This is a genomic window from Candidatus Eisenbacteria bacterium (genome assembly GCA_016235265.1).
Classification (GTDB): Bacteria; Eisenbacteria; RBG-16-71-46; order RBG-16-71-46; family JACRLI01; genus JACRLI01.
Genome location: JACRLI010000002.1, coordinates 87,554 through 145,224, shown reverse-complemented (window position 1 = coordinate 145,224; position 57,671 = coordinate 87,554). Strand labels below are relative to the sequence as shown.

Sequence of the window (57,671 nt, the reverse complement as noted above, 5' to 3'; positions counted from 1 at the left end):
GCAGCGACAGGTAGCCCAGGCTCGAGTCGTACTCGTACAGGCCGCTCGAAAACAGCGCCACCACCCGGAAGGAGCGCGCCTTGGGCGCGTATCCGAGGGAGGTGCGCGCGGCGTTGCGCGGCGAGTACAGGTTCACCACCGAGCCCGGGCGCGCGCGCAGCCGGTCGGCCAGCTCGCGTCCCAGCACGATGCCCGGCAGCCCGCCCGGGGTGGTGTCGGGGATCGCGCGCAGCGGCGGCTGCAGGCTGGAGGCGAGCGAGGTGACCGCCCGCTCCTGCGCCAGGTCCACGCCCTTCACCACCAGCCCGTCGGCGATCTCGCCGCACTGGATCAGCGCCTTGGTGTAGACGAACGGGGCCGCCCCGGTCACGCCCGGCGTGGCGCGCACCCGCGCCAGCGTCCCGGCGTAGTCCGACCACGCCCGGTCGTCGGCGGGCAGCAGCACCACGTGCGCGTTGGTCCCGGTGATGCGGGTCTCGACCTCGGCCTGGAACCCGTTCATCACCGCCAGCACCACGGTCAGCGCGGCGGTGCCCACGAACACGCCCACGGCCGCGATCACGCTGATCAATCCGATGAACGCGGTGGTGCCCTGGGGCCGCAGGTAGCGCCGGGCGATGAAGCTCTCGGTGGTCAAGCTACTCCGTCCCGCCGGAGCCGCCGCGGGGCCCGCCCCCGGACGCGTCCCGAGGCCCGGCGCCAGACCCGTCCCGAGGCCCGGCGCCAGCCCCCTCGCCGGGTCCCTCGCCGCCCGCCCCCTCCTCCTCGTCCAGGTCGCGCTCGGGGCGCAGGTGCGGGAACAGCAGCACTTCGCGGATGGTGTGCTGGTCGGTCAGCAGCATGCACAACCGGTCCACCCCGACCCCCAACCCGCCCGCGGGCGGCATGCCGTACTCCAGGGCGCGCAGGAAGTCGCGGTCCTCGGGCTGCGCCTCCAGGTTGCCGGCCTCGCGCAGCTCGGCCTGGCGGCGGAAGGCCTGCTGCTGCGCCAGCGGGCTGTTCTGTTCCGAGAAGCTGTTAGCCAGCTCCATGCCGCCGGCGAACGCCTCGAAGCGCTCCACCAGGTGCGGGGCGCCGCGCTTCTCCTTGGCCAGGGGCGAGAGATCCCTGGGGTAGTCCAGCACGAAGCAGGGCTGGACCAGGCGAGGCTGCACCCGCTCGCTGAACAGCTCGTCCACGGCGCGGCCGTAGTCCCAGTCGGCGCCGGGGGTGATGCCGTTGCGGCGGCAGGCGTCGAGCGCGGCGCGCGCGTCCCCGCCCGAGAGGTCCGCGCCGGCGTGGTCCCGCAGCAGCTCGAAGAGCCGCAGCCGCGGCCAGGGCGCCGCCCAGCTCAGTGTGTCCCCACCGTAGGGCAGCTGCGTGCCGCCGAACACCTCGGTGGCGATGGCGGCCACCATGGCCTCGGTGAGATCCATCATGTCGTGGTAGTCGGCGTAGGCCTGGTAGGCCTCCATCTGCGTGAACTCGGGGTTGTGCGAGCGATCCACGCCCTCGTTGCGGAAGTCGCGCCCGATCTCGAACACCCGCTCGAACCCGCCCACGAGCAGCCGCTTGAGGTAGAGCTCGAACGAGATCCGCATGTACAACTCCATGTCCAGCGCGTTGTGCCGGGTGACGAACGGCCTGGCGAACGCCCCGCCGTAGATGGGTTGTAAGATCGGGGTCTCCACCTCCAGGAAGCGGCGTCCCTCGAGGAAGCGGCGCATGGACGAGACGATGCGGCTGCGGCTGCGGAACACCGCGCGCACCTCGGGGTTGGCCACCAGGTCCACGTACCGCTGCCGGGAGCGCACTTCGACGTCCTTGAGCCCGTGGAACTTCTCGGGCAACGGGCGCATGGACTTGGCCAGGAACGTGAGCTGCCGCGCCTGCACCGTGATCTCGCCGGTCTTGGTGCGGAACACCGGCCCCTCCACGCCGAGGAAGTCCCCCAGGTCCAGTTCCTTCCACAGCAGGTAGCCGTCCTCGCCCAGGATGTCCTGCCTGGCGTAGACCTGGATTCTCCCGGTCTCGTCCAGCACGTGCCCGAAGCCCGCCTTGCCGTGCCCCCGGTGCGCAACCAGCCGTCCGGCCACCCGCACCACCTCCTCCGGGTGCGCCTCGAACTGCGCGGCCCCGGAGAGGATGTCCTCCGCGTGGTGCGTGGGCTCGTACCTGTAGGGATAGGGCTCCACGCCGAGAGCCTTCAGCCGCTCCAGCTTCTCGTGCCGTGAGCGCAGGACTTCATTGAGAGCGATGGCTTGCCTCCTTGCCGGGTCAAATGATTGAAGGAGCGGAGATTGCAGTGTATGAGGGCAACCGGTGCGTGTCAAATCGGGGACGCAGGCGGAGAGCCGGTCCGCCGCGCTCGAGTTCCGGCCGGGCGGGGTGGGAAACGTGAGCGGAGCGTGGCTGCGGCCCCAAGAGAGGGAGCCCCCGGCACGGGTGCGCCGGGGGCTCCGCGAGGGCCCTCACTACCGGGGATGGCGGTCAGGCCGCCGGGCCGGCGGGGACCGTCGTCACCGGTACAGTCGGTGCAGCTGCCCCCACGAGCCGGGAGCCACGGGGGACGTGCGCCGGACGGCCACGGTCAGACCGGTTTCCGATCCGGTGGTACAGGTGGCGTCGTAGCTCTGCACCCCGGGGAACACGTCGTCGTTCCAGAGGAACTCCACCATGTAACCGGTCAGGCTGCCGCCCATGGGCACCGGGGCACCCAGGCCCCGGAACCGCTCACGCCACGCGTACTGGCCCGCCGGGGGCGCCAGGTAGGAGGGGGTCCAGCCCCCCGGGGCGCCCGAGGCGGTCGGGGGCGGCGTCGCGTGCGTGACGCCGTCACCGTTGAAGAACACGTACAGCCCGTTCACGGCGCAGGCGGAGGACACGTTCTCGAGCGTGTAGACGTAGCGCCAGGTGTTGGTTCCGGAGCTGCCGCCCCCCGGGGGGAACACGTCGCCCGGGTAGTACTGGATCCAGCTGGGGCCCTCGCGGTGGAACAGCTTGTAGCTGACCACGGTGCCCCCCGCCACGGCCGTGCCGGCCGCCAGCGCCAGCAGGAGCAGCGCGGTGACAATGACTCGGATTTTCACTTGGTCTCCCCCTCACCACCCGGGCTGGAAAACTTCTTGCGCAGGCCGAACAGCGTGAAGCCGGTGCCCAGCAGCAGCAGCGTCGCCGGTTCCGGGGTCACGGTGTGGCCCTCGTGGGGCGCCGTGCCGAACGCCTCGAAGAACTGGGAACCCGGCGGCACCTGCGGGTCGGACCAGTGGAAGGCCACCGAGAAGCCGCCCAGCGAGGAGCCGGGAAGCACGCCGGGGTCGGACGGGTCGGCGTCGAACCAGTCGATGGCCCACGCGTAGTGCCCCGGGTCCGGCGGAATCACCGCACCCAGGCCGGTGTGGGTCCAACCGGAGGGTTCCGAGATGGACAGCGGGGCGTAGTCCGCCCCGGGCGTGTCGGAGGAGTTGAAGAACATGAGCAGCTCGTTGATACCGCCGGGCTCACCCAGGTTCTCCAGGGTGTAGTCCACGCGGTAGTTGTCCGAGCCGAGCGGCGTGAGCGCGTAGCTCACGGACACCGTCGGCAGCGCCATCGCCGCCGTCGGCACCAGGACGAGCATCAGCAGGGCAACACAGAAGCGGATCATCTCCGAAGATTCTCCCAGGGGATTGTATCGGGGCTGCCAGCTCCGAATATCAATATTGCCGAATATATTCTGCGGCCGATAAAAACGCCGGCAGCTTCCCGGCGCCACGAGGCCGGACCCCACGTAGCCCGACAGAGAATATTGTAAGGGAGGTGAGCTAATCCGTCAAGTCGGATTCGACGTCAGATTCGCAACTGCGGGCATGGAATCTGGTAAACTATTGTCGAATTTCAGCTTGGAAGGCATGTCCTTGAACGGTACGGGGTACTTCCCGGTGAAGCAGGCGTAGCAGAATCCGGCGGGGTCGGCCTGGGTGGCCTGCAGGCCGTCCAGACTCAGGTAGCCGAGGCTGTCCACATTCAGATAGCGGCGGATTTCCTCCAAGGTGTGGCTGCTGGCGATCAGCTCGCGCCGTTCAGGGGTGTCAATCCCGTAGAAACACGGCCAGCTGATGGGCGGAGAGCTGACCCTCATGTGCACCTCGCGCGCCCCTCCCCGGCGCAGCAGCTTCACCAGCTTGCGGCTGGTGGTGCCCCGCACGATGGAATCGTCCACCACCGCCACGCTGCGCCCTTCGAGCACGCTGCGCACCACGTTGAACTTCACCCGCACGCCGTGCTCGCGCACCGCCTGGCTGGGGTTGATGAAGGTGCGACCCACGTAGTGGTTGCGGATCAGCCCGTACTCCAGGGGCAGGTCCAGCCGCCGCGCGTAACCCTGGGCCGCGGAGTTGCTGGAATCGGGCACCGAGATCACGATGTCCGCGGCCGCGGGGTGCTCCTCGGCCAGCTTCTCCCGCAGCCGGCGCCGCACGTCCTGTACCTGCTGACCGAAGACTTCGCTGTCGGGGCGGGAGAAGTAGATCAACTCGAACACGCAGCGATGCGGCCGCGGCGGAAAGAGCGGCCGCGAGGTCACGCCACCCCGGTCCAGCCGCACCAGCTCACCCGGTTCCACCTCGCGCACGAAGCGCGCCTGCAGGATGTCCAGCGCGCACGTCTCCGACGCCAGCACCCAGGCCTCGCCCTTCTGGCCCAGCACCAGCGGCCGGAACCCGTGCGGATCCCGCACCCCGTACACGGCCTCCGGCGTGAGCACGGTCACCGAGTAGGCGCCCGCAACGAGCGCCAGCGACTCCGCAAGGCAGTCCTCCACCGTGGCCCCGTGGGCCCGCGCCATGCCGTGCAGGATGATCTCGGAATCGGAGGTGGTCTGGAAGATGGAGCCGCGGCTCTCCATGGTGGCGCGCAGCTCCTGCGCGTTGACCAGGTTCCCGTTGTGCGCCAGCGCCACCGGGCCCACACGGGTCCCGACCAGGATCGGCTGGGCGTTGCCCATGTTGTTGTGGCCGGTGGTGGAGTAGCGCACGTGGCCGATGGCCAGCTCCCCGGGCAGCCCGTTCAGCTCATCGCCCCCGAAGACGTTCGCCACCAGCCCGACACCCTTGTGCTCGTACGCGCGGCCCTGGTGAAACGAGACGATGCCCGCGCTCTCCTGGCCGCGGTGTTGCAGTGCATACAGCCCGCGGTACACCCACTCCGCGGCCTGCGGGGCGCCCCACACGCCCATCACGCCACACTCGTCGTGCCAGTCCGCAGATTCGATCACGTGGCCTCGCGTTTCAGTTGCTCCAGCAGCCGGCCCAGCTCGTCCAGCCCGGTTGCGGGAGCGCAAACCCGGTGCGCCTGCGAGTGGGGGTTGACCAGCAGGCCGCAGTGCGCCGAGCGCACCTCGCCGGCGGCCCTGCCCCACCCGAGGGCTGCTTCGGTTCCCCCGGCGAATCCCATGCGCCACAACCCGGCACACACCAGGGCCTCCGGCGCCGGCTCCCCGCGCTCGTTCAGCGAGCGTATCACGCCGGCCTCCGGCCGGCTGCCGCGATCGCGCACCAGGACCCAGATCTCGCTCTCGCCGGCGCGCGCCCGGGAGGCGGTCCAGGGTTCGCCCCCCCCGGCCCAGCGCACGCCCCGCTCCTTGTTCGGATTCAGCCACACGCCGGCGGGCTCTGCGAACGCCCATCCGACCCCGGAATGGTGCCACACCCGCCCGCGTTCCAGCCACGCGGGGGCGGGGCTCCCGAGCCGGGCCAGCGCAGCGGCCGCGGTGAGCGCGGCGGGGTCGGGCACCCGGAGGGTCACATACAGCGCCTCGCCCCTCATCGTGCCGCGTCCCGCGCGCCGCGCACGAACGCGTCGAAGATGGCCTGTCCGGGCCCGGGCGACATGAGCTCGGCCGCGGTGCGCGCCAACCGCCGTCGCTCGCCCCACGGCCCGTCCATGTCCTGCGGCACCTGCCGCAGCCACGCGGCACGCTCGGGGTGCGGCATCAGGGCCAGCGCCACGCCCCGCGCGTCGCACGCGCCGGCGGCGGCGCCAAGGCTGCCGTTGGGGTCCCACGCGCTGTCCCCCGCCGGCGAGCCGTCCGGCCCCACGTAGCGCACCGCGCCCAGGTTTCCGCTCTCCACCGCGGCGCGCACCTCCGCGTCGCGGCTGGTGAAGCGCCCCTCGCCGTGCGCGACCGGCACCGGCCAGCGCGTGCCCGCCAGCGCGGAGAGCCAGCCGGGGGCCGCCGCGCCCACCTCCACGTACGTCCAGCGGCACAGGTACCCGCCTGCGCCGCTGCCCCCGTTGCGCGCCAGCGCCAGGCGCACCGGGTGGCCCTCGCCGCCGGGCACCAGACCGCTTTCCACCAGCACCTGTGCCCCGTTGCAGATGCCCAGCACCGGCTTCCCGCGGTCGGCGGCGCGGGCCAGCGCGTCCACCCACTCCGACCGGGAGGCCACCGCGCCCGCGCGCACGCGGTCCTCGTAGGAGAAACCGCCCGGCACCACGAAGCCCTGGAAGGCGCCCTCATCCAGCCGGCGACCCCACTCGATCCACTCCACCCCGGCCCCGCCGCAATGCAGCGCGCGGGCGGTCTCGAACTCGCAGTTCACGCCCGGAAAGCGGAGCAGCGCCACGAGCGGCCTCACGGAAAGATGTCCCCGAGGCCGTCCGCGCGCAGCGCCGCGAGGGCCTTCACGTCGGCGTCCCGCGACGTGGCGAATCGGATCCGCCCCGTGGCGGTCACCCTCGCCACCTCGAACGCCTCAAGGCCCGCCGCGGCGGCCTGCCGCGCCAGCACCGGCAGCGCGGACGGGGCCATCTCCAGCAGGAAGCCGCAGCCCTCCTCGAGCATCCAGCTTTCGTAGGGCGCCGACATGTCCAGCCCCATGCACCGCTCCGAGGCGAAGGGCAGGCACATTTCGAACGCCGTCCACAACACGCCGCCCTCGGCCACGTCGTGCGCGGCCGAGATCCGGCCTTCCCCGATCCCCGCGAGCACCAGGGTGATCTCCGCCCGGGCCTGCGCGCCGGCCTCCGACGGCGCCGGAAGCGCGCCGCGCTCCGGCAGGCCCGCCTCGGCGGCGGCCCACGAGCCGCTGAACATCCCGCGCCGCCGGCCCAGGAACACCAGCACGTCGCCGGCTGTCTTGAGCCGCGGCGTGGTGGCGCGCCCCAGGTCCGCGAGCACGCCCACGCCCGCCACGATCGGCGTGGGCGTGATGTTGCGCCCTCCGCTGCGCTGGTTGTACAGGCTGACGTTGCCCGAGATGTACGGCAGTGCCGTGAAAGCCCCACCCTCCCACTCGCTGCCCACCGCCCGAGCCGCTTCGCCCAGCCCCCGCAGCGCCTCTTCCAGGTCGCCCATCACCTCGGGGTGTTCGGGGTTTCCGAAATTGAGGCAGTCGGTGAGCGCCCGGGGAGCCGCGCCGGCGGCCACCAGGTTGCGGGCCACCTCGCACACCGCCGCCGCGGCTCCGCCGGCGGGATCGGCCTCCAGGCGGCCGGGGTCGCCATCCACGGTCACCGCCACCGCTTCGGGCCCGCCCCAGCGCAGCAGGAACACGCCCGCATCGGCCTCGCCCGCGCGCAGCACCGCGCGGCCCTGCACCTCGGAGTCGTAGAAGCGGAACAGCGGCCGGCGCGAGGCGCCGCGGCGCGAGGCGGCCCAGCGCTTCAGCAGCGCCGCCGGATCGGCCAGCGCCGCCGGGAGGGCCTCCATCGTGACCGGAGGCAGCGGCGGGCGCCGCTTCGCCGGATGCCGCACGGAAATCCCCGCGGTGATCAGCTCGTTGGGCACGTCCACCACCACCTGCCCGGCGCGGCGCACCACGAAGCGACCGTGGCCTTCGAACCGCCCCAGCACCCGCGCGCCCGCGCCCGGATACAGCTCCGGAAGCGAGTACTGCTCGTTGTAGATCCGCAGCACCTCGGGCGCGAAGGAGGCGGGCACGGCCCACGCGAAGCGCTCCTGCGTCTCGGCCACCAGCGCGAACTCCGAGGCCAGCCCCGGCGGCACCAGGGTCTCGCGGTCGAAATCCAGTTCCACGCCGAAGCCGCCCGCCGCGGCGATCTCCGAGCCCGCGCAGCCGATCCCGCCGGCGCCCAGGTCCTTGTAGCCGATCTCGAGGCCCGCCTCGCGCGCGCGCTTGAGCACCTCCGCCTGCGCCACCAGCAGCACCCGCTTGAGGAACGGGTCGGGCAGCTGCACCGCACCCATGCTCTCGGCCTCGCCCGTGAGCGTCACCGAAGCGAACGACGCCCCCCCCAGGCCGCTGGAATCGGTGGGCTTTCCCACCAGCACCAGCTCGTAGGGCTCGCGCCGCGCGGCGGCCGGCACGCGGCTGCGCACGATCTCGCCCTCGCGGCACACCCCCAGCGAGACCACGTTCACCAGCACGTTCTCGTCGAACACCGGCGAGAACTCCGCGTCACCTCCCAGGTTGGGCACGCCCACCGCGTCGCCGTAGTGCGCCACTCCTTCCACCACGCCACGCGCCACCTCGCGCACGCGCGCGGCGTTGGGACCGTCGAGGTCCCCGAAGCGCAGCCCGTCCATCACGCCCACGACCTCGGCCCCCATGCACGCCACGTCACGGAGGATCCCTCCCACGCCGGTGGCCGCGCCCTCGTGGGGCAGGACCTGGGACGGATGATTGTGGCTCTCGTGGGCCATCACCACGGCGTAGGGGCCGTCGTTGGTGTCCACGCGGATCACGCCGGAGTCCTCGCCGGGGCCCAGGATCACGTGGGGCGCCCCGGTGGGCAGGTATCGCTTGAGCAGGTGGCGGGTGCTCTTGTAGGAGCAGTGCTCGCTCCACATGGCGTCGAAGAGGAACAGCTCGGCCCACGAGGGATCGCGGCCCAGCTCGGAGGCCAGGCGGCGGGCTTCGTGCAGTTTCAGATTGAGCCCGCGGCCGCGGAGCGAGCGCTCCAGCGCGGCGTCGTCCAGGCCCGTCACGCGGGCCTGGAGCTCAGCGGAGGACCCGCTCGAAGAGGGCATCCACGTGCCTCAGGGCGTGGTCCAGGTCGAATAGCTTCGCCAGGCGCTCCCGTGGAACGAGCCGCACCACGTCCGCCGAATCGGAGAGATGGTCCAGGAAGTTGCGCGCGCTTCCCGCGGCGGACTCCTCGAGCGTGCGCATGGCGGCGCCCTGCACCAGCGTGTAGGCCGCCTCGCGCGCCAGGCCGGCGTCCACCAGCGCCAGCAGCACGCCCTCGGAGAACACCAGGCCGCGCGAGGCGTCCAGGTTGGCGCGCATCCGTTCGGGGCGCACCACCAGGCCGCGCACCAGCTCGGTGGCCACGTGCAGCATGTAGTCCAGCGTGATGCAGCTGTCCGGCAGGATCACGCGCTCCGCGGAGGAGTGCGAGATGTCCCGCTCGTGCCACAGCGGGATATTCTCCAGCCCCACGTTCGCGTGGGCGCGCAGCAGCCGGCTCAACCCGCACAGCCGCTCGGCGTGGATCGGGTTGCGCTTGTGCGGCATGGCCGAGGAGCCCTTCTGGCCCTTGACGAACGGCTCCTCCACCTCGCCCACCTCGGTGCGCTGGAGGTGGCGCACTTCCAGGGCCAGTCGCTCCAGCGAGGCGCCCACGAATGCGATCGCGGAAAGGAACTCGGCGTGGCGGTCGCGCGCGATCACCTGGGTGGTGACCGGCGCGGGCGTGAGGCGCAACCGGGCGCAGGCGGCCTCCTCGAGTGCCGGGGAGAGCTGCGCCAGCGTGCCCACCGCTCCGGAGAACTTGCCCGCGGAGATGAACGCCACCGCCCGTTCGAGCCGCTCCAGGTCGTGGCGCAGCGAGTGATAGTGACCCAGCAGCTTGAGCCCGAAGGTGGTGGGCTCCGCGTGCATGCCGTGGGTGCGGCCCACCATGACCGTGCGGCGGTGCTCCCGCGCGCGCGCCGCCAGTGCCTCCAGCAGCTCCTGGCAGCCGGAGACGAGCAGCGCGCCCGCCTCGCGCAACTGCAGCGAGAGTGCGGTGTCCAGCAGGTCGGAGGAGGTCATGCCCCAGTGCAGGAAGCGGGACTCGGGGCCCACGGACTCGGCCACCGCGGTGAGAAAGGCGATCACGTCGTGGCGGGTGACGGCTTCGATCTCGGCCACGCGCCGGGGGTTCACGCGCGCCGCGGCACGGATTCGCGCAGCGGTGCCATCCGGCACGGCGCCCTCGGCCTCGCGGGCCTCGCACATGGCGAGCTCCACCGCGAGCCACAGTTCGTACTTGTGGGCTTCGCTGAAGACGTGGCCCATCCCGGGCCGGGTGTAGCGGTCAATCATGGGCGAGTCTCTCGGGACTCCTCTCCGGGGCTCGGCCCCGGTCCGTCGCTGCGAATCTCATGCGGCCGGTCGGGCCGGCCGGGGTCGGGAGGAGGGTGAAGGCAATCGGATGCGGGGAATGTAGCAGATGGCCGGCCGGTGTGACAAACGCGCGTCCCAGATGCCCGAAGGACCGTGACGGGGGTCGATCCGGCGCAGCCGGACGACCCCGGCGCGGTCCCCCGCGAGACCGCGCTCGAAGGACCGTGGCGGGCCGCTACCTCACCACCACCACCGTCCGCGAATCCGTGAAGCTCGCCGTCCGCAGCCGGCAGTGATAGATCCCGGAGGCCACGCGGCGGCCGCTGCTGTCGCGGCCGTTCCACTCCACGCGGTGCCGGCCGGCGGTCATATGCCCGCTGGCCACCCGGGCCACCAGGCGGCCCAGGAAGTCGTACACCGACAGGTCCACGTTCTCCCCGCTCGCCAGGTCGAACACCGCGGCGCTCGCCGAGCGCGTGGGGTTGGGCGAGAAGCCCGCGAAACCCACGGCCACGCGCGGCGGCGCATCGCCGATTCCGGTCACCCCGGCGAACCAGCCGATGTCGTGGAACGCGTTTACCGTCAGGTCCACGTCGTTCGAGAGCGAGTTGGAGATGGCCGGCTCCATGAGCAGCGAGGGCTCGGCGCTGACATCGAAGTGCGAGACCGAGGAACCGGAAGCGTAGGGGACGGGCGCATACATGCGCAGCCGGCCCACCCCGTCTGCGCCGGCCATGCGCGTGGGGCTTACCCACATCGTGGCCGAGACGCCCGAGCCCAGGTTGGCCTTGATCAGGTTCCCGTCGGCGAGCGTGACGCGCACCGAGGGGATGGTGATGGTGGGATCGGTGCCGCCCATCCCCGCGGGCGGGCAGCCGGCCACGTTGTCGGCCACGATCACCCCGATGGCACCGGCGTCCTGGGCGTTCTTCACCTTGACCACGAAGCCGCAGGTGCCGCGGTCGATCAGCGCGATCTGCCCCGAGAGGCTGCCCGGCACCAGCGCCTCGCAGCCGTCGGTGACGGTGCCCACGCCGTCGTTCACCAGCGCCACCGGGCCCGTGACCGGGCTGCCGGAGAGCGGCGGCCCGAAGCCGGCGCTGCCCACGTCGTAGTCCCCGGCAATGCCCGGCGGGCTGGTGAGCGTCAGCACCGGGGCCTGTCCCAGGCGCGCCGGGGCCGCGCCGGTGGTGGCGATCCCGTCGAAGGCCAGTCCCGCGCAGCTGACGGCCGAGGCGGCGCGCTGCGCAGCGCTCATCTCGTTCCAGTGCAACCCGGTGGAGTTGTCGAACAGGAAGTGGTCGAACGTGCCGGGGAACCCGCTGTTGTAGTTGCCGGTGCTTCCGCTGGTGGTGGTGCTGAAGCCCAGCCCGTGCCCCAGCTCGTGCAGCACCACCGGCAGCAGCTCGAGCTGCGAACCCTCGTTGCCGTCCACGCCGTAGTACCACCCGGTCGGCAGGCACGCGACCCCGCCCACGCTGGAGTTGAAGGTCGCGTTGATGTCGTAGCTCGCGGAAAGGTCGCTGCCGGCCAGCTTGTTGGCCAGGGCGATGTGATACCAGGTGCCCGTGAACGGGGCCGCGGGGAAGTCGCGCACCAGGCTGGCGGGCCCGGCGCTGCCCAGCACCCCGGTGGTGGCGGTGCACGTGAGCGGATCGAACTTCGCGTTGACCTGGATGGCGATGGGGCTGGTCAGGATGCCACCCCAGATGTTGGCGGCGTGCTGGAACACGTACAGGCGCTGCGCGCCGATGGTGGTGCCGGGGTTGCCGCCCACCGGCGCGGCCGGCGTGGCGTCGTTGAATCCCTCGCCCGCGCCGTCGGCGTTGACGATGGTGATGGTGGCGGCGGCGGAAGCGACCCGGGCGCCAGCCACGGCCAGGCCCAGAAGCGCGGCGGCGAGAAGCAGGATCGGGCGTGGGGCGCGCATGGCTACTTCACCTCCAGGCCGGAGGCGTCGCGCGCGGGATCCGCGGGCTTCAGCGCCCGGCGCAGGACCGGCGCGTCGTCCATGCACGAGAAGTGCCTCCCTCCGCCGGGCCCGAGGCGCACGAAGGTGAACTCCTGGAAGCGGCCGTCCAGGTCCAGCACCACCGCGCCGTTGGCCAGCCGGTGCTGCACCAGCCCCGCGTCGGAGCGGCTGAGCATGTGCTTCTCGGCCGCCGAGAGCTCCGCGAGCTGCTCCAGGGTCGGCAGCGACTGGCGCCCGCTCAGCGGGTCCACGGCCACCACGAGACCCGAGACCACCGGCGCGCCGGAGGGACGGAGGTCGGCCTTTTGGGCCGGGCCGGACTTCCGGGCGGGGCCGTCCTTGCGTGAGCGGGCAGCCGCGTCCTGGACGGCGAGACACAGGGTCAACAACACGGCCGTGGTCATGAGCGTGGCGGTGGGTCCGGGGTGCAGAATCTTGCGCATGATCCCTCCCGTGCGCGGGTCTCTGCCCGCGACTAGCCTGTGGCAGGGGCCGGTCGGCCAGCGCGTTGCAGCCGGCAGCCCCCGCTCGATAATACTCGCATGAATTGTACCCGAAATTGCACTGCCGCGCTCCCCCGATCGCGGGAAACTGGCGGCGATCCGCACATCCGCGGCGCGGGCCGGCGCGGCTCACGCGCGGTCCTTCCCGTCGGCCGTGCCCGCCGCGCACGGCGGCGGCCACGCACGGCTCGTGCGTTCCTTCACAATGTGGGGGCCACGGAATCGGCGCCGACGGCGCGCCTCGTCCGTGGCGGACCCGCGGATCGGCGGGCTCCCGCCCCGCGCCGTCGTTGACAAACACCGCAGTGGCGGTAGTTTCCGCGCATGACCGACGACTTCGTCACCATCGCCGCCTTCGCCTCCGCGGTGGAGGCGCAGAATTGCCGCGCCGCGCTGGCGCATCACGGCATCGAGACCCGCCTCGGCGACGAGTACCTGGTGGCGACGGACTGGCTCTACTCCGTGGGCGTGGGCGGCGTGAAGGTGCGCGTGGGCGCCGCCGATGTGGACCGCGCGCGCCAGGTGCTGCTCTCGGCCCGGCCGGCGGCGGTGACCTGCCCCGAGTGCGGATCGCCTCGGACGCGCCGGGAATTGCCCTCGCGGGCCATGCTGCTGGCCATGCCGGTCATGTTCGCCTTCGGCCTGCCATTCGTGCCGTTCTGGATGCGCCGGTGGAATTGCGCGGACTGCGGAACATCCTGGAAGTCGCGCTTCGAGGCGGAGGAACCGCGCGTGGGCGCGGCCGGCGAGGCTGCCGCGGGGGCCGCGCCCCCGTCCGCCGCCTTCGAGGTGCCGGAAGGGGCGTTCCACGTGGCCCTGGCGCCGTGGCGCTGGAAGGAATGGTGCCTGCGCGGCGCGATGGGCGTGGCAGCGCTGGCGTTCGTGCTGGGCGGCGGCCTCGGCGCCTGGGTGCTGCTCGCCGCGCCCGCCGCGGGTGCGGGCTTCTTCGCCCTGGCGGCCATCTTCAGCTGGAGGTGGGAGCAGGTCACGCTTACGCGCGGGGCGCTGTGGATCGACGACCCGGAGGGGCGGCGGGAATTCCCGGTCGAAGGGCTGCGCGAAGGGACGCTGGAAGACGGGTCCCCCGCGCTGCTGGGCGTCCACGGCCCGTTGCTGGCCGTTCGCGACCGCGGGGCGGCACCCCGGGGGACGGTGCTGCTCACGGACGAGGACCTCGAGGAAATCCTGTCCCTGGTGCGCGGGATGCGCCATCCGGCGGGGTCCCTTCCGATCGGTCCGCCGCCGCCCTGATCCCGGGGTCGACTACCTGCCCGGCTCCAGTTCCCGCACCCAGTTCATCACCAGGTTGATCGCGCCACGCCCCTCCACGCCGGTCGGCATGCACACCACGACCTGCCGTCCGTCCGGGGAGATGTCCGCGTCCACGAAGCCGCGGGGCAGGCGCAACAGGGGCCGCGGCGCCGCGGCCCGAAACGCCGCCCCGGGCTCGACGTCGGCCTGCATGATGGTCTGCCCGTCGCCCCCGATGAAGTGGAGCGCGCGCCCGTCCCGCCGCCAGCGGACCCAGGTCGCAGTACTGTTCAGGACCGGGGCGGCGCCGTCGTTGGACACGCGCGTCTTCTCCGCCAGCCCCGGGAACGACGCCACGTAGATTTCCAGGCGCCCCGACTCGTCGGAGCGATAGGCGATCCAGCGTCCGTCGGGCGAGATGTCCGCGTCGAGCTCGTTGAACCGGGTACGGATCAGCGGGGCCGGAGGGGTCTTGCCATCCGTGGCCAGCATCCACAGGTCCTCGCCGGTCTCGCCGCTGAGGGACCGGTACACCACGAAGCGCCCGTCGGGGCTCACGGTGCTGGGATCGTTGAACAGGTTGGGAACCTCCGCCAGGCGCACCTCCGGCCCGGACGCGTCGGCCTTCCTCCAGTAGATTTCCCGGCCCTTCCTCCGCGCGGAGCCGTAGATCACGCGCCCGCCGTCGGGCGTCCAGGCCCCGTCGCTGTCGAATGTGCCCTCGAACGTGAAGCGGGACGAAATCCCGCGCCGCAGGTCCACCATCCACAGCGGGCTGACGTTGGAACCCACGTGCGAGGAGTTGAGGACCAGCTTCGTGCCGTCGGGGGAGAATCGCGGCGTGGAATAGTAGTTCTCCGGCAGCGCCAGGGTGCTCAGGGCCTTCCCCGAGATGTCGAGCAGGTCCACGCGGTCGTTCGCGGAACGCACGTCGCGCTGCACCAGCACGCCGGCCCGGGAGGCCATCACCACCGGCGAGCCCGAGTAACTTCCGCTGGCGTCCACGAGCCCCCGCACCGGCTGCGGGGATCCCCGGAGACGCCGCGACCGGCCATCGAAGCGCTGCGCCACCACGGTCCCCTGACGGTTGTACAGGAGGTACCCGGGCTCGGCGTAGACCGGCGCGCCGGTGGAGGAGAGCACGATCGGACCGGGCCGGACCGCCCCGGTCTCCCCCATGCGCGTGGCCACCTGGGAGTCCTTTCCGGGCAGCGCCACGTAGAGGAAGTGGCGCCCGTCGGGCAGGAAGCAGGGAAATCGGTGCGCGGTCTCGCCGCGGGTGGAGTCCAGGGTGGTGGCCCGCTGAGCCTCCCCCCCGCTCGCGGCCACCCGCATCAGGGGCCCGGAACCGGTGGGAGCGAAGACGATTACATCGCCACGCCCCCACGCGCCACCGCGCGGGTTGGGCGCGGGACACACGACCTGGATGTCCTCGTCCTGGACCGTCATGCGCTTGAGCTCGCCCCCGGCGAAGAATGCCAGCTGGCGGCTGTCCGGTGACCAGAACGGGATCACCGCCCCCTGCGTTCCGGGCAGCCGGCGCGCGGTATTCGAATCCAGCGGGCGCAGCCACAGGGCCCGTGTGCCGGTGGTGTCCAGGGCCGCGAAGACGATGGTGCGGCCGTCGGGGGAGATGGTGACATCAGGAACTTCCCCGCTCAGGTCGAGCCCGTCCGGGGCCTGGACCGAGACCCGGAGGGTTCCCGCGCCCGGCGGCCGCAAGGCCAGCCGTGCCACTGCCGCCGCACCCGCGGAGAGCGCCACCAGGGCAAGACCGATGGCGAACCAGGCCATGCGTCCCCGACGGCGACCGCGCCCGGCGGCCTCCCCCGCCGCGGGCGCGACTTCGGGCGGGGGCGAGGACATCGCCTCGACCAGTTCCAGTCGCGCGTCGCCCATGTCCCGCAGGCGCTCCTTCGGGTCGCGGCGCAGGCAGCGGCGAAGCAGCTCGCGCACCCGCACGGGCGTGGCCGCCGGCAGCGCGGACCAGTCGGGCTCGCGCTCCAGGATGCGGGCGATCAGGTCCGAGACGGTCTCCCCCTGGAACAGCGCCTGCCCCGTGAGGCACTCGTAGAGCACGCACCCGAAGGACCAGATGTCGGTCCTCCGGTCCACACCGCGCCCGCGCGCCTGCTCGGGACTCATGTACGCCGCCGTGCCGAGGATGACGCCGGCCATGGTGGCCGCGTGGGTGAGGGTGGGCGAGGCGGTCAGGTTGGGGTCGGAGCCGGAGGCCGCGGCCACTCCGCCCTTGGCCAGGCCGAAGTCGAGGACCTTCACCTCCCCGGTCGGTGTGATCTTCACGTTGCCGGGCTTGAGGTCGCGGTGAATGACCCCGCTCTCGTGCGCCGCCTCCACGGCCGTGGCGATCTGGCGGCACACGTCCACGGCCTCGGCCAGGGGGAGCTGGCCCTGGGACAGCCGCTCCGCGAGGGTGGGCCCCTCCACGTATTCCAGCACCAGGTAACGGCGGCCGTCCACTTCCTCCAGGCCCAGGATGCCCGCGATGTTGGGATGGTGGAGGGAGGCCAGCAGCCGCGCCTCGCGGTCGAAGCGGGCCAGTCGTTCGGGATCGCGCGCGAAGGCCTCGGGGAGCGCCTTGATGGCCACCTCCCGCTCCAGCCGCGGGTCGCGCGCCAGCCACACCTCCCCCATGCCGCCCGCGCCGAGGGGCGCGAGGACGTCGTAGGGGCCCAACTTGCTTCCGGGGGCGAGGCTCATTTGCGCTTCGTTTCCGCGGCCCAGTTGAGGACGATGTTGAACGCGGCCTGCGAGGAGGAGGACAGCGGCACATTCAAGAGGAAGCGCTGGCCGTTGGCGGACGGCGCGTAGCGCGTGAGCTGGAAGCCCGCGGACTCCAGCTCCTTCTGGAACAGGCGCACCGGCGAGCCGGACTCGAATCCGGCACCGGTCCGCACCGGCACCGCCATCAGCTCCTGGGCGGGGCTGCGGAAGAACAACTCCTTGCCATCCGCGCGCCACTTGGGGTCCCCACCGCCCGCGCTGGACACCTGCCACTTGCCCCCGGGGCCGGGAAATGGTTGCACGTAGACCTCCATGCGCCCCGATTCGTTCGATTGGTACGCCAGCCATTTCTCGTCCGGCGAGAGCCGCCCGCGCATCTCGTTGAATGGGCTGTGCAGCTGGAGGAATTGTTTGCGGTCCCCCGTCAGTGACTGGATGCCCACGTCCCAGCCCGTGGCGGCCCGGCGCTGGAACACCAGGGTGCTGCCGTCCCGCGACCACGAGGTCGAGCCCGTGGCATCCGGGTAGGGCGCCGTGAGCGCCTCCTCCTGGCCGGCGCCGCTGGCCAGCTTGGCCCGCAATTGCAGCGGTCCCCCGCTGAAGGCGGTGTAGGCGACGCGGTTGCCGTCGGCCGACCACAGCGGCTGGAGCTCGTTGCCGGTGTCGAAGGTGAGCCGGGTGGACACGCCGCGCTTCAGGTCGCGCACCCAGATGTCCTCGGTGTTCTGGCGCCCGTCCTGCAGCCCGTAGGCCACGCGCGTCTCGTCGGGCGAGAGCGAGATGTCCCGGTACGCGTCCGGGGGCGCCGCCTTCTCGAGTTCCCTGCCACCGCGGTCGAACCACGCCAATTCGCTGCGCTCGGTCGAGGCGTTCGGCAGATAGGCCAGCACACCCGAGGGCGACACCGAGAAGTCGGCGTTGTCGTCGCCGAGCACGTTCACGTGTTCGGCCACCGGGAACGGCTCCCCGGTGAAGGCCATCCGGCCGGGGTCGAACGGCCGGGCCACCAGCGTGGCATCGCTGGCGTAGACCAGGTATCCCTGGGGCGCGTACTCCACGCGCGAGCCCACTCCGCCGATCTGCTTGACCTTCTTCGAACCCAGCTCGCCGCCCATGAGCATGGGACCCTTGGTGGTGCCCATGCCGTAGGTGAGATACAGGAAGTGCTTCCCGTCCGGCAGGAAGTACGGCCACGCGTCCCCCGAGGCCCCGTGTCGCCGGTCGGGGAAGCTGGCCGGCTGCGGGGTCCCTCCCCCCGCCGGAACGAACTCCAGCGAGTCGGAGGCGCGGCCGTCGAAGAGGAGCACCCCACCCTTGCTCCACGAGATGTCGCAGGGCGCGGGCCGCGTGGTGTTGCACACCAGCATCGGCGGGCCGCCCGCCACGGCGATCTTCTTGATCTGCGGGCCGTCGAAGTAGGCCAGGAACCGGCTGTCCGGGGACCAGTACGGCCGCCCCGCGCCCTCCGTGCCGGGCAGGGGGTAGGCCGTGAGCGAGTTGAGCGGCCGGACCCAGATCGAGCCCCGTCCGGTGGAATCGGTGGCCAGGAATGCCAGTGTGAGGCCGTCGGGGGAGACCCGCGGCCAGGAAAGGCTGCGCATGCCGCCGCTCCGGGTGACCACGAAGCGCACCGGGACGGGCGCGGGCCGGGGCCAGGCGAACAGGAAGATGCCGAGCCCCACCGCGGCCGCCGCGGCCACCGCGGCCACCGCACACGCCACCCGTTCCCGCCCGCGGCGTCGCGCCGAGACCGGCGCCGGCACGCCGGCCTGCGAGCCGCCCTCGGCGATCCAGCGCAACTGCAGCTTCACGTCGTGCGCGGTCTGCACCCGCTCCTCGGGGTCCTTGGCCATGCACGCCTTCACCAGCCGCTCCAGGCCGGGGGGCGACAGCGGCTGCAGCTCCGAGATGCTGCGCGGCTCCTCCTTGAGGATCGAGGCGATCAGGGAAGCTTGCGTGCGGCCCTCGAAGGCGCGCCGGCCGGTGGCCATCTCGTAGAGCGTCACGCCGAGGGCGAAGATGTCGGTGCGCGCGTCGGCCTCGGCCCCTTCCAGCTGCTCGGGCGCCATGTACTGAAACGTGCCGACGATGCTGCCCTCGGCGGTGAGCGGGCGGCTCATGGTGGGCGACTGCGTGAGGCTGCCCGCGGGAGCGTCCAGCCCGGCGCCGCGCGCCAGGCCGAAGTCCAGCAGCTTGGCGCCGCCCTTGGTGAGCATGATGTTGCCGGGCTTGAGGTCGCGGTGCACGATGCCGCCGCGGTGGGCCTTGTCCAGCGCGTCGGCGATCTCGCTGGCGGTGCGCAGGATCTCCGCCGGCGCGAGCGGCCCGCGGTCCAGCCTCGCCGCGAGCGTCTCCCCTTCCACCAGCTCCATGACCAGGTAGTCCACCCCGTCCTGGTGGCCCACGTCGTGCAGCGTGCAGATGTTGGGGTGGTTGAGGCTCGACACGGCCCGCGCCTCGCGCTCGAAGCGCGCACGCACCTCGGGCTGCAGCGAGAGGTGCTCCGGGAGCACCTTCACGGCGACGGTGCGGTCCAGGCGGGAGTCGCGGGCCTTGTACACTTCGCCCATGCCGCCGGCACCGAGGGGTCCGAGGATTTCATAGGGTCCGAGGCGGGTGCCGGGAAGCAGGGGCATTACGGGTCCCTCCGTACCAGGAGAAGCGTGATGTCGTCGCCCCGGGGCTCGTCACCCACGAATTCCGCGACACTCTCGAGGATCCTGCGGCGCGCCTCCGCCGGATCGAGCGGACCCGGCAGGCCCGCGAGCAGCTGCCGCAGGCGCTCCTCCTCGTACAACTCGTCCCCGCGGCGCGCCTCGGGCACGCCGTCGGTGAACAGCACCAGCAGCTCGCCGGGCTCGAGCCGGGTGGAGGACTCGCGGTACTCGGCGTCCTCCATGATGCCGAAGGGCAGGCCGCCGTCCTGCACCGAGACTTCGCGCACCCCGCCGGGCCCCACGACGATCGGCGGCGGGTGCCCGCCGCTCACGTAGCGGATCACCCCGGTGGCGGGGTCCAGGAAGCCGATGAAGCCGGTCACGAAGTGCATCGAGCCGGTGCTCTCGCACATCATGTGGTTGAGCTGCGCGGCCAGCGCGCCCAGGTCGTGCAACGCGTGGCACAGCACCCTCGCCCCGGCCAGGAACGAGGACATCAGCAGCGAGGCGCCCACGCCCTTGCCGGAGACGTCCGCGACCAGGAACACCACCGAGCCGTCCGGCTGCAGGTGAATGTCGTAGAGATCGCCCCCCACCTCGTAGCACGTCTCGAGGAAGAGCTCGAAGGTGTACCCGGGAATCTCCGGCGGGTGGGCGGGCAGCAGCGCGCGCTGGATGCGCGTGGCCGTGGCCAGTTCCTGGGCAATGCGCGCCCGCGCCGCCTCGGCCTCCAGCAGTCGCGCGTTGGTGATCTTGACCGCCGCCATGTTGGCCAGCAGCGACAGCACCTCCAGGTGCGACTCGGAGAAGCGCACCATCATCTCCTGGCTGTCCACGTAGATGAGGCCCAGCACGCGCTCGTTGTCGAAGAGCGGCACCGCCATCACCGAGTGCACCGACTGGGAGACGATGCTCTGCTGGCCCTGGAACCGGGGGTCGGCCGAGGCATCCTCCGTGAGCACCGAGGTGCACTCCTCCAGCACCGCCTTGAGGATGGCGGTGGAGAGCGCCAGCGGCTGGCCCGCCCGGCCGCCGCGCCAGCGCGCCGCGACCTGCACCGGCTCGGTGCCGGGTTTCTCGCGCATCAGCAGCACGTGGCGCGAGGCGGGCACCGCGCGTTCGATGACCTCCAGGATCTGGTCGCAGGTCTCCTTGAGTGGCCGCGGCAGCACCAGCATGCGCCCGGCCTCGGCCAGCAGCCGCACCAGCTGGGGCGTGGCGGCCGTCTCCTGCGGCGGGCCCTTGAGCATCCCGTCCACCCGGAGTTTCACCGAGGTGCTGAGGGCCATGGACTCCTGGAAGCGCACCCGCTGCACCGGCTCGCCCTCGGACACGCGCAGCACCAGCTGGCCGATTTCCAGGCGGTCCCCGTCCCGCAGCGGCAGCGGTTCGGCGGCCGCCACCCCGTTCACGCGGGTGCCGTTGCGGCTGCCCAGGTCGTGGACGAAGTACAGCTCGCCGCGCCGCGAAATCTCGGCATGGTCCTTGGAGACGGTGGCGTCGGCGAGGTGGATGGCGTGGCGCGAGGACCGGCCGATGCCCAGCACCGGCCCGTCGAGGGGCCAGACCTGGAACTTCTCGGCGATGTTCGCGGAGAGAAACAGGGGCACGCGGGGGGCCTCCGTGCCGGGGAATCCGGCGAACGCGGGGGTGACGTCCGGAACCGTTGCCGGCTCACATCAGGCGGCCTGACTGTTGGATGCGCATATGATGCAGGAAGTTCAGGAGCAGAGTCGAGGGAATACTTCGGCCGGCGGTCCCGGCCCGGGGTGGGGCAAGGTGCCCCCCGGGCCTACGCCCGGATGCCCTCGCAGGTCTTGCGGAAGTGGTGCCCGTAGATGGCCAGGGTGACCGCCACCCGCATCAGCGTGGGGCGGCGGAACAGCGTCCAGAGCAGCAGCCCCCAGTAGTGCCAGCGCTCCCTGCCCACCACCCCCAGGCGCAGATTGGACCACACGAACGCCCGCGAGTTCTGCCAGTCGAGCCGCAGGTCCATCTTCGGGGGATGGTACTCGCGCAGGAAGGTGCGCACCCGCCGGTAGTACTCGCGCGGCGAGTACAGCCGCTCCAAAACCCGGTGGTAACCCTCGCGCAGCGCGGCCGCGTCCATGCGCGGCACGAAGTTGAGCGTGCCGTCCACGTTGTCGCCGGTGGACTCCCCCAGCAGCCGGTCCTCCCCGTGCAGCCGCTCCCACAGCCGGGTGCCCGGGATCGCCTGCAGCAGGCCCACCATCGCGGTCACGATGCCGCTCATCTGGATGAAGTCCACCTGCCGCTGGAAGATGGTCGGCAGGTCGTTGTCGAACCCCAGGATAAACCCGCCCTGCACCTGCAGCCCCGCGCGCTGGATGCGCTTCACGTCGGCCACCAGGTCCCGCCCGGTGTTCTGCCGCTTGTGGCACTCCGCCAGGCCGGCCTCGTCGGGGGTCTCGATGCCGATGAACACGGTGGTGAAGCCCGCCTGCGCCATGCGGCTCATCAGGGCGTCGTCGTCGGCCAGGTTGATGGAGGCCTGGGTGTAGAAGCTGAGACCGCGCTTGCCCTCCCGCCAGGCGATCAGCGCCGGCAGCAGGTCCTCCCGCAGCCGGCGCTTGTTGCCCACCAGGTTGTCATCGACGAAGAACACCTCGCCGCGCCAGCCCAGGCGGTACAGGGCATCCAGCTCCCCGATCACCTGCGCGGACGACTTGAGCCTGGGCACGTGGCCGAACATGGCGGTCACGTTGCAGAAATCGCAGTCGAAGGGGCAGCCGCGCGACCACTGCACGCTCATCGAGGCGTAGCGGCGCAGGTCCGCCAGCTCCCACTGCGGCGCGGGGCTCAGGCGCACATCCGCCAGGCCGTCGGCGTGGTACACGCGCCGCGCGGCGCCGGCCTGGAAATCCCGCAGGAAGGGCTCCAGCGAGAGCTCGGCCTCCCCCAGGACAAAATGGTCCACCCCGGGAAAGTGCTCCTGCTTCACGGCGAACAGCGGCCCGCCGGCCACCACGGTCCGCCCCGCAGCCCGGCAGCGCGCGATCACCTCGCGCGCGGAATCCCGCTGGGCGATCATCGCGCCCACGAACACCAGGTCGGCCCATTCCAGGTCTGCGGCGCGCAGTTCACCCACGTTGAGGTCCACCAGACGCCGCCCCCACCCCGCCGGCAGCATCGCCGCCACCGTGAGCAGGCCCAGGGGCGGGACCGACGCGCGCTTGTGGATGAACTTCAGCGCGTGCTTGAAGCTCCAGAAGGTGTCCGGAAAACGCGGGTACACCAGCAGGACGTTCATACCTTCACGCTACGCTCGCCCGGGAGGAAAGGAAAGGGCAATCGGCCGGCAATAGCAAGCGCGGGGTGGAGCCGCCCCCACCCCGCGCCTTGAATGATACTGCCGCCTTGAGTCCGGGGACTACACCAGTCCCTGGTCCAGCATCGAGTTCGCCACCTTCAGGAAACCGGCGATGTTCGCGCCGAGCACGTAGTTGCCCGGGGCGCCGTATTCCTTGGCGGTCTCGAAGGAGTTCTTGTGGATGGAGATCATGATGTTGTGGAGCCGGGTGTCCACCTCTTCACGGGTCCAGCCCAGGCGCAGGCTGTTCTGCGACATCTCGAGCCCCGAGGTGGCCACGCCGCCGGCGTTGGCGGCCTTCGCCGGCCCGTACAGGATCTTCGCCGCGAGGAACTTGTTGGTGGCATCGAGCGTGCTCGGCATGTTGGCGCCTTCGCCGATCACGAACACGCCATTCTTGATCAGGTTGTCGGCGTCCTTGGCGTTGATCTCGTTCTGCGTCGCGCTGGGGTAGGCCAGCTGGGCGCCCGGGACGGCCCAGAGCGGGTTGAAGTCGGCCTTCGGGTCCACCGGCGTGTACTTGGAGCCGGAGAACTTCCTGGCGTACTCCTCGATGCGGCCGCGCTTGACGTTCTTGAGTTCCATGACCCACGCCAGCTTCTCGGCGTTGATGCCCGCCGGGTCGTGGATGAAGCCGCCGGAGTCGGAGAGCGTGACCGCCTTGGCACCGAGATCGTTCAGCTTCTCGACGGTGTACTGGGCCACGTTGCCGCTGCCGGAGACCAGCGCCACCTTGCCCTGCAGCGAGTCCTTGCGCGTCTTGAGCATCTCCTCGGTGAAGTACACCGTGCCGTAGCCGGTGGCTTCCGGACGGATGAGCGAGCCGCCCCAGTTCAGCGCCTTGCCCGTGAGCACGCCGGTGAACTCGTTGCGGATGCGCTTGTACTGCCCGAAGAGGAAGCCGATCTCGCGGCCGCCCACGCCGATGTCACCGGCCGGGACGTCGGTGTCCGGGCCGATGTGGCGGCACAGTTCGGTCATGAAGCTCTGGCAGAACTTCATGACTTCGTTGTCGCTCTTGCCCTTCGGGTCGAAGTCCGAGCCGCCCTTGCCGCCGCCCATGGGCAGCGTGGTGAGCGAGTTCTTGAACACCTGTTCGAAGGCGAGGAACTTCAGCACGCCGAGGTTCACGGACGGGTGAAGGCGCAGGCCACCCTTGTACGGGCCGATGGCGCTGTTCATCTCGATCCGGAAGCCGCGGTTGCACTGCACCTGGCCCTTGTCGTCCAGCCAGGGCACGCGGAACATGATCACGCGCTCGGGCTCGACGATGCGCTCGAGGATGCGAGCGTCACGGTATTTCGGGTGCTTGTCGATCGCCGGCCGCAGGGATTCGAGGACCTCCTTGACCGCCTGGTGGAACTCGGGCTCCGCCGGGTTCTTCCGGATGGTCGTCTCGATGACACTGGAGATGTAGTCGGTCTTCGAAGCGGTCGGCGTCAAGACGCCCACGTCGGCGTTCGCCATGAAAGGGACCTCCTCCACTGCCCGGGACCACCACTTGCGGCAGGACCGCGCCGATCAGGGCCCGTCCTGTTTCTCCGCAGTCATGAACCCCGGATCAGTAGCCCGGGCTCGCCGGATGCGGGGCATGACCGGATACGCCGGCCGAAGGGTCTGGCGCGGCAAGCGGAAAATCGCCAAAGAGGCTAAAACAGCATCCTCCGTGCCGGATGATACGCCCTGAAACTCCGGTGTTTCAATTGCTTTCGGAGCAGTCGGATAGGGGTTTCCCGGTACGCTCGGGCCGGGCCGCGGCATCGGTTCGCGCCTGCCAGAATGACATGCCGCCTGACACCGAGGTGCAGGGCATGGCCCGAAATCACTGGGAGTCGCGGGCTTCCTCGAGTGTCAGGCGCACCTCCACCGGCTTGCCCTGCCTCTCCAGGGTGAGGCGGACGGTGTCCCCCACCCCCGCTCCGAAGATGGCCCGGCCGGCCTCGTCGGCGTTGCGCACCTTCTCGCCGTCCACCTGGCGCACCACGTCCCCCACCCGCACCCCGGCCCGGGCCGCGGGGCTCCCGCGCTCCACGGTCAGGATGATCACGCCGCTGCGGTCCGTGAGGGCGAATCGCTGCGCCAGGTAGGGCGTGACATCCTGGACCGACACGCCGATCCACACGCTGCGCACGCGGCCGTACTGCACGATTTCCTCGAACACCTTCTTCGCGGTGTTGATGGGAATGGCGAAGCCCAGCCCGATCGAGCCGCCGCCCTTGGAGAGGATGAACGTGTTGATGCCGATCACCTCGCCCATGGCGTTGACCAGCGGCCCGCCGGAGTTGCCCGGGTTGATGGCCGCATCGGTCTGGATCATGTTCTTGTACACGCCGGTCACGCCCGCCTCGGGCTTGATGTCGCGCCGCGTGGCGCTCACCACGCCCACGGTCACCGAGGGCTTGGTGTCGTTGAGCAGGAAGCCGAACGGGTTCCCGATGGCGATGGCCCACTCCCCCACGATCAGGTCGTCGGAGTTGCCCTCCGCGGCCACCGGCAGGTCCTTGCCCTCCACCTTCACCACCGCCAGGTCGTAGCTGGGATCCGAGCCCACCAGCTTGCCCTCGAACTGCCGCCCGTCGGTGAGCGTCACCTTGATCTGGCGCGCCCCCTGGACCACGTGCGAATTGGTGAGCACGTAGCCCTCCCTGTTCACGATGAAGCCCGAGCCCAGGCCCGGCACCTCCCGGCGGTACTGCATGGGGGGAGAGAACCGGTCGAAGAACTCGTCCGGGAAGAAGGAGAAGAAGGGGCTCTCCTGCACCACCTGCGTCTGCACCACGCTGATGGACACCACCGCGGCCCCGGCCCGCTCGGCCGCGCGCGTGATGGCGTTCTGGCGGCTCCAGGCCAGATCCTCGGCCGGCTGCGGCGCGCCCCGGCCGCCCGGAGCGGCAGCGGCGGCCCGGGCGGTGGCGGTCGAGGCGGCGGGAATGGCCAGGGGGCCGGCGAGCAGCAGCGCCGCCAGGATGTGGACTCGCGGAAACGGACGCATGGCGTGGGCGATCCTCCTTGGGGTGCGATCGGGTTGAACGGCGCGAGCGGGTCGGACCCGGCCCGGATTGGAAACCAGCGTCCGGGCCTGGAAGCGCGCCGGCCGCACAGCGGGCTGCGGTCCCGTGGGACGCGCCGGCCGCACAGCGGGCTGCGGTCCCGTGGAACGCGCCGGACGCACAGCGGGCGGCTGTCCCGTGGGACGCGCCGCCCGCGAACTGGGTTGGCCGACGCGGCCCCTGCCGCAACCCTCCTACTTCGAGGCCGCCTGGACCTTTTTCCAGTCCTCCAGGAAGCGCGCCAGCCCGATGTCGGTCAGCGGGTGCTTGAGGCACTGGTCGAACACCGACTTGGGCAGCGTACCCACGTGGGCGCCCGCGAGGGCGGCCTCGCGCACGTGCATCGGGTGGCGCAGGCTGGCCGCGAGCACCTGCGCGTCCAGGTCGTGCAGCTCCATGATCTGCACCAGGTCGTGCACCAGCTCCATGCCGTCGTGGCCGGAATCGTCAATGCGGCCCACGAACGGGCTCAGGTAGGTGGCACCCGCCTTCGCGGCCATGAGCCCCTGCACCGCGTTGAAGATCAGGGTGCAGTTGATCTTCACCCCCTCGCCGCTGAGCGTCTTGATGGCCTTGAGGCCCTCGCGGATGACCGGGACCTTCACCACCACGTGCGGGTGCAGCTTTGCCAGCTCGCGGCCCTCGGCCACGATGCCCGGGTAGTCCGTGGAAACCGCCTCGGCGCTCACCGGGCCCTGCACGATTTCGCAGATCTGCACGATGGTCTTGCGCGGATCTCCCGGCTCCTTTGCCAGCAGCGACGGGTTGGTGGTCACGCCGTCCAGGATGCCCAGGGCGGCGACCTCCTGGATTTCCTTCACGTTCGCGGTGTCGAGGAAGAACTTCATCGTGGCTCCCGGTTATTCGTTGGGGCCCGCTGGGGGCGGGCCGCTGCTTGATGGACCGGGCCCGCCCGGGCGGGCCCCGTAGTAGACACGGACCAGGCACAACCCGCGGGCCGGCGCGGTGGGGCCGGCCAGCCGCCGGTCGCGGCCCGCGAGCAACTCGGGGATGCCCGGGCCGTGCCAGGCGCCCCTGGCCATCGGCACCAGCGTGCCCACCAGGTTGCGGACCATGTGATGGAGGAAGCGGTTGCCTTCCAGTTCCAGGAAGAGGCCGCCCTCCCATGCCTTCCAGTCCGCCCGGCGCAGCACGCACAGTGTGTTCTCGTGCCGGTCGCCGCGGGCGCAGAACGCCTTGAAATCGTGCTCTCCCAGGATCCCGCGAGTGTGCTCGCGGAGCGCGGCCGGATCCAGGCCCGGAGTGTACCACGACCTTCCGCGGCTCAGGGGCGATTTGCGGAACGCCAGGTGATAGCGATACAGCCGTCCGGTGGCGGAGCGCCGGGCGTCGAAGGCGGCGGTCGCGCGGCGCAGGCCGCACACGGAGACGTCCGCCTCCAGGTAGCCGTTGAGACGCCCTTCGAGCAGCGCCGGCGCGAATCGGGCGGTGGTGTCGAAGTGCGCCACCTGCCCCACGGAGTGCACGCCGGAATCGGTGCGTCCCGCGCCGGTGACGTTCACCTTCTCCCGCAGCAGCGTGGAGAGCGCCTCCTCCAGGTCCCCCTGCACCGAGCGCCGCTGCGGCTGGATCTGCCAGCCGAAGAACGCGGCGCCGTCATAGGACACGATCATGCGGTGCCGGCGTGCGGTGTCGCCGTGCGGGATGGGTACGTGGCCGTCACCCGGCGCGGTCATGACCGCGCCCCCGGGGGGGATCGCCGGAGCCCGCGGCGGGGTACGCGCGCCCTTTCCGCGCCGCCCGTCACGGCAGCCGCCACAATCCGGCCATCACCGCCACGGCCGCCGCCAGGACCGCGGTGTCGCGCCACGACCAGCGGTGTTCCACCGCGCAGGAGGCCGGCCCGGACCCGAACCCGCGCGCCACCAGCAGGTCCGCCAGGGCCTCCGCGCGCCGCAAGGCCGCGTGAAGCACCGGGATCACCAGCCCGGACGCCTGCGACGCGCGCCGCGCCAGGCTGCCGCCCCAATCCGCCCCGCGCGCGGCCTGCGCGAGCACCACGCGCTCCACCTCCTCGCCCAGCAGCGGGGTCATGCGCAGCGCCAGCTCCAGCGTGAGCCAGAAGTCCTGCGCCGCCCGCGGCCCGCCCGCGCGCGAGACGCGCAGCGAGCGCAGCAGCTCGTCCGGCGAGGTGATCACCCAGAACAGGGAGAAGGCGTACCAGGTGAGCCAGAAGCGAACGGCATACAGGCAGCCCGCCCCCACGCCGGCGAGCGAGGGGCGCGGCAGAATGCCCGAGCCCGGGCCGTACAGGGAATTCACCGCCACCGTGAACAGCAGCGGCAGCCACGCCAGGCGCAGCAGCGAGCGGGTGAAGCCGGGAGGCAGGCGCAACGCGCGGGCGGCCAGCGGGGCGGCCAGCGAGAGCAGCGCCAGCGCGGTCCAGTGCGAGAGCAGCGGGATGCCGGCCAGCAGCAGCACCAGCAGCAGCGCCCGCGCGCGCGGATCCAGCGGGAAGGGGCCTTCCTCGCGGACCACCGCGCGGCCCCATGCGAAGCCGGTCATCGCGCCCATCTTCAAAGATATCTCTCGGCGATCTGGATGGCGTTGAGGGCCGCCCCCTTGCGGAGATTGTCGCAGGTGAGCCACAGCGCGATCCCGCCGGGGTGGGACACGTCCTCGCGCACGCGTCCCACCAGCGTCAGGTCCCCGCCCTCGGCGTCGCGGGGGGTCGGGTACGCCCCGGGCTCCCCGCGCAACTCCACACCCGCGGCGGAACGCAGCGCGTCGAGCGCCTGCTGCGGCGTGACGGGACGCTCGAACTCCACGGTGACCGACTCGCTGTGCGCCCGGAACACCGGCACGCGCACGCAGGTGGCGGAGAGCAGCAGGTCCGGGAGGCCCAGCATCTTGCGCGACTCGGCGGTGATCTTCATCTCCTCCCGGGTGTAGCCGTTGTCCTGGAAGGCGTCCACGTGGGGCAGGCAGTTGAAGGCGATGGGCCGCGGGTATACCCGCGGAGGGCTCTCCCGCCCCTCGAGCCAGGCGCCGGCCTGCTCGCGCAGCTCGTCCATGGCGTCCTTGCCGGTGCCCGAGACGGATTGAAAGGTGGTGACGATCACCCGCTTCAGGGCCGCGGCGCGGCGCAGCGCGTGGAGCACCACCACCAGCGGCACCGCGCAGCAGTTGGGATTGGCCACGATGCGCGGCCGCGAGGCCAGCAGTTCCCCGTTCACCTCGGGCACCACCAGCGGCACGTCCGGCTCCATGCGGAACGCGGTGCTGTTGTCCACCACCACGGCGCCCGCCTCGGCGGCCCGGGGACCGTGCTCGCGCGCCAGCTCGGCGCCGATCGAGAACAGCGCCACGTCCACGCCGTCGAAGTCGGCGCCCTCCAGCGCCTCCACCGCGAACTCGCGCCCGCGGAAGCACAGCCGTGAGCCCGCCGAGCGCGCGCTGGCCATGGGACGCAGCCTGCCCACCGGGAAGTCGCGCTGCTCCAGCACCCGGAGCATCTCCTGGCCCACGGCGCCGGTGGCGCCCACCACGGCGACGGTGCGAGCGCCGGCCACGCTACCTCTGGACTTCGGTGCGGCTCTCGAGGAACCGCGCCAGGAGGTGGAAATCCGAGCCCGGGCGGATGAAACGCACCTCGGTGCGCATGGTGCCCGGGTTCACCAGCTTGTGGAACGGCACGTAGGAGAGGTCCAGTTGCCCGCTGGCGCTGACCATGTGGCCTCCGAGGTTCTCCTCCACCAGCGCGCGGTAGGCACCGATGCCCAGCTGGCTGCCCAGCATCACGTCGAAGGCGTGGGGCAGCGCGCAGCGGCTCTCGTAGCCGATCTGCAGCCCCACGACCTTGCGCTCCCGGCCGGTGCGCTTGCGGTACTCCTCCGCGGTGAGGCGGGCCATCTCCTTGCCGATGTCAATCTTGCCGATCGAGATGTTGCCGTGCTCGTCCTTGGGCAGCCCGCGGATGTACTTCTCGGGAAACAGCTCCGCCAGGCCCTCGGCCAGCACCACGGTGCCGAAGTGCTTGTGCTCGTGCTGCTCGCGGAACAGGATCAGGTTGACGATCTTGTCCACCAGCGCGTCCACGCGCAGCCGGCGCTCCTTGCGTGTGGCGCCCGTCTCCGGGTCCACCACCTCGTCCTCGAAGACCATCTCGTCATTCACGTCCTCGAGGCTGAATACCATGTTGGCTTCGCCGGCGATTCCAACCCCGTAGCACAGCCAGCCGGCCTTGCGGCCCATGCACTCGGCCACGTAGTACACCTGGCCCGCCTCGGCGTCGGCACGCAGGTTCTTCATCTCCTTGGCCAGGAAATCCACCGCGGTGAAGTAGCCGAAGGTGAAATCGATGCCCTGGTAGTCGTTGTCGATGGTCTTGGGCAGGTGCACGATCTGGATGCGCTTCGCCCCCTCCGGCAGCCGCTTCTGGTACTCGTGCAGGAAGTTGGCCGTCTTCAGCGTGTCGTCGCCGCCAATCGAGATGAGCGCGTCAATGCCCAGGTCCACCAGCGCGGAGTAGACGTTGCGCAGGTGGGCGGTCTTCTCGGGATCGTCGAGGTCCGCGGGGCACTTGATTCCCTTCCCGGGGTTGGCCCGCGAGGTTCCGATCAGGATCCCCTGCGAGTTGCGGTTGCCGGTGACGTCCTTGTGGGTGAACTCCTTGTAATGCTCCTCGCGGGTGAGCCGGTACGTGACCGGGTGGTACTTCTGCAGGTGCTCGTAGCCGTACATGAACCCCAGCACCTGGCGATTGTCGTCCAGGAAGCTCACCGCGGCCGAGCTGATCACGGCGTTGGCCGCGGGGGCCGGGCCACCTGCGAACACGATGCCCACGCGCCGGATGTGATCCCCCTTCTTCGGGCGCGCGACGAGACTGCTCTTGGACATGGGCTGCTCCCTTCCACCAGTTTCTGTCCCGGGCGCGCCGGTTCGCGGCGCCGACGCCGGGAGGTAACCGTTTTCACGGATCGTCAGGAAGGTAGCGGGAGTCCCTGTTCGTGTCAAAAGCGCGGCGGGGGCGAGGAATCGCAGGCGCAGGCGGGCGCGGCATCATCGGGACGACCGGAGCGGGAGCCGAAGGAACTTGTTGGGCGGCCGGAGCGGGGGCCGAAGAGGGCGCGGGGGCGGCCGGAGCGCCCCCGCGCCGGATCGGAGTGGCTAGCGGTAGGTCCTCTTCAGCCGGCCCCAGGTCCCGGGCTTGGAGTCGGTGGTGAATTCGACCGCCACCGGGTAGTCCTCGGTCTCGCCCCCGCGGTAGATCCCCGCGGGGGTGGTGGCGCTGCCGGCCCACGGGTAGTCGTCGTTGACCGGCTCATCGGTCAGCGAGATGCGCATCCAGCCACGTCCGTTCTGCGAGCGCGGCCCGACCAGGAACGGGGGCGAGGCCAGCGTGGCGCAGCCGGGCGGCAGCGGGATCGGCACGTTCTTCACGGCCCATTCGTATGCGCACCCGGTGGGACACGGGAAGTTGTCGTTCCAGTCGCCGTCCTCGTTCATGTCCACCAGGATATTGAGGAACACCTGGCGGGGGCCATCGCAGTTGAACGTGGTGAAGCCCACGCCGGCCATGGCGCACGGCAGGAACACCGGCATCACGTGCAGGCCCGCGTCCGACCCGTCGGCGTAGCACTCATCCTGATCGAATGTCATGCCGAAGGCCTTCTCGACGCAGTCCGTGGGCAACCCGGGGTGGCAGACGCTCATGCCCACCGCGGGCGTGTTGGTCTTGCCGTCGGGCTCAGAATCGATTCCCTGTGGTCCGACGGGGGTGAGGTAGCAGCCCAGCCAGTAGCTGTTGCCCAGCTGGAGGTGCCGGATGAACCCGGTGGGTCCCGGGGGAGTGCTGATGGGGGGACACGCCAGCGTCTGCGTGCCCGGCGCACTGGGGAACGCGCACGTGGGGAAACGCCCCATCACGCCCGGGTAGGCCGGGATGTCCTCGGGGGCGTCACCCATGTCTTCGATCAGGGTGCGCAGGCAGTCGTCGGGCCCGTCCTTGTCGGTGCCCATGGCGATCGGCGGCAGGAGCATCAGTCCCGCGGCGACCGCTGCGAACAGGAATACGCGAACCAGCTTCATGGGGGCTCTCCTTGCTCCCTCCAAGCGGAGGGGGCCGCCGCGAGGCGGGAGCCGCGCGCGCACTCCGGCGACACGCGCGCAGTCCCGCCCATGGCGGCGGAAACGCCGGCACAGCCGCCCGAGGCTGGGCGGAGGACGCCCGGCTCGAACCCGCCGGCTGGGGTTGGGCCGGGGAGCGGCAGCGGTATCGCGGAGCCGGGCAGCGCCCGGACGCGGAATGTCGAGGTTGGCCAGTGGAGGTCCCGGGCTGACCCCGGGACGGGCACTCACTGCGATGGGACGAACGTTACTCGAGGCTCTGTGCGCGGCCGCGGATCGCGGGGGCGCCGTGGACTGCCCGCCCCTTGGGGGCTCGGCTCCGTACCCGGAAGTGTGAACACGAGCGTACCCCCGCGCCCGGGAATGTGCAATCTCGATCGGGCATCCGGCGCGATCCGCGGATCATCTGCGGGCAGGAAATGAGGAACCCCGGGAGGCAGCCCCCCGGGGTCCCGACCACACGTGGCAGCGGCCCACGTGCCCACACCTTGTTGCGCGCCAAGCTGTTTCGGGACGCCGGGGGGCGGTGCGCCGCGCCCCCGGCGCGGCTTGACCGGCAGTCCCGGCCCCGGACCCCCCCGCCACCTCCTACCTCACCAGACCGAGCTTTCGCAGTGCGCGGGAGCCACCCTGGCGCGCCTCCACCCAGTAGATGCCCGACGGCGCTCTCGCACCGCCCGCCGAGGTGCCGTCCCACGCGAACTCCCGCGGGCCCGCCTGCACCACTCCCTCGAGCAGGGTGCGCAGACAGCGTCCCGACACGTCCAGCACGCGCACCCTGGCGGCGCCGGGTGCGGCGAAGTCCACGCGCACCCGGGTCGCGCCGCGGAACGGGTTGGGGGCGGCGAACAGCGCCACCGCGGGGCGGCCGGAAGCGATCACCCCGGGCACGTCCACGGGAGTGGCCAGGGAACGGGCCACGTTGAGCTTGCCGTAGCCCCAGGAGTCGTTGGGCGCGGGCCCGGTGGCCGAGTCGCGCAGCGCCCCCAGCGCCAGGCGGCTGAGCGCCTCGTCCGGGCCCATGTGCGGGAACTTCTGAAGCAGCAGGCACAGCGCGCCGGCCACGTGCGGCGCCGACATGCTGGTGCCCTGCTGAATCACGTGCACGCCGTCGTCCACGGTGTAGCCGTCCGCCATGGTGACCGAGCCGGAAAGCGCGGCGGCCACGCCGAAGCCGGGTGCGGTGATGTCGGGCTTCATGCGCCCGTCGCGCGTGGGGCCCGGAGAGGAGAAGAACGCCAGCGAGCCATAGGCGCCGGGGGTGATGTAGCACACCGGCCGGGTGTGACCCAGGGCGTTCCAGCATGACTTGGTGGAGTACGCCCCCACCGTGATGACGCGCCGCGCGCTGCCCGGCGTGGTGATTTCCGCCTCGGGGTTCCAGCCCGCCTGCATGGTCGCCGCACCCTGCCCGTCGCCGAGGTTGTAGCCCGCCAGCCAGGCGTCCAGGCGGGAAGCCCCGAGCGCCCGGGCGTTGTCCACCCGCAGCGTCCAGGTGCCGGCCGCGGGCTCCTGCCCGATCATGGGGTCCCACACCTCGATGAACAGGTGCCGCAGGCCGTTCTGCGTTGCCTGCACCCCGTTCTCCACGTACAGCGCACCGTCGGGCGTGCTCACCGCGCTGGGGGTGTAGTAGCCCACGGGGATGGGACCCAGCACCTGTCCGTTGGGCGACATCAGGGTCACCGTGAGGCTGTCCTGTTCGGAGTACCAGCACTCGAGGTCGAAGAAGTTGTAGTTGTAGTAACTCGCGGTGTAGGGCGACACGGCCCACGAGAGCGTGGCGGTGCGGCGCGGACCCACGTCCACGCGGCCGTGGATGCGCTCGCCGCCGGTGTTGCCCGCCGCCTTCACGATCAGTCGCCCCGGCCCGCTGAGCGCGTCGAGCGCGATCTCCTGGGGGTCGGTGCCGTCGTGCGGCCCGTAGTTGGAGCCCAGCGAAAGGTTCACCACCGCGTCGCGGCCCAGCGCCGTGGACTTCTGGAAGATCCAGTTCACGGCGTCCACGACTCCGGTGGTGCTGAAGTCGGACTTCACGGCCACGATGTCGGCCTCGGGCGCCACGCCCACGTAGGTGTACGCGGGCTTGCCGTTGCCGGTGGCCGCGCCGTTGCCGGCGGCGATGCCGGCCACGTGCGTGCCGTGGCCGCTCACGTCCACCTCGCGCGCGCCGCCGACCGCTTCCAGGTCGGCGCGCACCCACTCGGTGCCGTAGGGGTAAAGCGCCGGTGCCGGGCCGAAGGCGTCGGTCTGGTCCCACAGGTGCAGGATGCGGCTGTGACCGGCGGCGTCCTTGAAGTCGCCGTGGGTCCAGTCAATGCCGCTGTCCACCAGCCCCAGCACCACCTGTCTGCCGGTGAACCCGGTGGCCGGGTACGGCGGCGCGGACGCTCCGTGCGCCAGCACCGCGCCGCTGGCGGCGGCGCTCATGTCGAGTTCGGGCTTGAACGGCCGCGAGGCCTGCAGCACGCGCACGCCCGGGACCGATGCGAGCGCGGGGACGAAGGCCCATGGCAGCCGGACGGTGCGGAAGCCGGGGCCGGAGGAAATCACCTGACCGCCCGCGGCCGAGATGTCGGCCTCGGAGGGCTCCCCCAGCACCAGCATGCCCACCGCTTCCAGCGCTGCAGCGCCAAACCCGGGCCGCGATGGCCCGCGACGCAGTCCCAACACCCCCATGCGGGCGCCGGGATCGGCCTGCACGGGCGTGGGCGTGGAAGTGACATCGGAGACGCGCTCGTCGTGGGCGATCCGCGCCGCGGCCGCGGGGCGCGGCGCCAGGACGGCCGGCGCGAGCAGCAGCAGCAGGAATGCGATGCGCACGGGCAGCACGACCGCGGGGAGGATGAGACGCCGGGTCGGAGCGGGGCCGCTCGCGGCACGCTTCTCCCCCGCGCCGGCCGGGCCGGGGCCGAGCCTCATCGGGTGGCCAGACGCTGCGGACGAGCGCGGTGCAACAGCGCCTGGAGCAGCCGCCGCAGCGGGAAGCGGGGCTGGTGTTCCCCGGCCCGCTCCGGAGCGGATACAGAAATGCGCCCTTCCCGGATCTCGCTGGATTCCTGGGAACAGCGCGTCTCGAAGATGGACTGATATGCACGCATGGGGCGACGCCTCCCTCGGAGACGACGCACACCAGCTACCCACGAACAGATTATCTCATCTCCGGCGCCCCCGGGTCAATAACGAAGCAACTGCGCACCACGCCAATTGGGCCACGCACAGCGTCATCCAGGCGCGCGGCAGCCAGTCCCCGTGGCGGGTGTAGAACGTGCCCCCGGAACCCAGCCGCGCGTCCTCCACCACCGTCGCGGCGCGGAACACCGGCGTGGCGGCGCGGATCGAGCCGTCGGGGTCCACCAGGAAGCTCACCCCGGTGTTGGCGCAGCGCACCAGCCCGGTGCGGTTCTCCACCGCGCGGAACACCGCCATCGAAGCGTGCTGCCAGGGAGCGGTGCGCGGCCCGAACCACTCGTCGTTGGTGATGTTCACCAGCAGGTCGGCCCCGTCGCGCACCTCCGCGCGGGCGATGTCGGTGAAGATGGACTCGAAGCAGATCATCACGCCCGCGCGGGCGGGCCCCGCGTTCAGCGCGCGCGCGTGCTCGCCGGGCATCCACTCCGCCTGCCCCAACTCGAACTTGCCCAGGAACGGAAGGAAACGCTGGAAGGGGATGCGCTCGCCGAACGGCACCAGGTGCATCTTGTCGTAGAAGCCGTCCAGCTGACCGGGGGGCACCACCACCGACGAGGAGTTGAAGATGGCGCGGCCCGCCACGGCGTCGGGACGGGCGTCGGGAAAGCCCGTGAGCAGCGGGATGCCCAGGCGCGCCACCAGGCCGGTTACCTGGGTGAAGGCGCGATCGTCGTAGCGCAGGTAGGTGGGGACCGCCGTCTCCGGCCACACGATCAGCTCCGGCCGTCGCGCGGCCACCGTCCCGGTGAGCGCCACGGTGGCGTTCAGGTTGGCGACCAGGTAGCGCGGGTCCCACTTGATGTCCCCGGCGATGTTGGGCTGCACGATCGCCACCCGCAGGGACCGGCCGGCCGGAAGATCCCGCACCGTGGCCGCGCCGGTGAGCGCCACGACGGTGGCCAGCACCGGCGGGGCCAGCGACAGCGCCGCCCGGGCGGCCCGGTTCGGCGTCAGCAGCGCCTGCAGCAGCAGCCCGTTGCACGCGGCCACCCACAGCGACACCGCCCCGATCCCGCCCCACGCGGCCCACTGGATCAGGGCCGGGTGGCGGAACCACGCGTAGCCCAGCGAGAGCCACGGAAATCCCATCTCGCCCATGGCGCGGATCTGCTCCCAGCCCAGCCAGGCGATCGGGAGCGCGACCGCCGCCGGCACCCGGGCCCGGCGCAGCAGGACGTAGGAGACCCCCACCCCGCCGGTGAACAGGGCCAGGTAGGCCATGAGCACCACCAGCGCGGGGTAGAGCAGCCACGGCTGCGTGAGTTCCTTGAGCGGGAGTCTTGCGATCCAGTGCAGACCCAGGCCGAAGAGACCCAGGCCGAAGATCCAGCCGCGGCCGAAGGCGCGCCGGATCGCATGCGGGGTGCCCGGCCCGATCAGCGCTTCGAGCGCGTATCCGAGCGGGACGAGTGCCGCGGCGGAGAGGAACGGCTGTTCCCAGTCGGGGAACGCCAGCGCCAGCGCGAGGCCGCCGGCCAGCGCCAGCGCCGCGCCGAGCCAGCCCTGCTTCAACGCCGGGTGCATGGCGGGAAGGTCAGCCGACCTTCACTTCCTTGCGCGTGGAGGCCGACTTGTAGATCGCGTCCATCACCTTCATCACGGCGTGCGCCTCCTCGCCCGATGCGATGGGCTGGGAGCCCTTGCGCACGCACTCCACGAAGTGCGCGATCTCGTTCTCGTAGGACTCCTTGACGTTGCGCCCGGAGTCCAGGTTGGGGGTGACGTTGACCAGGTTGCCATGCATGCCGCGGTGCAGGCGCAGCGGGTTCAGGAGCGCCGCCCCCGAGGAGCCGAAGATGTTGCAGTACGGGAAGTCCTTCTCCAGCAGCACCGTCCAGCTCACCTCCAGCGTGAGCGTGGCGCCGCCCTCCAGGCGCAGGAACGCCGCGCCCAGGTCCTCCACGCCGGCCTCGTCGTCAGTGATGTGGCTCACGCCGCTGGCACTCACCACCTTCGGGTTGCCCAGGAACCACAGCGCCAGGTCCAGCATCGGCACGCCGAGGTCCATCAGCACCCCGCCGCCCGAGCGGCGCTTGTTGCTCATCCAGTGCTCCGCGCCCCACGCGCTTGGACGGCGCAGCCAGCCGGCCTTGGCGTAGAACACCGTGCCCAGCTCCTTCTTCTCCATGCAGCGCTTGATGAACTGGGAGTCGGCGCGGAATCGCTGGTTGTAGGCGCACATGAGGATCTTGCCGGCATCCCGGGCGGCCTTCACCATGGTCTCGGACTCGGCGGAGTTGCGCGCCATGGGCTTCTCGCACAGCACGTGCTTGCCGGCCTGCAGCGCGGCGACGGTCATGGGCGCGTGGAGGTAGTTGGGGGTGCACACGTGCACCGCGTCCATCTCCTCGTTCTTGAGGAAGTCGTCCAGGTTGCCGGTGACGTTCTCCACGCCGAACTTCTGGGCCACGCGGCGGGCCTTGTCGCGGTCCGTGTCGCACAGCCCCACGATTTCCACGTCGGGCATCTTCTTCAGCACCGGCAGGTGGTTGATCTGCGCCGCGCCGCCGATGCCGATCACTCCGACACGCAAGGTCTTCCTGGCCATGAAGCGCCTCGACTCCTCTTTCGCCCGTCGCCGGGCGGTGCAAGCGCGGACGCACCGCGGTTGGTTCGGGCCGCGTCGCAGGCGCGGCCGGGCCGCCGGTGGCGGCCGGGTTTCGTTCGCGCGCGAGAGTATCAGGGGCCGCGGAGAAGGTCAAACTTGGGGACGCGCGTGCCCGGCGCGGGCCGCGGGCGGCGCACCCGGGCCACAGGCGTCTCGCGCGGGGCGACTCACGCTGCGCGCGGCGCGGGCGGCGAGCCCGGGCTGCGGGCGGCGCGGGCGGCGCACCCGGGCCGCGGCTACAGCATCCAGCCGCCCGCCACCGGCACGTCCGCACCGGTGATGTAGCCCGAGCCGGGATCGCACAGGAACACCACCACGCGCGCCACCTCCTGCGGGTCGCCCAGCCGGCCCGCCGGCACGTGCAGGCCCGGGTTGGAGCGCACGCCGGGCCCCGCGCCCTCGGTGTCCATGATGCCCGGAGAAACGGCATTCACCGTGATGCCGCGGCCCGCCTCCTCCATCGCCAGGGTGCGCGTGAAGGCCAGCACCCCGGACTTGGCGGCCTGGTAGGCCCCCATGCGCGGCGCGGCGCGCGCCCCGGAGGCGAACGCGGCGGCCAGGTTCACGATCCGGCCCCAGCCGCGCTCGCGCATGTGCGGCAGGGCGGCGCGGGAGCACAGGAACACCGAGTCCAGGTTGTTGCGCGTGACCGCCGTCCACTGCTCCCAGGTGGTCCCGGCGAGGTCGCGGATCAGGAAGTCGCCGACATTGTTCACCAGGATGTCGGCGCCGCCGAACCTGCCCGCCGCGTCGAAGATGCGTTCCACGTCCGCGGGGTGCGTGACGTCGCCGCGCACCGCCTCGGCGCGCCGGCCGAGGGCGCGGACTTCGTCGGCGAGCGAGCGCGATTCCGCCTCGCGGGTGCGCCAGCCCACCAGCACGTCGGCGCCCGCGCGCGCGAGGGCCAGGGCGGTGGCCCGCCCCAGCCCGCGCGCGGCACCCGTCACCAGCGCGTTCCTACCTTCGAGCGGCGTTGCCGTCGCCATCCTTCTCCCAGGCCACCTGCAGGCGGTGGCAGAGCTTGAGGAATCCCTGGCGCGTCAGGCCCAGCTGGCGCGCCGCGGCCGACTTGTTGCCCCGGGTGCGCGTGAGCGTTTCCCGGAGCAGCCGCCGCTTGAAGCGGTCGGTTTCGAACTGGTAGCTGCCGCGGCGTCCTCCACGCTGCTCGGCGCGACCGAACTCCGGCGAGAGGTGTCTCGACTCCAGGCGCGCGCCCGGCTCCAGCCACAGCAGCGCGCGCTCCATCTCGTGCATCAGCTCGCGCACGTTGCCCGGCCAGGAGTGCTCCAGCAGTCGCGCGCCCACCTCCGGCGAAAGCTCCGGACGGTTCCGGCCCCACCGTGCCGCGGCAGCCCCCAGGTAGAAGCGGGCCAGGTGCAGGACGTCCTCGCCCCGCTCCCGCAGCGGCGGCAGTTCCAGTCGCACTCCGCGCAGCCGGTAGTAGAGATCCTCGCGGAAGCGCCGCGCGCGGACCTCCTCCTCCAGCGAGCGGTTCGTGGCCGCCACCAGGCGCACGTCCACGCGCCGCGAGCGAGTGTCGCCCACCCGGCGCACCTCGCCCTCCTGCACCACGCGCAGCAGCTTCACCTCGCTCTCGCGCGAGATCTCCCCCACCTCGTCGAGAAAGAGCGTGCCGCCGTCGGCCGCCTCGAACAGCCCGGCCCGCTCGCCCCAGGCCCCGGTGAACGCGCCGCGCGCGTGGCCGAACAGCTCGCTCTCCAGCAGCGGCTCCGGCGTGGCCGCGCAGTTGTGCGCCAGCCATGGCCCCGGACGACGCGGCCCGTGCTGGTGCAGCGCGCGGGCCACCAGTTCCTTGCCGGTGCCGGTCTCGCCCTCGATCAGGACCGGCACCGCGGAGGGCAGCACCCGGTCCAGGAGATCAAACAACGCCAGCATGGCGGGGCTGCCCCCGATGATACCGAATCGGGACGGCGGCGGCTCGGGGGAAGAAGACCGCGGCGGGTGTGAAGTTCGCGGAATCGGAACGCTTGCTTCCACGGGGAGATCCGGGGTCGGGGCTTGCGCTGCCGGCGCCGCGAAGGGCACGCCGGGATCGGCCAGGCTTTCGGGCATGGCACGGGGTTCCTTGAGCGGGGAAACGGGAACGCGGGGCGGACGGGGACTGGTTGGACTCCCGGGGGGACGGGCGATCGGGGGGTGAGTGGCTATGGATATCATGGCGGGGGGACGGGGGAGCGGGGGGTGGGTGGCTATGGATGTGATGGGGGCGTGGGACGCGCAACGGGGAATTCGGGGGGATTCGGAAGGGGAGAATTCGATGTTCCGCGCCCTCCCGTCTGCCAGGGATCGATGGCCGCCACGCCATGTGGTACGGTGCGATTCTGGACCGTGGGTCTCCGGAAGCCCGGACCCCGGAGAGACTGATCCGCCTGGGGGACGCCCGGGGAGGGACCATGTGCCGCGTCATTGCGAACGCCCCAGCGGGCGCCGGGGGGTTCACACCCATGAGCCCTGGGCGCCCTGGGGAGACTGGCTGATGTCCGCCCGGCTGACAGTGCTGCTGCTTGGCGCCACCGGGCGCACCGGCCGGTGCGTGATGGAGCAACTCCTTGGGCGGGGCATCGGCGTCCGCACCATCGTGCGATCCGCTCGGAGGCTCCCCGCCGACGCGGCGAATGATCCGCGCCTGACCGTGGTCGAGGCCGACCTGCTGTCCCTCGACCAGGAAGACCTCCTGGGCCACGTTTCCGGCTGTGACGCGGTCATCTCATGCCTGGGGCACACTCTCATTCTCAGGGGCATCTTCGGGCCGCCGCGCGACCTCGTCACGCGGGCTACGGCGCGGCTGTGCCGTGCGATCGAAGCGCTTCGACCCGGGAGGCCGGTCAAGTTCATTCTCATGAGCAGCGTCTCGGTCCATCGCCCCGGCGGCCTCGATGCGCCTCGCGGGGCGTTCGAGAGGGCGTTCGTGTGGGCACTCCGCGGGGTGCTCCCGCCGGCGCGGGACAATCAGGACGCGGCGAACTTCCTCCACGGCGGAATCGGCGTGGCCCACCCGTTCGTCGAGTGGATGGTGGTGCGTCCCGACACATTGCTGGAAAGTGGCGCCCCGGAGTACACAATTCACGAAGGCCTCGTCAGCAGTCTCTTCGCTCCGGGCAGCTCCAGCATGGCCAACGTCGCGCATTTCATGTGCGAGTCCGTCGTGAGCCCGGAGGTGTGGACTCGCTGGAAGGGCACCCTGCCCGTGATCGTGGATGCCGGAGGTTCCAGGAGCCGGCGTTGACCGCGATGCGCCGGCGCCGGGTTTGACGGGGTACGGGAGGGCCGGCCCGTCCTACTCCTCCCGCATCCGGTAGCCCACACCCGGCTCGGTGAGCAGGTACTCGGGCCTCGATGGGTCGCGCTCCAGCTTCTGACGCAGCTGCGCCATGTAGACGCGCAGGTAATGGTGCTGCCGGGCATAGCCCGGGCCCCACACCTGCTTGAGCAGGTGCTCGTGGGTGAGCACGCGGCCGGGGAAGTCCGAGAGCGCCGCGAGCAGCCGGTACTCCAGAGGCGTGAGGCGCACTTCGCGACCCGCGAGAGTGACCACCCTGCGCATGCGATCCACGCACAGATCCCCCACCCGCACCACCGTGTCCCCCTCACCCAGCCCCCCGCGCGCCGCGTGGCGCAGTGCGACGCGCATCCTTGCCAGCAGTTCCCCGACGGCGAAGGGCTTGGTGACGTAGTCGTCCGCGCCGAGGTCCAGCGCGGCGATCTTGTCGCGCTCCTGTCCGCGGGCGGAAAGCACGATGATGGGCACCTTGGACCATTCCCGGAGCCGGCGGGCGACCTCGAGCCCGTCCAGGTCGGGCAGGCCGAGGTCCAACAGGATCAGGTCGGGCACGCGCGCGCGGGCCTGGCGCAAGCCCTCCTCGCCGGTGACGGCCTCCACCAGCCGGTAACCGTGGCCCGCGAGCGTGGCGCGCAGGAAGCGCAGGATCGGTTTCTCGTCCTCGATGGCGAGAACCACCGGGGGGTTGGCGGGCGGCACGTCGCCGGCGGCGGGTCCGGGTGGGCCGGACGGCCCAAGGGGTCCGGCTGGGCCGGGGTGGGTCATGGCGTCTCTCCCTCGGCTTCAACCCTGGGAGGCTCGCCGCCGATGGGCAGCGTGAAACGGAATACCGCGCCCCCCTCGGGTCGATTCGACGCCTGGATGCGCCCGCCGTGGGCCTCGATGATCCCCCGGCAGATGGGCAGCCCAAGGCCCACCCCTCCGACTCCGCCGGCGCGCGCGACGCGGTAGAACTTCTCGAACACGCGGTCCTCCTCCCCCGGCGGCAGGCCGGGCCCGCGGTCCCGCACCTCCACGCCCGCCTCCCCATCCGCCAGCACGGCGCAGATCTCGATGGGTGTGCCCTCGGGGGTGTACTTCACCGCATTCTCCACCAGATTGAAGAGCACCTGCTCGACCAGCACGTCGTCCATGGGCAGGAGCGGCAGCTGGCGGGGCAGGTCCACCCGCACCGGGCGCCCGGCCAGCCGGGTCTCCAGGCGGTGCAGCGCGACGCCCACCACTTCCTCGAGCGAATGCCACTCGCGGGTGATGCGCAGCGCTCCCGATTCCAGCCGCGTCATGTCGAGCAGGTTGCCCACCAGGCGATTGAGCCGCTGCGCCTCCTCGGCCACGGTCTCGATCAACTCCCGGCGCGCGCCCTCGTCCAGGCCCCCGTGGTCCTGAAGCAGGCTGCTGGTGGCTCCGGTGATGGAAGCGAGTGGCGTGCGCAGGTCGTGGGACACCGAGCTGAGCAGGGTGCTCCGGAGCCGGTCCGATTCCAGTTCTACCCGCGCCGCCTCGGCCTGGTCTGCGAGTTGCACGCGCTCGAGCGCCAGGGCGATCTGGTTGCCGAAGGTCTCGAGCAGGCGCGTGTGCTCCGGGCTGATGCGCCCGTCCATGGCCGCCGGACGCACCGAAAGCACCCCCACCACCCCGCGTGAGCCGGCCAGCGGCAGGTGCAGCGAGCGGGCGGCGGGCAGGGTCGCGGTGCCCAGTCCGGCGGGCTGTGCGTTTTCCCTCACCCACCGGGCCACACCCATCTCGTGGCCCGCGGAATCGAGCACGTCCGGATCCCCGGCGCCGAGGTACAGGGCGCCGGAAGCGTCCGGCATCAGGATCGCCGTGCGACTCTCGAGCACGTCGGAAAGATTGTGCAGCGCGGCGGTCAGCAGTTCGCGGGTGCCGCGGATCCCGGACAGGTCGCGGCTGAGGCGGTAGAGGGCCCCGGCGCGCCTTTCGCGCTGCCGCGCGGCCCCGGTCTGCTGTCGCAGGCTCACCGCCATCCCGCTGATCAGGAGCGCGGCAACGAGCATCACGGTGAAGGTCAGCAGGTACTGGGTGTCGGATACCGCGAAACTCATGAACGGCGGCACCATGAAGTAGTCGAAGGCCGCCACACTGAGCACCGAGCACAATGCCGAGGGAAGCCGACCGTAGCGCACCGCAACCGCCATCACCCCCACGAGGTAGATCATGATCAGGTTGGCACGCTCCAGGCGTCCCCGCAGCAGCCATGCCACGGCGGTGCATACGGCCACCACGGCCACCGCCTGGATGATGGGCGCAGCACGCGTGCGGCCCCGCGGTGGCTCGCCGGCCCGCCCGGCGCGGCGGTCCCCGGCATCGGACGCCCCGGCCTCCATGACGTACAGGTCGATCGGGCCGCTGTCCTGGAGCAAGGAGCCCACCAGGGAGCCGAATGCGAATCGTTCCCAGCGCCGTCGCGTGGGCTTGCCCACCACGATCCGCGCCACGTTCCGCTCGCGCGCAAAGTTCAGGATCTCGTCGCTCACGCGCGGCCCCGTGAGCACCGCGGTCTCCGCTCCAAGCTCCTCGGCGAAGGCCAGCACATCTCCCAGGTGGTCCCGTTCGTGCGACGGCCGGGTCCGCCCCGGAACTTCGACGTGTGCCACGATCCACTCGGTCTTGAGGCCCGCGGCCATCCGCCGGGTGGCCCGGACCAGAGCGGGGGCCATCGCCGGATCTCCCACGCACACCAGGATGCGTCCCCCCACCGGCCAGCTGCGATCGATCCCCTCGCGCCGGCGGTAGGACTCCATCTGCGCGTCCACCCGCTCGGCGGTGCGGCGCAGCGCCAGCTCGCGCAAGGCGATCAGGTTCCCCTTGCGGAAGAACCCCTCCATGGCGCGCTGGGCCTGGCCCGGCACGTACACCTTGCCCTCCCGCAGGCGCTGCAACAGGTCGTCGGGCGGGAGGTCCACCAACTCGATCTCGTCGGCGCGGTCCAGGGCGGAGTCGGGCACCGTCTCGCGCACCCACACGCCGGTGATCTGGGCCACCACGTCGTTGAGGCTCTCGACGTGCTGGACGTTCAGCGTGGTGTACACGTTGATGCCCGCCGCGAGGAGTTCCTCGACGTCCTGCCAGCGCTTGGCGTGGCGGGACCCGGGGGCGTTGGTGTGGGCGAGCTCGTCAATCAGGATCAATTCGGGCCGGCGCTGGAGCGCGCCGTCGAGGTCGAATTCGCGGAGGACCGAGTCACGGTAGGAGATGTCGCGCAGTGGAAGCACGGGGACGCCCGCGAGGAGCGAGCCGGTCTCGGCGCGACCGTGGGTCTCCACCACCCCGGCCACCACGTCGGTGCCCGTGGCGATGCGCTCGCGCGCCTCCACCAGCATGGCGTAGGTCTTCCCCACGCCGGCCGAGGCCCCGAAGAAGATCTTGAGCTTGGCGCGCCGGGCCTGCTCCTCCTCCTGGCGCAGTCGCTCGAGGAGCTTCTCGGGGTCGGGCCTGGATTCCTCGCTCACCGTTTGCACCCCCATCCAGGGCGTGCCGCACCCGCGGCGCCCGCCCGGCGGGAGCGAGAATACACGATCCCGTAGGCGGGCAGGATCACGTCCTGACCAGCATCGCGAAGGTGAGGCGGTCCTCGTCGTGCACCAGGTCCGGCCTCCAGTCCGGCACCAGGGAGCCGGGTGCGCCCTGGTTGCCGCCGGGCGGGGTGACTCCGCCAGGCCCCGCGAAGCAGGGAACGCTGGCGTGGCGATGGTTGTACTCGAGCCGGAAGGTCACGAAGGGCCGGGGGTTGTAGTCCGCGGCCACCTGCATGTCCCAGGCCTTGAACGGATCGCCGGGGTTCATGGTGAAGCAGGGCGAACCCGAAAGTGCCGTCGCCCCGTTGATCGGCGGCATCAGCACCAGGTAGCGGCCGGGGTTGTTGATGGCCCCGCCTCCCACGGTGAGGGCGAAGCGGTCATGGCGCGACTGCCCCCGCCCGGGGCTGGCGTCGTTGCGCGGCGTGGTTTGCGAGTACATGCCGAACTGGGTCATCAGCCGGGCCGTGACGTTCTTGTACAGCAGGGCGGCACCGATCCCCAGCTGGGTGAGCTTGAACTCACCGTGCCGAAACACCTCGCTCGAGCCCGAAATGGTGCCGTCCGCCGGTCTCGAGAAGTCAAAGTGATATGCGTCGTCCACGCGCAGTTCGCCGGTGAAGGGGCCCACGGTGAGCGGCCGCCCGCTGGCGCCCATGTTCCCGGGCATCCACGGGAAGTCGGCGAAGGCGAAAGGCCCCGCGGGTTTCGCGGCGGCGGTCGCGGCGGCCGGCGCAGCGGCGCGGTCCGGCGCGGGCGGGGACCAGGCGGCAGGGGCGGAGGCGAATGCCAGTGCGGCCGCGCAAAGGCCGGACAGCAGTCTGGATTTCAAGGGGTCGGTCTCCATTCCCGGGCGGCGTGCCCGAATCTCCGTCTCAGCGCGGGCCGGCGGGCGGAACCAGCCGGTCCAGGTCGAGGTTGAGTTGCAGCACATTCACGCGCGGCTCGCCCAGGAATCCCAACCTGCGGGGCTCCACGTGACGGGCCGCCAGTCGCTCCACGGCGGCCGGGTCGAGCCCGCGGGCTCGAGCCACGCGCGCGATCTGCAGCCGGGCGTTCTCCGGGCTGATGTGCGGGTCCAGCCCGCTCGCGGAGCGGGTCACCGCGTCGGCGGGCACCGGAGCCGAGGCTGCCAGCAGGTTCTCCCGCCGGTAGCCGGCGGCGAGGTCCGCCACTCCGTCGAAGTTCGAGGCATCGTCCTTCCCGTCAGGCAGGGTCCGGTGGACCCCCAGCAGCAGCTTGCGACTGGTCGGGCCCAGGTTCGTGCCGCCCGAACTGGCGCCGTCGTATCCGGAACCTGCGGCCGAGGGCCGCGGGTGGAAGTAGCCGGACCGGGTGAATCCCTGCGCGATCAGGGTGGAGCCCACGGTCACGCCGTCGCGGACCACCAGGCTCCCCGCCGCCTGTCGCGGGAACAGCGCCCGTCCCAGTCCGGTGATCGCCACCGGGAACAGCAGGCCCGTGAGCAAGGTCATCACCAGCACCATCGTCACGGCGGACCAGAGCTGTCGGATCATCGTTCCTCCAGTGAAAGCCCGGGACGGGACGCCCCGTGGCGCCCCGTCCCTGGCCTCATGCCAGGCGCAACGCCACCAGGAGTCGGTCCAGCAGCCAGATTCCCGGGAAGGGCACGAGCAACCCGCCCAGGCCGTAGACGAGCAGGTTGCGCCGCAACACCGCCGCGGCGCCCATCGGCCTGTACGGCACCCCGCGCAGCGCCAGGGGGATCAGCGCCACGATGATCAGCGCATTGAAGATCACCGCCGCCAGCACCGCCGAGTGCGGGCTGGTGAGCCGCATCACATTGAGCGCGCCCAGGGCCGGATAGGTGGCCGCAAACATCGCGGGGATGATGGCGAAGTACTTGGCGACGTCGTTGGCGATGCTGAACGTGGTCAGCGACCCCCGGGTCATCAGCAGTTGCTTGCCGATTTCGACCACTTCGATCAGCTTGGTGGGGTTGCTGTCGAGGTCCACCATGTTGCCGGCCTCCTTGGCGGCCTGCGTGCCGGTGTTCATCGCCAGGCCCACGTCGGCCTGGGCCAGGGCCGGGGCGTCGTTGGTCCCGTCGCCGGTCATGGCCACCAGCTTGCCGCCCGCCTGCTCCTCGCGGATGAGCTTCATCTTGGTCTCGGGGGTGGCCTCCGCCAGGAAATCATCCACCCCCGCCTCGGCCGCGATGGCCGCCGCGGTGAGCGGGTTGTCGCCGGTGATCATCACCGTGCGGATGCCCATGCGGCGGAGCTGCTCGAAGCGGTTGCGCGTCCCGCCCTTGACCACGTCCTTGAGGTGGATCACGCCCAGCGGGCGGGCGTCGCGCGCCACGACCAGCGGAGTGCCCCCCGAGGTGGCCACGCCCGCGACCAGGGGGCCCAGCTCCGCGGGCCAGGTGCCGCCCCTGCGCTCCACGTACAGGCGCACCGCGTCCGCGGCCCCCTTGCGGATCTCGGCGCCGTTCAGGTTCACGCCGCTCATGCGGGCCTGGGCGGTGAACGGCAGGAATTGCGCCTCCTGCGCCTGCAGCTCGCGGCCCCGCAGGCCGTACTTCTCCTTGGCCAGGACCACCACGCTCCGCCCCTCGGGGGTCTCGTCCGGAAGGGAGGAGAGCTGCGCCGCATCGGCCAGGTCCGCCACGTCCACTCCCGGCAGCGGCAGAAAGCCGACCGCCTGCCGGTTGCCCAGGGTGATGGTGCCGGTCTTGTCCAGCAGCAGCGTGTTGACGTCGCCGGCGGCTTCCACCGCCTTGCCCGACATGGCCAGCACATTGTGCTGCATCACGCGGTCCATGCCGGCGATTCCGATGGCGGAGAGCAGCCCGCCGATGGTGGTGGGGATGAGGCACACCAGCAGCGCCACGAGCACGGTGATCGAGGGCGGCAATCCCGCGCCCGCGGAGCGGACCCCGTAGGCCGCGTAGGGCAGCAGCGTGGCCACGGCCAGCAGGAACACGATCGTGAGGCCCGCCAGCAGGATGTTGAGGGCGATCTCGTTGGGGGTCTTCTGGCGGCGGGCTCCCTCGACCAGGGCGATCATGCGGTCGAGGAACGTCTCCCCCGGGTTCGAGGTGATGCGGACCACGATCCGGTCCGAGAGCACGCGCGTGCCGCCGGTCACCGCGCTGCGATCCCCGCCGCTCTCGCGGATCACGGGTGCGCTCTCCCCGGTGATCGCCGACTCATCCACCGAGGCGATACCCTCGATCACCTCTCCGTCGCCGGGGATCAGGTCGCCCGCTTCGCACACCACCAGGTCGCCCTTGCGCAACTGCTCGGCCGGGACCGCCTCCTCCGGCCCGCCCACCGCCCCCCCAGGGAGCCGGCGCGCGCTGGTCCGGGTCCGGGCCTTGCGCAGCGAATCCGCCTGCGCCCGGCCCCGGCCCTCGGCCATGGCCTCCGCGAAGTTGGCGAAGAGCACCGTGAACCAGAGCCACAGGCTGATGTGGCCCACGAATCCGGCCTCGGGGTCATGCGCCAGCAGGCCTCGGAAGAACAGCCACGTGGTGACCACGCTTCCGACTTCGACCACGAACATGACCGGGTTCCGGGCCACCATCCGCGGGTCCAGCTTGCGGAGCGCCTCCCCCAGTGCCCGGGCGATCACCGGCCCGTCGAGCAGCGGGCGCGGCGCGTTGCGCGAGCCGGCCCGCATCAGAACATCCCTTCTGCGTGCATTTGGAAGTGCTCCACGATCGGCCCGAGCGACAGCGCGGGGAAGTACGTCAGGGCGCCCACGATCAGGACGATTCCCACCAGCAGCACCACGAAGGTGGCGCCGTCGGTCGGGAAGGTCCCCGCCGAGGCGGGCACCACCTTCTTTGCCGACAGGCTCCCGGCCACGGCGAGCAGCGGGATGATCATCAGGAACCGGCCCGCCAGCATCGCCAGGCCGATGGTGAAGTTGTAGAACGGCGTGTTGGCGGTGATTCCGGCGAAGGCCGAGCCGTTGTTGCCGGCGGCGGAATCGAATGCGTACAGGATCTCGGAGAAGCCGTGCGGCCCGCCGTTGTTCACGTTGTTCCACGTGGCGCCCAGGTATGTGCCGGTGAGGCCCACCCGGTTCCAGGGGTGCCCCTGGGGCAGGTCCACCCCGGTGGCCAGCGCGGTGAAGCCCAGCACGCATGCGGCCAGCACCAGCACGGCCAGCATGACCATCTTCACTTCGTAGGGCTCGATCTTCTTCCCCAGGTACTCCGGCGTGCGCCCCACCATCAGGCCGGCGATGAACACGGCCAGGATGGCGAACATCAGCATGCCGTAGAGCCCGGCCCCCACCCCGCCGAAGATGACCTCGCCGGTCAGGATGTTGGCCATCGGCACCAGTCCGCCGATGGGCGTGAAGCTGTCGTGCATCGAGTTCACCGCGCCGCAGGAGGCGTCGGTGGTGACAGTGGCGAACAGCGACGAGCCCGCGATGCCGAAGCGGGTCTCCTTGCCCTCCATGTTGCCGCCCGGCTGCCCCGGACTCGCCCGCATCTCGACCCCGTGGCCCGCGAGCTGGGGGGTGCCGGACTGCTCGAAGTGGCCAGCGGTGAGGGCGCCCGCGAGGAACAGCACGCTCATCGCCGCGAAGATCGCCCAGCCCTGGCGGGTGTTGCCGGCCATGCGGCCGAACATGAAGGTCATTCCGGCGGGGATCAGGAAGATCGCGAGCATTTGGAGCAGGTTGCTCAGCGGCGTGGGATTCTCGTAGGGGTGCGCCGAGTTGGCGTTGAAGAAGCCCCCGCCGTTGGTGCCGAGCTCCTTGATGATCTCCTGGGAGGCCACCGGTCCCTGGGCGATCACCTGGGTGGCCCCTTCCAGGGTCCGTGCCTGCGTGTAGCGGTCGAAGTTCTGCGGCACGCCCTGCCAGATCAGCACCAGCGCGCCCACCAGGCTCAGGGGCAGCAGGACGTACAGGGTCCCGCGGGTGACGTCGACCCAGAAGTTGCCCACCGCCCCGGAACCGCGGCGCACCAGGCCCCGCACGAAGGCGACCGCCACGGCCATTCCGGATGCCGCCGAAGTCCAGTTATGCACCGCCAGGGCCACCATGTTCGAGAAGTAGCTCACGGTGGTCTCGGGCACGTACGACTGCCAGTTGGTATTGGTGGTGAAGGAGGCCGCGGTGTTGAATGCCAGGTCCGGGGTCATCTCCCGCGCCCCGAAGCCCTGGGGGTTGAGCGGCAGATGTCCCTGCATTCGGAGCAGGATGTAGGACAGCAGCATCCCCACGACGCTGAACGCGAACAGCGCCACGGCGTAGGTGGTCCAGCGCATGTCCTCGCCGGGATCCACTCCGCAGACCCGGTAGATGCCGCGCTCGAGGGGTCGCAGCAAGGGGTCCAGCCAGGTGCGCCTGCCCTCGAACACCTGGGCCAGGTGCGCCCCCATCGGCCGGGTGACGAGCAACACCAGGCCGAAGAACGCCAGCACCAGCACCACTCCGTGCGAAGTCATGGTCCGCCGCTCCTAGAAACGCTCGGGTTTGAGCAACGCGTAGAGCAGGTAGCCCAGCAGCAGCAACACCAGCGCCCCCGCCCAGATCAAGTCGAACACGGCCGCCTCACGGTCGCGCGCAGCCGCGGACATAGGCGACGCACGCGAGGAAGAAGATCAGGGTCACGACCAGGTAGAGCAGGTCCAGCACGTCAGGCGCTCCCTGGCAAGCCAGGCGCCGGCCCCCGGTCGACTGCTCACCACGGGGGATTGGACTCTGAACAGGCGTCAGGGGGGTGTTAAGAAGCGGCCGGAGGCGGCCAGGCGGAGCGGGCAGCGGAATTCTGACGGAATCCTGATGCCCGACCGGGCCGTCTTGACGCCGGGCTTGCGCGGTTTCGTGGTGAGATCCTTCCAGGCCGTCCGGCCGGGAGGGCGCATGTTCCACCACGTTCTGGCTCTCAAGATCGTGTCCGCCCCGCTGAGTCTCGCGGGGCTGGGGTTGGCGCTGTGGGCTCGGGGTCGGCGCCGGATCCGGGTATCCCTCGATCCCGGTTCGGGCGGTGACGAAGCGCAGGGACTTTGGCTGACCATCCGCAATGTCGCCGGACGCCCGGAGCGGATTCTCGGAGTTCGCTGCGAGTTCACGCACCCCGATGGCGGCGATTCGCTGGTGGCCTGGCGCCGCGACATCCGGCCCTTCGACCTGGCCCCCGGGCGCTTGCAGCGGCTGCGGGCGTACCCGCTCGAGGGGGAGCGCTGCGCGGCCGGGACCCGGGTCCGCGTGGTCGTGTCCCTGGCGGGCGGAAGGGAGGCACAAAGCCGGAATCTGGAGGCTCCACAGGACGATCCAAGAGGGTATCGAGCCGGACCCCACCCGGGCCCACCCGAGACACCGATGACCCGCATCGTCCACCGGAGGTTCAAGTGAGCAAATGGACTGCCATGCCCTTCGCCGCAGCCCTGCTCGTCGCAGCGGGCATGTCTTCCCCCGGGCCGCGGGCCGAACCCACCGGCCCATCCGGCGCCCCGGACGCGGCCGCCTCGAGCGACCGGGAGGCCCGCAGCCTGCCGGAGCTCATCGGCCGGATCGCGCAGTCCGACTACGCCGGCGACCGGAAGGCGCTCGATCGCCTGTTCGGGGAGGCCGACCGTTTCCTCGGAGACCGGGACACCGAGTCGCGGGTGCGCTACTGGAAGGGGTTCGCGAAGTGGCGCCGGGCGATCAACGGCGCCAACGAGACTCCCGCGCCCACCGACCTGGCCAGCGACGTCGTGATCGCCGCCGGGGAATTGCGCCGCTCGGGCGAGCTGGACTCCGGCTTCGTGGACGCGCGCATCGGCGAGATGCAGTGCCTGGGCCTGGTCCTGTTCTTCGATCGCGGGCGCGCCGGGAACGACGCGCGCATCGCGCGGCTCCGCGAGCTGATGGGTGAGTTGAAGGTGACCGCGGCGGCCAACCCGCGCTATGTTTGGGCCTGGGGCATGGCCTACTTCACGGCGCCTCCCGAGAAGGGAGGCGGGCCCGACCATGTCATCCCCGCGTACTTGAAGGCGCTCGAGGCAATGCGCGGGGGGGCCGGGCGCCCTGGCTCGCCGCTCGATCCCTCGTGGGGCGAGGCGGAACTGTGCGTCAACCTGGCCTACTCCTACTTGAACCGGCCTTCGCCCGACCTGGCCCTGGCGAGGAAGTACGTGGACGAAGCGATCCGGCTCGTTCCGGGCTGGCACTACGCGCGGGACATCCTGCGCCCGCAGGTCGAAGCGGCAGCTTCCGCAGTGCCCGGCCGCTGAGGCCGGCCCCGCGGCGCGCGGCCGCGGACCAGAACCAGGCCGCGGATCAGGCCGCGAACCAGAACCACGAACCAGGACCGCGGACAAGAACCGCGAACCAGAACCTCACCCCTGGCCGCTCGAAAGGCCCGACTTTCATGCCCAAAGGCACCGTCCGGCTCCACCGCGTGCTCCGCGCGACGCCCGAGCGCGTCTACCGCGCTTTCCTCGATCCCGACGCCATGGTCAAGTGGCTCCCGCCGAACGGGTTCACCGGCAGGGTCCAGCACATGGACGCCCGGGTCGGCGGCTCCTACAAGATGTCCTTCACGAACTTCACGACCGACCAGAGCCACGCTTTCGGGGGCGAGTACCTCGAACTCGCCCCGCACGAGCGGCTGCGGTACACGGACAAGTTCGACGACCCCAACCTGCCCGGGGAGATGATCACCACGGTCACGCTGGCGAAGGTCTCCTGCGGGACGGAGCTGAGCGTGGTCCAGGAAGGCATCCCCGAGGTCATCCCGGCCGAGGCCTGCTACCTGGGGTGGCAGGAGTCGCTGATGCTGCTGGCGAAGCTGGTCGAAGCGGAGATTCCATGACGCCGCCCCCGGTGCGGCCGATCGAGCTCGCCGAGATCCGGGAAGCGCGCACGCGCATCGCCGGGACGATTCTGCGCACCCCGCTGGTGCGGCTCGACCTGGGACCGGGGGCGCCGGACATCCGGCTCAAGCTGGAGAACCTCCAGCCCATCAACGCCTACAAGCTCCGCGGCGCGGCGAATGCGGTGGCCCGGCTGTCCGGCAGCGAGCGCGCGCGCGGCGTGTGGACCATCAGCGCCGGCAACGCCGGCCAGGGCGTGGCGTATGCCGCGCGGGCGTCCGGGGTGCCCTGCACCGTCGTGGCCATCGAGACCGCGCCGCAGACCAAGCTCGACCGCATGCGAGCGCTCGGTGCGCGGCTCGTGCTGGTCCCGTACGCGACCGCCTGGCAGACCCTGGAGGACCGTGCCTACCCCGGAGTGGAGGGGGTGTTCGTGCATCCCTTCGACGACGACGACTTCATCGCGGGTCACGGGACGATGGGCCTCGAGATCCTCGAGGACGCGCCGGACGCCGTGGCGGTGATCGCGGGCATCGGCGGGGGCGGGCTGGTCACGGGGGTCGGCACCGCGGTCAAGGCGCTGAAGCCCTCGATCAAGGTGTGGGGTGCGGAGCCGGAGACGGCGGCGCCGCTGGCGCGATCCCTGGCCCTCGGTTCCCCCCAGGAGTTCCCGGACTGGAAGGCGTCCTTCGTGGACGGCGCCGGCGGCCGCAGCGTGTTTCCCCGGATGTGGCAGCGGATGCGGCCGGTGCTCGACGGCTGCATCGTCGTCAGCCTGGAGCAGACGAGGCAGGCGATGCGAATGATGGCGGAAAAGGCGCGCGTGATCGCCGAGGGCGCGGGCGCACTGCCCCTCGCGGCGGCGCTGACCGGGAACGCCGGGGCCGGGCCCATCGTGGCGATCGTTTCGGGCGGCAACATCGACCTGGAATCGTTCAGTGAACTGATCGGGGCGATCCCGCCCCGGGCAAACGGCGCGGATGCGCCGGCCTAGCGGCCGGGCCCATTCAGTTGCGCGGTCGGCGTCCGGGAGCGGCGCGGGGAGAACGCGATGTCCAACGTGACCAGGAGACTCAAGGAACTGGGGCTTGTGCTGCCTGCCCCGCTGCAGCTGCCGCCCGGGGCGGTCCTGCCGTTCCCGTGGGTGCGTGTGGTGGGAACACGTGCGCTGATCTCGGGCCACGGGCCCACGAACGCCGACGGCTCCCTCGCGCAACCCCTCGGGAAGGTGGGCCGCGAAGTATCCGCGGAACAGGCCTACGCTGCCGCGCGCCTGGTGGGTCTTGCGATCCTGGGCAGCCTCGAGCGGGAGCTGGGAGACCTCGATCGGATCGCGTCCTGGACCCGGGCCTTCGGCATGGTCAATTCCGCGCCGGGGTTCAACCGCCAGCCGGGCGTCATCAACGGGTTCTCCGACCTGATCCTCGAGGTGTTCGGCAAGGAAGTCGGCGCGCACGCGCGGAGTGCCGTGGGGATGGCGGAGCTGCCGTATGATATTCCGGTGGAGGTTGAGGGTGAGGTGGATCTGCATCCGCGGGGCGTCTAGCCGACGATTCAAGTGGACCTCTGTGCGCTGACCACTTCGCGGCGGTCGTGGGAGCGCTTACGCCATACGATCACCCTGCAGTGGTGACTCTGGACTGGCGCGACTCGAAAGGAAGTTCTGTGGGCGCGGGGGTGTACTTCATGCGATTGAGCGCGCTCGGGGGCAGAATAGGAGTTGTGCCCGCGCGCGCTCCCAACAGGCCCGGTATAGGCAGGAGACACCATGCGTAGCATCCTCCATTCCCTCGCGATCCTGGCCGTTCTTGCATGCTGCGGCTGCATCCGTACTTCTGTCGCCCCGCCCACCGGCGCGGCCCGCCCCGAGTCCTTGGATTCTGCCTCCGTGGTCGTGCTCAACGAGGATCTGACGGCGCGCCAGGTCTTCCCGGCGACCAATTGGTGGAACGTTGCCGTCGACACGGCCCCCGTGGATTCTGCATCCCAGGCCTACATCAACTGGATCGGCGCCGGAGTGACCCTGCACCCGGACTTCGGGCCTTCCCCCTACGGCATGCCGTACATCACCGTCTCGGGGAGCCAGGCCCTGCTGCCCGTCACGTTCACACTCTACGGATCCGAGAGCGACTCCGGCGCGCCGGGCCGCCCGGTCGGCTACCCCATCCCGGACCAGGCGCGCACCCAGCCCGGCTACCTCGAAGGCGCCGTCGCCGGTGGAGGAACCAGCGGCGACCGCCACATGCTCCTGATCGACCGGGACCACTGGCTGCTGTTCGAGACCTGGGCTACGCACTGGAATTCGTCCGCATCGCGATGGGACGCAGGATCGGGAGCAACGTGGGATCTGAGCGTGAATGGGCGCCGCCCCGAGGGCTGGACCTCGGCCGACGCGGCCGGCCTCGCGATCTTCCCGGGACTGGTCCGCTGGGATGAGGTGTCCGGGTCGAACGAGATCCGTCACGCCTTCCGTTTCACTGTCCGCGCCACCGACGGCTACGTGTGGCCGGCGTCCCACGCGGCCGGCTCGACCAGTGGGGCTCCGCCCATGGGGATGCGGCTCCGGCTCAAGGCGGGCAGGGACATCTCGTCGTTCGCCCCCGAAGTGCAGAAGATCTTCCGGGCCATGAAGAAGTACGGGCTCATCCTGGCCGACAACGGCTCGGACCTGTACATCCAGGGCACCATGGACCCGCACTGGGACAACGACGTGCTCAACCCCGCGTTCCGGGCGCTTGCCGCGAACGATTTCGAGGTGATCAAGCTGGGATGGAACCCGGCGCCCACGAGCGTGCCCTGAGGGGCGCCAACGTTGTAGATGAACTAGTCGCAACCGTTGACCAGCGGCAGCGAAGTGGACGCCTTCACGCCCAGGCCGACGCAGGATTGCAGTTGTGGAAGTTGGGTGGTGAATGCTCGAAGACGCAATGTGTTGTGGTAGAGTCGGACACGCAAAGGCCCCCGTGGCGAGAGAAAGAGCCGTCAGCAAGCCCTTTCTACCACACGGGGGCCTTCGCGTATCCGGAAAACGAGCGCGAGTCGTGAATAATCCGGGTTAGCGATATGCCGTCTTGAGCTGGCCCCAGCTTGTCGGCACGACCGGAGTCGGCACGTAGACGTTCAGGGTCAGCACGCCGTCGACATCGATGCCGCCGCTGGTCGACGGACCCGCGCCGGTCACGTCGGTGATCCGAATGGCGTCGATGAATACCGGGATCCCGGGGATCCCGGTGATGTCGAGCAGGATGGCGTTGATAAAGTTGCCCATCGTCGCCGTGATCGTCCCGACCGGGTAGAACACCCCGGAACTGACGAGTTCGACCTCGAAGGTCGTGGCTTCGGTGTTGTTGTTGCCCGTCCCCGATGCGAGGTTCTTGCCAAGATCGAATATGACGATGTCATACCCACTGTAGCCGGCGCCCGGCAAGGTCGACACTGGCTCCAGGTCGAGCGTGATGAATGGATTGGGCGAGACGGTGTTGGTGCCCAGGCTCACGAACTTCTTGTTGTAGAAAGACGCGGTGGAGTTCAGCGACAGGACGTCGGGAACGTCCTTGGCCGCGGCTTCGATCTCGGTCGTGACCACCGCGTTGCCCGCCCCGCCGGCTGAAGCCGGCGGCACGTCGGCCGGCCCCTGGCGCACCGCCCGAACCCCACGGACCTTGCGCGCACTGGCGCCGCCGCCGCCAGTGATGTGAGTGTAGAGCGGACTGGACTGGAAAGCCGCCATGCTCGAGTACGTCTCGACCCCGATGCCGGCCGCGTTTCCGATCTCGGCCAAACCGGCGGCCAGGATTGTGAGAACGGCAAACCATGTCGGCTTGTTCATTGGTCTCCCTCCTTCCTGTTGGCTGTGGCTCGAATGAGGCGGGTGGAACGGGCTTGTCGCTACGGAGCCACACCCTGGCCAGACGAAATCGCAGGTCAAGCCGAACCGAATGCTCCTGCAGATGCACAATTCTGAACAACCGCGGGACGCGGCAATGCTCGACAGAGGCCCGCCGCGCCCACTTCGCCCTGTTGATCGACTGCGCGCTAGTCTACCCCCTATCCGATAGAATGTAAACTAGGTTATGTTGGCACGCATGCTTCCAGGAGGTTCCTGTGGGCGTGAAGTGCAGTTCGTCGCGAGGGTGAAGCAGCGGACGGGCATTCCTAAGACGAAACCGTTGAATCCCAACGACCTGCCAGTTGTGCGAGAAACGGATCTGGTGGAGCCGTGGAGGGCTCGGCAGCTCCGACCGCTGACGCGATTGACGCGGGCGCCCAGTGGAGGACCACGATGGCCTCGGCGTTCGCGTGGCGACTCGCCGGCGAGCGAGAATCGAATGGCAGTAACCTCACAAGCTTCTCTGTCGCCGGGCTGTGCGATTCGCCTATTTGTATCGGCGGCGGATGCTCCCCCATGTCGAGGGGACAACCGGATCATCCACAACCGTCTGCCCCCGGATCTCCCCGAGAGTGTATTCAACTGAGGTTGCGATGAGGTAGGACCTGAGGAACCCAAGGCCGCAGCCCTCAAGTGTGAGAACCTGGGCGAGACTGTCGGGAACTACGACGAAACCGACGAGCGTGTCGGCCGTACTCCCGGCACCCGCTAGCCGGAGAATAAGTGGACCGTTTTCACTCGAACGGCCCCAATGCACTTGAGCCAGCCTGTGGCCAGCCGGGCGGAGAGGCTGGCGATGGAGGCCGGAGTCCGTCGCATAGCGGGCCTTAGGCCAAGTCACCCACGAAACCGCGCCCCCTCCCCCTCCACTACCACCCCGATCCGCCGGGGCTCCTCGCCCGCCGCGCGCAACACCGCCTCCGCCTCCGCGGCCCGTGCCGCCTCGAACACCAGCACCAACCCGTAACCCAGGTTGAACACCCGGCGCATCTCGGCGTCGTCCACCCCACCCTCGCGGCGGATCCACTCGAACAGCGGCGGCAACGGCCACGGCTCGAACTCCACGCCCAGGCCGTCGGGGATCACGCGCGGCACGTTCTCGGTGAACCCGCCGCCGGTGATGTGCGCGATGGCCCGTGGACGCAGCGGGCCCAGGGCGCGGATGGCGCCCGAGTAGGAACGATGGGGGGCCAGCAGCGCGTCCGCGAGGGTCACTCCGGAACCGGGAACCGCTTCATCGAGCGTATGGCCGCCCGCGTCCAACAGCGCGTGCCGCGCCAGCGAATACCCGTTGGTGTGCAACCCGCTGCTGGGCAGGCCCAGGGCCACGTCCCCGGCGCGCACGTCGCGGCCGTCAATCCAGTCGGCCTTGCGCGCCCAGCCCACCATGCAGCCGGCGAAGTCGTAGTCGCCCTCGAAGTACAGCCCCGGCAGTTCCGCGGTTTCCCCGCCCAGGATGGCCACGCCCTCGCGGCGGCAGGCCGCGGCCGCGCCCTCCAGCACCTC

At 70.9% G+C, this 57,671-nt stretch carries 44 protein-coding genes (2 of these 44 running past the window's edge); 8 read left to right on the top strand and 36 right to left on the bottom strand.

Annotated features, from left to right (window positions below; all coding sequences use genetic code 11):
- The 10 genes from HZB25_01015 to HZB25_00970 form a co-directional block, all read right to left on the bottom strand.
- A protein-coding gene (locus tag HZB25_01015) for an ABC transporter permease (protein MBI5835799.1) crosses the window boundary here: on the bottom strand, positions 1–637 show its 5' portion. The gene continues 599 nt to the left of window position 1, outside the view; the window shows 637 of its 1,236 coding nt (coding positions 1–637); its start codon is at positions 635–637; its stop codon lies off the left edge, out of view.
- A gap of 1 nt (position 638) precedes the next feature.
- Positions 639–2,237, bottom strand: a complete 1,599-nt coding sequence (lysS, locus tag HZB25_01010; protein MBI5835798.1) for a lysine--tRNA ligase — start codon at positions 2,235–2,237, stop codon at positions 639–641.
- Positions 2,238–2,498: 261 nt separating this feature from the next.
- Positions 2,499–3,068 carry a hypothetical protein gene (locus HZB25_01005; protein MBI5835797.1) on the bottom strand — a complete coding sequence of 190 codons (570 nt, stop codon included), beginning with the start codon at positions 3,066–3,068 and terminating at the stop codon, positions 2,499–2,501.
- On the bottom strand, positions 3,065–3,625 hold the full coding sequence (locus tag HZB25_01000) for a PEP-CTERM sorting domain-containing protein (GenBank protein ID MBI5835796.1): 561 nt from the start codon (positions 3,623–3,625) through the stop codon (positions 3,065–3,067). The genes HZB25_01005 and HZB25_01000 overlap by 4 nt, the downstream gene beginning before the upstream one ends.
- A 165-nt stretch (positions 3,626–3,790) precedes the next feature.
- A complete protein-coding gene (locus HZB25_00995) occupies positions 3,791–5,644 on the bottom strand; it encodes an amidophosphoribosyltransferase (GenBank protein MBI5835795.1) in 1,854 nt (617 codons plus the stop codon).
- A 136-nt stretch (positions 5,645–5,780) separates the two neighbouring features.
- Positions 5,781–6,596, bottom strand: coding sequence for a phosphoribosylformylglycinamidine synthase subunit PurQ (locus HZB25_00990; protein MBI5835794.1), 816 nt, complete (start codon positions 6,594–6,596; stop codon positions 5,781–5,783).
- Positions 6,593–8,950, bottom strand: coding sequence for a phosphoribosylformylglycinamidine synthase subunit PurL (gene purL / locus HZB25_00985; GenBank protein ID MBI5835793.1), 2,358 nt, complete (start codon positions 8,948–8,950; stop codon positions 6,593–6,595). The genes HZB25_00990 and purL overlap by 4 nt, the downstream gene beginning before the upstream one ends.
- Complete coding sequence (locus tag HZB25_00980) at positions 8,922–10,229, bottom strand: adenylosuccinate lyase (protein ID MBI5835792.1); 1,308 nt, start codon at positions 10,227–10,229, stop codon at positions 8,922–8,924. Before HZB25_00980 ends, purL begins: the two co-directional genes overlap by 29 nt.
- Before the next feature lie 256 nt (positions 10,230–10,485).
- On the bottom strand, positions 10,486–12,180 hold the full coding sequence (locus tag HZB25_00975) for a T9SS type A sorting domain-containing protein (GenBank protein MBI5835791.1): 1,695 nt from the start codon (positions 12,178–12,180) through the stop codon (positions 10,486–10,488).
- A gap of 2 nt (positions 12,181–12,182) precedes the next feature.
- Entirely contained in the window at positions 12,183–12,665 is a 483-nt protein-coding gene (locus HZB25_00970) for a hypothetical protein (protein MBI5835790.1), read from the bottom strand.
- Positions 12,666–13,049: 384 nt separating this feature from the next.
- Between HZB25_00970 and HZB25_00965 the strand changes: the two genes are divergently transcribed.
- Positions 13,050–13,976 carry a DUF2007 domain-containing protein gene (locus HZB25_00965; GenBank protein MBI5835789.1) on the top strand — a complete coding sequence of 309 codons (927 nt, stop codon included), beginning with the start codon at positions 13,050–13,052 and terminating at the stop codon, positions 13,974–13,976.
- A gap of 12 nt (positions 13,977–13,988) precedes the next feature.
- Here the strand turns inward: HZB25_00965 and HZB25_00960 are convergent, their stop codons facing one another.
- The 17 genes from HZB25_00960 to HZB25_00880 all read right to left on the bottom strand — a co-directional run bounded on the left by HZB25_00960 (position 13,989) and on the right by HZB25_00880 (position 39,827).
- Entirely contained in the window at positions 13,989–16,697 is a 2,709-nt protein-coding gene (locus HZB25_00960; GenBank protein ID MBI5835788.1) for a serine/threonine-protein kinase, read from the bottom strand.
- Positions 16,694–19,357: a protein kinase gene (locus HZB25_00955; GenBank protein MBI5835787.1), complete on the bottom strand. Its 2,664-nt coding sequence runs from the start codon at positions 19,355–19,357 to the stop codon at positions 16,694–16,696. The genes HZB25_00960 and HZB25_00955 overlap by 4 nt, the downstream gene beginning before the upstream one ends.
- A complete protein-coding gene (locus HZB25_00950) occupies positions 19,357–20,988 on the bottom strand; it encodes a SpoIIE family protein phosphatase (protein MBI5835786.1) in 1,632 nt (543 codons plus the stop codon). The genes HZB25_00955 and HZB25_00950 overlap by 1 nt, the downstream gene beginning before the upstream one ends.
- 182 nt (positions 20,989–21,170) lie before the next feature.
- Positions 21,171–22,649, bottom strand: coding sequence for a B12-binding domain-containing radical SAM protein (locus HZB25_00945; GenBank protein ID MBI5835785.1), 1,479 nt, complete (start codon positions 22,647–22,649; stop codon positions 21,171–21,173).
- Positions 22,650–22,769: 120 nt separating this feature from the next.
- Positions 22,770–24,176 (bottom strand): NADP-specific glutamate dehydrogenase, encoded by a 1,407-nt coding sequence (gdhA, locus tag HZB25_00940; protein MBI5835784.1) that lies wholly within the window; start codon positions 24,174–24,176, stop codon positions 22,770–22,772.
- A 355-nt stretch (positions 24,177–24,531) separates the two neighbouring features.
- Positions 24,532–25,701: a trypsin-like peptidase domain-containing protein gene (locus HZB25_00935; protein ID MBI5835783.1), complete on the bottom strand. Its 1,170-nt coding sequence runs from the start codon at positions 25,699–25,701 to the stop codon at positions 24,532–24,534.
- Positions 25,702–25,953: 252 nt separating this feature from the next.
- On the bottom strand, positions 25,954–26,607 hold the full coding sequence (gene fsa / locus HZB25_00930; protein MBI5835782.1) for a fructose-6-phosphate aldolase: 654 nt from the start codon (positions 26,605–26,607) through the stop codon (positions 25,954–25,956).
- A gap of 12 nt (positions 26,608–26,619) precedes the next feature.
- Entirely contained in the window at positions 26,620–27,456 is an 837-nt protein-coding gene (gene truA, locus HZB25_00925) for a tRNA pseudouridine(38-40) synthase TruA (GenBank protein MBI5835781.1), read from the bottom strand.
- Positions 27,457–27,523: 67 nt separating this feature from the next.
- Complete coding sequence (locus tag HZB25_00920) at positions 27,524–28,285, bottom strand: hypothetical protein (GenBank protein MBI5835780.1); 762 nt, start codon at positions 28,283–28,285, stop codon at positions 27,524–27,526.
- An 11-nt stretch (positions 28,286–28,296) separates the two neighbouring features.
- Entirely contained in the window at positions 28,297–29,292 is a 996-nt protein-coding gene (locus HZB25_00915; protein ID MBI5835779.1) for an aspartate-semialdehyde dehydrogenase, read from the bottom strand.
- 1 nt (position 29,293) lies between these two features.
- Positions 29,294–30,619: a 6-phosphofructokinase gene (locus tag HZB25_00910; GenBank protein MBI5835778.1), complete on the bottom strand. Its 1,326-nt coding sequence runs from the start codon at positions 30,617–30,619 to the stop codon at positions 29,294–29,296.
- Positions 30,620–30,889: 270 nt separating this feature from the next.
- Positions 30,890–31,810, bottom strand: a complete 921-nt coding sequence (locus tag HZB25_00905; GenBank protein MBI5835777.1) for a hypothetical protein — start codon at positions 31,808–31,810, stop codon at positions 30,890–30,892.
- Positions 31,811–32,437: 627 nt separating this feature from the next.
- Positions 32,438–34,672 carry a S8 family serine peptidase gene (locus tag HZB25_00900; GenBank protein ID MBI5835776.1) on the bottom strand — a complete coding sequence of 745 codons (2,235 nt, stop codon included), beginning with the start codon at positions 34,670–34,672 and terminating at the stop codon, positions 32,438–32,440.
- A gap of 333 nt (positions 34,673–35,005) precedes the next feature.
- A complete protein-coding gene (gene lnt / locus HZB25_00895; protein MBI5835775.1) occupies positions 35,006–36,565 on the bottom strand; it encodes an apolipoprotein N-acyltransferase in 1,560 nt (519 codons plus the stop codon).
- Between the two features lie 10 nt (positions 36,566–36,575).
- Entirely contained in the window at positions 36,576–37,589 is a 1,014-nt protein-coding gene (locus tag HZB25_00890; GenBank protein MBI5835774.1) for a Gfo/Idh/MocA family oxidoreductase, read from the bottom strand.
- Positions 37,590–37,885: 296 nt separating this feature from the next.
- Entirely contained in the window at positions 37,886–38,635 is a 750-nt protein-coding gene (locus HZB25_00885; GenBank protein MBI5835773.1) for an SDR family oxidoreductase, read from the bottom strand.
- The gene (locus tag HZB25_00880; GenBank protein ID MBI5835772.1) at positions 38,607–39,827 is read right to left on the bottom strand and encodes a sigma-54-dependent Fis family transcriptional regulator; all 1,221 of its coding nucleotides are present in this window, start codon (positions 39,825–39,827) and stop codon (positions 38,607–38,609) included. Before HZB25_00880 ends, HZB25_00885 begins: the two co-directional genes overlap by 29 nt.
- A gap of 319 nt (positions 39,828–40,146) precedes the next feature.
- On the opposite strand from HZB25_00880, the gene HZB25_00875 reads away from it, so the two are divergent.
- Complete coding sequence (locus tag HZB25_00875; GenBank protein ID MBI5835771.1) at positions 40,147–40,896, top strand: NAD(P)H-binding protein; 750 nt, start codon at positions 40,147–40,149, stop codon at positions 40,894–40,896.
- Between the two features lie 51 nt (positions 40,897–40,947).
- On the opposite strand, the gene HZB25_00870 is transcribed toward HZB25_00875, so the two are convergent.
- The 7 genes from HZB25_00870 to kdpF all read right to left on the bottom strand — a co-directional run bounded on the left by HZB25_00870 (position 40,948) and on the right by kdpF (position 50,053).
- Complete coding sequence (locus HZB25_00870; protein ID MBI5835770.1) at positions 40,948–41,715, bottom strand: response regulator; 768 nt, start codon at positions 41,713–41,715, stop codon at positions 40,948–40,950.
- Positions 41,712–44,435 (bottom strand): sensor histidine kinase KdpD, encoded by a 2,724-nt coding sequence (locus HZB25_00865; protein ID MBI5835769.1) that lies wholly within the window; start codon positions 44,433–44,435, stop codon positions 41,712–41,714. The genes HZB25_00870 and HZB25_00865 overlap by 4 nt, the downstream gene beginning before the upstream one ends.
- Positions 44,436–44,505: 70 nt before the next feature.
- Positions 44,506–45,318, bottom strand: a complete 813-nt coding sequence (locus tag HZB25_00860; protein ID MBI5835768.1) for a hypothetical protein — start codon at positions 45,316–45,318, stop codon at positions 44,506–44,508.
- Positions 45,319–45,361: 43 nt separating this feature from the next.
- Positions 45,362–46,003, bottom strand: coding sequence for a K(+)-transporting ATPase subunit C (kdpC, locus tag HZB25_00855; protein ID MBI5835767.1), 642 nt, complete (start codon positions 46,001–46,003; stop codon positions 45,362–45,364).
- A gap of 55 nt (positions 46,004–46,058) precedes the next feature.
- Entirely contained in the window at positions 46,059–48,134 is a 2,076-nt protein-coding gene (gene kdpB, locus HZB25_00850; protein MBI5835766.1) for a potassium-transporting ATPase subunit KdpB, read from the bottom strand.
- Positions 48,134–49,921, bottom strand: a complete 1,788-nt coding sequence (gene kdpA, locus HZB25_00845) for a potassium-transporting ATPase subunit KdpA (GenBank protein ID MBI5835765.1) — start codon at positions 49,919–49,921, stop codon at positions 48,134–48,136. The genes kdpB and kdpA overlap by 1 nt, the downstream gene beginning before the upstream one ends.
- A 12-nt stretch (positions 49,922–49,933) precedes the next feature.
- Positions 49,934–50,053, bottom strand: a complete 120-nt coding sequence (gene kdpF / locus HZB25_00840; protein ID MBI5835764.1) for a K(+)-transporting ATPase subunit F — start codon at positions 50,051–50,053, stop codon at positions 49,934–49,936.
- A gap of 286 nt (positions 50,054–50,339) precedes the next feature.
- On the opposite strand from kdpF, the gene HZB25_00835 reads away from it, so the two are divergent.
- The 6 genes from HZB25_00835 (at position 50,340) to HZB25_00810 (ending at position 55,076) form a co-directional block, all read left to right on the top strand.
- Positions 50,340–50,831 carry a hypothetical protein gene (locus tag HZB25_00835; GenBank protein MBI5835763.1) on the top strand — a complete coding sequence of 164 codons (492 nt, stop codon included), beginning with the start codon at positions 50,340–50,342 and terminating at the stop codon, positions 50,829–50,831.
- Positions 50,828–51,694, top strand: a complete 867-nt coding sequence (locus HZB25_00830) for a hypothetical protein (protein ID MBI5835762.1) — start codon at positions 50,828–50,830, stop codon at positions 51,692–51,694. Before HZB25_00835 ends, HZB25_00830 begins: the two co-directional genes overlap by 4 nt.
- A gap of 137 nt (positions 51,695–51,831) precedes the next feature.
- A complete protein-coding gene (locus HZB25_00825) occupies positions 51,832–52,275 on the top strand; it encodes an SRPBCC family protein (GenBank protein MBI5835761.1) in 444 nt (147 codons plus the stop codon).
- Positions 52,272–53,270, top strand: a complete 999-nt coding sequence (locus HZB25_00820) for a pyridoxal-phosphate dependent enzyme (GenBank protein MBI5835760.1) — start codon at positions 52,272–52,274, stop codon at positions 53,268–53,270. The genes HZB25_00825 and HZB25_00820 overlap by 4 nt, the downstream gene beginning before the upstream one ends.
- A 57-nt stretch (positions 53,271–53,327) precedes the next feature.
- Positions 53,328–53,822: a RidA family protein gene (locus tag HZB25_00815; protein ID MBI5835759.1), complete on the top strand. Its 495-nt coding sequence runs from the start codon at positions 53,328–53,330 to the stop codon at positions 53,820–53,822.
- Between the two features lie 222 nt (positions 53,823–54,044).
- Positions 54,045–55,076, top strand: a complete 1,032-nt coding sequence (locus tag HZB25_00810) for a hypothetical protein (GenBank protein ID MBI5835758.1) — start codon at positions 54,045–54,047, stop codon at positions 55,074–55,076.
- Positions 55,077–55,331: 255 nt separating this feature from the next.
- Here HZB25_00810 and HZB25_00805 read toward each other — a convergent pair whose 3' ends face one another.
- Both HZB25_00805 and HZB25_00800 read right to left on the bottom strand, forming a co-directional pair.
- Positions 55,332–56,105, bottom strand: coding sequence for a hypothetical protein (locus HZB25_00805; protein MBI5835757.1), 774 nt, complete (start codon positions 56,103–56,105; stop codon positions 55,332–55,334).
- Between the two features lie 897 nt (positions 56,106–57,002).
- Positions 57,003–57,671, bottom strand: the 3' portion of a protein-coding gene (locus HZB25_00800; GenBank protein MBI5835756.1) for a phosphoribosylformylglycinamidine cyclo-ligase. The gene runs 336 nt beyond the window's last position; the window shows 669 of its 1,005 coding nt (coding positions 337–1,005); its start codon lies beyond the right edge, outside the window — the gene reads right to left on this strand; its stop codon occupies positions 57,003–57,005.

What these genes read in the sequence shown, in the direction of transcription:
- truA (MBI5835781.1), bottom strand. Translation starts at nt 27,456, where the DNA reads ATGACCGCGCCGGGTGACGGCCACGTACCCATCCCGCACGGCGACACC.
- HZB25_00880 (MBI5835772.1), bottom strand. Translation starts at nt 39,827, where the DNA reads ATGATATCCATAGCCACTCACCCCCCGATCGCCCGTCCCCCCGGGAGT.
- HZB25_00835 (MBI5835763.1), top strand. Translation starts at nt 50,340, where the DNA reads ATGTTCCACCACGTTCTGGCTCTCAAGATCGTGTCCGCCCCGCTGAGT.
- HZB25_00890 (MBI5835774.1), bottom strand. Translation starts at nt 37,589, where the DNA reads ATGGCCAGGAAGACCTTGCGTGTCGGAGTGATCGGCATCGGCGGCGCG.
- gdhA (MBI5835784.1), bottom strand. Translation starts at nt 24,176, where the DNA reads ATGGCGAACGCCGACGTGGGCGTCTTGACGCCGACCGCTTCGAAGACC.
- HZB25_00910 (MBI5835778.1), bottom strand. Translation starts at nt 30,619, where the DNA reads ATGTCCAAGAGCAGTCTCGTCGCGCGCCCGAAGAAGGGGGATCACATC.
- HZB25_00810 (MBI5835758.1), top strand. Translation starts at nt 54,045, where the DNA reads ATGCGTAGCATCCTCCATTCCCTCGCGATCCTGGCCGTTCTTGCATGC.
- kdpC (MBI5835767.1), bottom strand. Translation starts at nt 46,003, where the DNA reads ATGATCCGACAGCTCTGGTCCGCCGTGACGATGGTGCTGGTGATGACC.
- HZB25_00935 (MBI5835783.1), bottom strand. Translation starts at nt 25,701, where the DNA reads ATGCGTCCGTTTCCGCGAGTCCACATCCTGGCGGCGCTGCTGCTCGCC.
- HZB25_00975 (MBI5835791.1), bottom strand. Translation starts at nt 12,180, where the DNA reads ATGCGCGCCCCACGCCCGATCCTGCTTCTCGCCGCCGCGCTTCTGGGC.
- HZB25_00980 (MBI5835792.1), bottom strand. Translation starts at nt 10,229, where the DNA reads ATGATTGACCGCTACACCCGGCCCGGGATGGGCCACGTCTTCAGCGAA.
- HZB25_00870 (MBI5835770.1), bottom strand. Translation starts at nt 41,715, where the DNA reads ATGACCCACCCCGGCCCAGCCGGACCCCTTGGGCCGTCCGGCCCACCC.
- HZB25_00805 (MBI5835757.1), bottom strand. Translation starts at nt 56,105, where the DNA reads ATGAACAAGCCGACATGGTTTGCCGTTCTCACAATCCTGGCCGCCGGT.
- HZB25_00825 (MBI5835761.1), top strand. Translation starts at nt 51,832, where the DNA reads ATGCCCAAAGGCACCGTCCGGCTCCACCGCGTGCTCCGCGCGACGCCC.
- kdpF (MBI5835764.1), bottom strand. Translation starts at nt 50,053, where the DNA reads ATGTCCGCGGCTGCGCGCGACCGTGAGGCGGCCGTGTTCGACTTGATC.
- HZB25_00875 (MBI5835771.1), top strand. Translation starts at nt 40,147, where the DNA reads ATGTCCGCCCGGCTGACAGTGCTGCTGCTTGGCGCCACCGGGCGCACC.
- HZB25_00820 (MBI5835760.1), top strand. Translation starts at nt 52,272, where the DNA reads ATGACGCCGCCCCCGGTGCGGCCGATCGAGCTCGCCGAGATCCGGGAA.
- kdpB (MBI5835766.1), bottom strand. Translation starts at nt 48,134, where the DNA reads ATGCGGGCCGGCTCGCGCAACGCGCCGCGCCCGCTGCTCGACGGGCCG.
- HZB25_00970 (MBI5835790.1), bottom strand. Translation starts at nt 12,665, where the DNA reads ATGCGCAAGATTCTGCACCCCGGACCCACCGCCACGCTCATGACCACG.
- HZB25_00960 (MBI5835788.1), bottom strand. Translation starts at nt 16,697, where the DNA reads ATGAGCCTCGCCCCCGGAAGCAAGTTGGGCCCCTACGACGTCCTCGCG.
- HZB25_00905 (MBI5835777.1), bottom strand. Translation starts at nt 31,810, where the DNA reads ATGAAGCTGGTTCGCGTATTCCTGTTCGCAGCGGTCGCCGCGGGACTG.
- HZB25_01000 (MBI5835796.1), bottom strand. Translation starts at nt 3,625, where the DNA reads ATGATCCGCTTCTGTGTTGCCCTGCTGATGCTCGTCCTGGTGCCGACG.
- fsa (MBI5835782.1), bottom strand. Translation starts at nt 26,607, where the DNA reads ATGAAGTTCTTCCTCGACACCGCGAACGTGAAGGAAATCCAGGAGGTC.
- HZB25_00865 (MBI5835769.1), bottom strand. Translation starts at nt 44,435, where the DNA reads ATGGGGGTGCAAACGGTGAGCGAGGAATCCAGGCCCGACCCCGAGAAG.
- HZB25_00945 (MBI5835785.1), bottom strand. Translation starts at nt 22,649, where the DNA reads ATGAACGTCCTGCTGGTGTACCCGCGTTTTCCGGACACCTTCTGGAGC.
- lnt (MBI5835775.1), bottom strand. Translation starts at nt 36,565, where the DNA reads ATGCACCCGGCGTTGAAGCAGGGCTGGCTCGGCGCGGCGCTGGCGCTG.
- HZB25_00995 (MBI5835795.1), bottom strand. Translation starts at nt 5,644, where the DNA reads ATGGGCGTTCGCAGAGCCCGCCGGCGTGTGGCTGAATCCGAACAAGGA.
- HZB25_00955 (MBI5835787.1), bottom strand. Translation starts at nt 19,357, where the DNA reads ATGCCCCTGCTTCCCGGCACCCGCCTCGGACCCTATGAAATCCTCGGA.
- HZB25_00920 (MBI5835780.1), bottom strand. Translation starts at nt 28,285, where the DNA reads ATGACCGGCTTCGCATGGGGCCGCGCGGTGGTCCGCGAGGAAGGCCCC.
- purL (MBI5835793.1), bottom strand. Translation starts at nt 8,950, where the DNA reads ATGCCCTCTTCGAGCGGGTCCTCCGCTGAGCTCCAGGCCCGCGTGACG.
- HZB25_00815 (MBI5835759.1), top strand. Translation starts at nt 53,328, where the DNA reads ATGTCCAACGTGACCAGGAGACTCAAGGAACTGGGGCTTGTGCTGCCT.
- HZB25_00885 (MBI5835773.1), bottom strand. Translation starts at nt 38,635, where the DNA reads ATGGCGACGGCAACGCCGCTCGAAGGTAGGAACGCGCTGGTGACGGGT.
- kdpA (MBI5835765.1), bottom strand. Translation starts at nt 49,921, where the DNA reads ATGACTTCGCACGGAGTGGTGCTGGTGCTGGCGTTCTTCGGCCTGGTG.
- HZB25_00965 (MBI5835789.1), top strand. Translation starts at nt 13,050, where the DNA reads ATGACCGACGACTTCGTCACCATCGCCGCCTTCGCCTCCGCGGTGGAG.